Annotated in this window: 56 protein-coding genes, 1 tRNA gene and 1 pseudogene (1 of these 58 only partly in view); 29 read left to right on the top strand and 29 right to left on the bottom strand. The window is 57.6% G+C overall.

What is annotated here, in order from left to right:
• Positions 1 to 918, bottom strand: the 5' portion of a protein-coding gene (locus AC6I8F_RS17300; RefSeq protein ID WP_498027457.1) for a LacI family DNA-binding transcriptional regulator. The gene continues 102 nt to the left of window position 1, outside the view; only the first 918 of its 1,020 coding nucleotides appear in the window; its start codon is at positions 916 to 918; its stop codon lies off the left edge, out of view.
• Between the two features lie 100 nt (positions 919 to 1,018).
• Between AC6I8F_RS17300 and AC6I8F_RS17295 the strand changes: the two genes are divergently transcribed.
• Positions 1,019 to 2,029, top strand: coding sequence for a Gfo/Idh/MocA family oxidoreductase (locus tag AC6I8F_RS17295; RefSeq protein ID WP_166712255.1), 1,011 nt, complete (start codon positions 1,019 to 1,021; stop codon positions 2,027 to 2,029).
• A 78-nt stretch (positions 2,030 to 2,107) separates the two neighbouring features.
• Here AC6I8F_RS17295 and AC6I8F_RS17290 read toward each other — a convergent pair whose 3' ends face one another.
• A complete protein-coding gene (locus AC6I8F_RS17290) occupies positions 2,108 to 2,992 on the bottom strand; it encodes a sugar phosphate isomerase/epimerase family protein (RefSeq protein ID WP_021507777.1) in 885 nt (294 codons plus the stop codon).
• Positions 2,993 to 3,311: 319 nt separating this feature from the next.
• Here AC6I8F_RS17290 and AC6I8F_RS17285 point away from each other — a divergent pair, with 319 nt between their 5' ends.
• On the top strand, positions 3,312 to 4,331 hold the full coding sequence (locus AC6I8F_RS17285; protein ID WP_498028276.1) for a LacI family DNA-binding transcriptional regulator: 1,020 nt from the start codon (positions 3,312 to 3,314) through the stop codon (positions 4,329 to 4,331).
• 29 nt (positions 4,332 to 4,360) lie between these two features.
• Here the strand turns inward: AC6I8F_RS17285 and AC6I8F_RS17280 are convergent, their stop codons facing one another.
• Positions 4,361 to 4,531, bottom strand: a complete 171-nt coding sequence (locus tag AC6I8F_RS17280; RefSeq protein ID WP_165899365.1) for a hypothetical protein — start codon at positions 4,529 to 4,531, stop codon at positions 4,361 to 4,363.
• On the opposite strand from AC6I8F_RS17280, the gene AC6I8F_RS17275 reads away from it, so the two are divergent.
• Both AC6I8F_RS17275 and AC6I8F_RS17270 read left to right on the top strand, forming a co-directional pair.
• Positions 4,530 to 5,453, top strand: coding sequence for a TIM barrel protein (locus AC6I8F_RS17275; protein ID WP_498028275.1), 924 nt, complete (start codon positions 4,530 to 4,532; stop codon positions 5,451 to 5,453). The genes AC6I8F_RS17280 and AC6I8F_RS17275 overlap by 2 nt on opposite strands.
• Positions 5,454 to 5,463: 10 nt before the next feature.
• Complete coding sequence (locus AC6I8F_RS17270) at positions 5,464 to 6,633, top strand: Gfo/Idh/MocA family protein (RefSeq protein ID WP_058774901.1); 1,170 nt, start codon at positions 5,464 to 5,466, stop codon at positions 6,631 to 6,633.
• Between the two features lie 94 nt (positions 6,634 to 6,727).
• On the opposite strand, the pseudogene AC6I8F_RS17265 reads toward AC6I8F_RS17270, so the two are convergent.
• Positions 6,728 to 6,982, bottom strand: a pseudogene (locus tag AC6I8F_RS17265) (LysR family transcriptional regulator); the annotation flags it as partial.
• Positions 6,983 to 7,387: 405 nt separating this feature from the next.
• Here AC6I8F_RS17265 and AC6I8F_RS17260 point away from each other — a divergent pair.
• The gene (locus AC6I8F_RS17260; protein WP_072208530.1) at positions 7,388 to 7,753 is read left to right on the top strand and encodes a type II toxin-antitoxin system RelE/ParE family toxin; all 366 of its coding nucleotides are present in this window, start codon (positions 7,388 to 7,390) and stop codon (positions 7,751 to 7,753) included.
• Positions 7,740 to 8,039 (top strand): helix-turn-helix domain-containing protein, encoded by a 300-nt coding sequence (locus AC6I8F_RS17255; protein ID WP_010615565.1) that lies wholly within the window; start codon positions 7,740 to 7,742, stop codon positions 8,037 to 8,039. The genes AC6I8F_RS17260 and AC6I8F_RS17255 overlap by 14 nt, the downstream gene beginning before the upstream one ends.
• 84 nt (positions 8,040 to 8,123) lie before the next feature.
• On the opposite strand, the gene AC6I8F_RS17250 is transcribed toward AC6I8F_RS17255, so the two are convergent.
• The 5 genes from AC6I8F_RS17250 to aspA form a co-directional block, all read right to left on the bottom strand.
• Positions 8,124 to 8,199 (bottom strand) — tRNA-Phe (locus AC6I8F_RS17250).
• A 108-nt stretch (positions 8,200 to 8,307) separates the two neighbouring features.
• Positions 8,308 to 8,886 carry a division control transcriptional repressor DicD gene (gene dicD / locus AC6I8F_RS17245; protein WP_021507771.1) on the bottom strand — a complete coding sequence of 193 codons (579 nt, stop codon included), beginning with the start codon at positions 8,884 to 8,886 and terminating at the stop codon, positions 8,308 to 8,310.
• 66 nt (positions 8,887 to 8,952) lie between these two features.
• Positions 8,953 to 10,650 carry a protein-disulfide reductase DsbD gene (locus AC6I8F_RS17240; protein ID WP_498028274.1) on the bottom strand — a complete coding sequence of 566 codons (1,698 nt, stop codon included), beginning with the start codon at positions 10,648 to 10,650 and terminating at the stop codon, positions 8,953 to 8,955.
• Between the two features lie 86 nt (positions 10,651 to 10,736).
• Positions 10,737 to 12,038: an anaerobic C4-dicarboxylate transporter gene (locus tag AC6I8F_RS17235; RefSeq protein ID WP_104187997.1), complete on the bottom strand. Its 1,302-nt coding sequence runs from the start codon at positions 12,036 to 12,038 to the stop codon at positions 10,737 to 10,739.
• Between the two features lie 114 nt (positions 12,039 to 12,152).
• Entirely contained in the window at positions 12,153 to 13,589 is a 1,437-nt protein-coding gene (gene aspA / locus AC6I8F_RS17230) for an aspartate ammonia-lyase (RefSeq protein WP_021507768.1), read from the bottom strand.
• 375 nt (positions 13,590 to 13,964) lie between these two features.
• Here aspA and AC6I8F_RS17225 point away from each other — a divergent pair, with 375 nt between their 5' ends.
• The 4 genes from AC6I8F_RS17225 (at position 13,965) to AC6I8F_RS17210 (ending at position 17,150) form a co-directional block, all read left to right on the top strand.
• Positions 13,965 to 14,417 (top strand): FxsA family protein, encoded by a 453-nt coding sequence (locus tag AC6I8F_RS17225; protein WP_152391395.1) that lies wholly within the window; start codon positions 13,965 to 13,967, stop codon positions 14,415 to 14,417.
• 194 nt (positions 14,418 to 14,611) lie between these two features.
• Positions 14,612 to 14,905, top strand: a complete 294-nt coding sequence (locus tag AC6I8F_RS17220; protein ID WP_021507766.1) for a co-chaperone GroES — start codon at positions 14,612 to 14,614, stop codon at positions 14,903 to 14,905.
• 46 nt (positions 14,906 to 14,951) lie between these two features.
• Positions 14,952 to 16,607 (top strand): chaperonin GroEL, encoded by a 1,656-nt coding sequence (groL, locus tag AC6I8F_RS17215; RefSeq protein WP_498028273.1) that lies wholly within the window; start codon positions 14,952 to 14,954, stop codon positions 16,605 to 16,607.
• A gap of 195 nt (positions 16,608 to 16,802) precedes the next feature.
• Complete coding sequence (locus tag AC6I8F_RS17210; protein WP_021507764.1) at positions 16,803 to 17,150, top strand: DUF4156 domain-containing protein; 348 nt, start codon at positions 16,803 to 16,805, stop codon at positions 17,148 to 17,150.
• Positions 17,151 to 17,314: 164 nt separating this feature from the next.
• Here the strand turns inward: AC6I8F_RS17210 and epmB are convergent, their stop codons facing one another.
• Positions 17,315 to 18,343, bottom strand: a complete 1,029-nt coding sequence (gene epmB, locus AC6I8F_RS17205; protein WP_127833595.1) for an EF-P beta-lysylation protein EpmB — start codon at positions 18,341 to 18,343, stop codon at positions 17,315 to 17,317.
• Between the two features lie 40 nt (positions 18,344 to 18,383).
• On the opposite strand from epmB, the gene efp reads away from it, so the two are divergent.
• The 3 genes from efp (at position 18,384) to epmA (ending at position 20,379) form a co-directional block, all read left to right on the top strand.
• Positions 18,384 to 18,950: an elongation factor P gene (efp, locus tag AC6I8F_RS17200; RefSeq protein ID WP_021507762.1), complete on the top strand. Its 567-nt coding sequence runs from the start codon at positions 18,384 to 18,386 to the stop codon at positions 18,948 to 18,950.
• A gap of 152 nt (positions 18,951 to 19,102) precedes the next feature.
• The gene (locus AC6I8F_RS17195) at positions 19,103 to 19,237 is read left to right on the top strand and encodes an entericidin A/B family lipoprotein (protein WP_031279745.1); all 135 of its coding nucleotides are present in this window, start codon (positions 19,103 to 19,105) and stop codon (positions 19,235 to 19,237) included.
• A 164-nt stretch (positions 19,238 to 19,401) separates the two neighbouring features.
• On the top strand, positions 19,402 to 20,379 hold the full coding sequence (gene epmA / locus AC6I8F_RS17190; RefSeq protein ID WP_021507760.1) for an elongation factor P--(R)-beta-lysine ligase: 978 nt from the start codon (positions 19,402 to 19,404) through the stop codon (positions 20,377 to 20,379).
• 64 nt (positions 20,380 to 20,443) lie between these two features.
• Here the strand turns inward: epmA and degS are convergent, their stop codons facing one another.
• The 3 genes from degS to zapG all read right to left on the bottom strand — a co-directional run bounded on the left by degS (position 20,444) and on the right by zapG (position 23,487).
• The gene (degS, locus tag AC6I8F_RS17185; protein WP_498028272.1) at positions 20,444 to 21,517 is read right to left on the bottom strand and encodes an outer membrane-stress sensor serine endopeptidase DegS; all 1,074 of its coding nucleotides are present in this window, start codon (positions 21,515 to 21,517) and stop codon (positions 20,444 to 20,446) included.
• 86 nt (positions 21,518 to 21,603) lie between these two features.
• Positions 21,604 to 22,974 carry a serine endoprotease DegQ gene (degQ, locus tag AC6I8F_RS17180; RefSeq protein ID WP_031279744.1) on the bottom strand — a complete coding sequence of 457 codons (1,371 nt, stop codon included), beginning with the start codon at positions 22,972 to 22,974 and terminating at the stop codon, positions 21,604 to 21,606.
• 108 nt (positions 22,975 to 23,082) lie between these two features.
• Entirely contained in the window at positions 23,083 to 23,487 is a 405-nt protein-coding gene (zapG, locus tag AC6I8F_RS17175; RefSeq protein WP_021507757.1) for a Z-ring associated protein ZapG, read from the bottom strand.
• Between the two features lie 184 nt (positions 23,488 to 23,671).
• Between zapG and zapE the strand changes: the two genes are divergently transcribed.
• The 5 genes from zapE (at position 23,672) to sspB (ending at position 27,334) form a co-directional block, all read left to right on the top strand.
• The gene (gene zapE / locus AC6I8F_RS17170; RefSeq protein WP_058759600.1) at positions 23,672 to 24,799 is read left to right on the top strand and encodes a cell division protein ZapE; all 1,128 of its coding nucleotides are present in this window, start codon (positions 23,672 to 23,674) and stop codon (positions 24,797 to 24,799) included.
• Positions 24,800 to 25,037: 238 nt separating this feature from the next.
• Positions 25,038 to 25,466, top strand: a complete 429-nt coding sequence (gene rplM, locus AC6I8F_RS17165) for a 50S ribosomal protein L13 (RefSeq protein WP_021507755.1) — start codon at positions 25,038 to 25,040, stop codon at positions 25,464 to 25,466.
• Positions 25,467 to 25,481: 15 nt separating this feature from the next.
• Positions 25,482 to 25,874, top strand: a complete 393-nt coding sequence (rpsI, locus tag AC6I8F_RS17160) for a 30S ribosomal protein S9 (RefSeq protein ID WP_021507754.1) — start codon at positions 25,482 to 25,484, stop codon at positions 25,872 to 25,874.
• A 329-nt stretch (positions 25,875 to 26,203) separates the two neighbouring features.
• Positions 26,204 to 26,845, top strand: coding sequence for a stringent starvation protein SspA (sspA, locus tag AC6I8F_RS17155; protein ID WP_021507753.1), 642 nt, complete (start codon positions 26,204 to 26,206; stop codon positions 26,843 to 26,845).
• A 3-nt stretch (positions 26,846 to 26,848) separates the two neighbouring features.
• Positions 26,849 to 27,334: a ClpXP protease specificity-enhancing factor gene (sspB, locus tag AC6I8F_RS17150; protein WP_021507752.1), complete on the top strand. Its 486-nt coding sequence runs from the start codon at positions 26,849 to 26,851 to the stop codon at positions 27,332 to 27,334.
• A gap of 111 nt (positions 27,335 to 27,445) precedes the next feature.
• Here sspB and AC6I8F_RS17145 read toward each other — a convergent pair whose 3' ends face one another.
• Both AC6I8F_RS17145 and AC6I8F_RS17140 read right to left on the bottom strand, forming a co-directional pair.
• On the bottom strand, positions 27,446 to 29,200 hold the full coding sequence (locus tag AC6I8F_RS17145) for a sulfite reductase subunit alpha (RefSeq protein ID WP_058770697.1): 1,755 nt from the start codon (positions 29,198 to 29,200) through the stop codon (positions 27,446 to 27,448).
• Between the two features lie 53 nt (positions 29,201 to 29,253).
• Complete coding sequence (locus AC6I8F_RS17140) at positions 29,254 to 34,785, bottom strand: glutamate synthase-related protein (RefSeq protein ID WP_498028271.1); 5,532 nt, start codon at positions 34,783 to 34,785, stop codon at positions 29,254 to 29,256.
• A gap of 884 nt (positions 34,786 to 35,669) precedes the next feature.
• Here AC6I8F_RS17140 and arcB point away from each other — a divergent pair.
• Positions 35,670 to 38,003, top strand: a complete 2,334-nt coding sequence (gene arcB, locus AC6I8F_RS17135) for an aerobic respiration two-component sensor histidine kinase ArcB (RefSeq protein ID WP_480310122.1) — start codon at positions 35,670 to 35,672, stop codon at positions 38,001 to 38,003.
• Between the two features lie 247 nt (positions 38,004 to 38,250).
• On the opposite strand, the gene AC6I8F_RS17130 is transcribed toward arcB, so the two are convergent.
• The gene (locus AC6I8F_RS17130; RefSeq protein WP_498028270.1) at positions 38,251 to 38,595 is read right to left on the bottom strand and encodes a hypothetical protein; all 345 of its coding nucleotides are present in this window, start codon (positions 38,593 to 38,595) and stop codon (positions 38,251 to 38,253) included.
• A 306-nt stretch (positions 38,596 to 38,901) separates the two neighbouring features.
• Between AC6I8F_RS17130 and mtgA the strand changes: the two genes are divergently transcribed.
• The gene (mtgA, locus tag AC6I8F_RS17125; protein ID WP_031279742.1) at positions 38,902 to 39,624 is read left to right on the top strand and encodes a monofunctional biosynthetic peptidoglycan transglycosylase; all 723 of its coding nucleotides are present in this window, start codon (positions 38,902 to 38,904) and stop codon (positions 39,622 to 39,624) included.
• 5 nt (positions 39,625 to 39,629) lie between these two features.
• Here the strand turns inward: mtgA and npr are convergent, their stop codons facing one another.
• From npr to AC6I8F_RS17070, 11 genes are all read right to left on the bottom strand, one after another.
• Positions 39,630 to 39,902 carry a PTS phosphocarrier protein NPr gene (gene npr, locus AC6I8F_RS17120; RefSeq protein ID WP_058759594.1) on the bottom strand — a complete coding sequence of 91 codons (273 nt, stop codon included), beginning with the start codon at positions 39,900 to 39,902 and terminating at the stop codon, positions 39,630 to 39,632.
• Positions 39,899 to 40,753 (bottom strand): RNase adapter RapZ, encoded by an 855-nt coding sequence (gene rapZ, locus AC6I8F_RS17115; RefSeq protein WP_021507744.1) that lies wholly within the window; start codon positions 40,751 to 40,753, stop codon positions 39,899 to 39,901. The genes npr and rapZ overlap by 4 nt, the downstream gene beginning before the upstream one ends.
• Positions 40,754 to 40,805: 52 nt before the next feature.
• Complete coding sequence (ptsN, locus tag AC6I8F_RS17110; protein ID WP_031279741.1) at positions 40,806 to 41,288, bottom strand: PTS IIA-like nitrogen regulatory protein PtsN; 483 nt, start codon at positions 41,286 to 41,288, stop codon at positions 40,806 to 40,808.
• 166 nt (positions 41,289 to 41,454) lie between these two features.
• Positions 41,455 to 41,742, bottom strand: coding sequence for a ribosome hibernation promoting factor (gene hpf / locus AC6I8F_RS17105; RefSeq protein ID WP_010618250.1), 288 nt, complete (start codon positions 41,740 to 41,742; stop codon positions 41,455 to 41,457).
• Between the two features lie 21 nt (positions 41,743 to 41,763).
• Positions 41,764 to 43,197, bottom strand: coding sequence for an RNA polymerase factor sigma-54 (rpoN, locus tag AC6I8F_RS17100; protein ID WP_031279740.1), 1,434 nt, complete (start codon positions 43,195 to 43,197; stop codon positions 41,764 to 41,766).
• Between the two features lie 48 nt (positions 43,198 to 43,245).
• Positions 43,246 to 43,971: an LPS export ABC transporter ATP-binding protein gene (lptB, locus tag AC6I8F_RS17095; protein WP_021507742.1), complete on the bottom strand. Its 726-nt coding sequence runs from the start codon at positions 43,969 to 43,971 to the stop codon at positions 43,246 to 43,248.
• Between the two features lie 5 nt (positions 43,972 to 43,976).
• Entirely contained in the window at positions 43,977 to 44,531 is a 555-nt protein-coding gene (gene lptA / locus AC6I8F_RS17090; RefSeq protein WP_031279739.1) for a lipopolysaccharide ABC transporter substrate-binding protein LptA, read from the bottom strand.
• Positions 44,506 to 45,078 (bottom strand): LPS export ABC transporter periplasmic protein LptC, encoded by a 573-nt coding sequence (gene lptC, locus AC6I8F_RS17085; RefSeq protein ID WP_021507740.1) that lies wholly within the window; start codon positions 45,076 to 45,078, stop codon positions 44,506 to 44,508. Before lptC ends, lptA begins: the two co-directional genes overlap by 26 nt.
• Entirely contained in the window at positions 45,075 to 45,641 is a 567-nt protein-coding gene (kdsC, locus tag AC6I8F_RS17080) for a 3-deoxy-manno-octulosonate-8-phosphatase KdsC (RefSeq protein WP_021507739.1), read from the bottom strand. Before kdsC ends, lptC begins: the two co-directional genes overlap by 4 nt.
• A 13-nt stretch (positions 45,642 to 45,654) precedes the next feature.
• Positions 45,655 to 46,635, bottom strand: coding sequence for an arabinose-5-phosphate isomerase KdsD (gene kdsD, locus AC6I8F_RS17075; RefSeq protein ID WP_021507738.1), 981 nt, complete (start codon positions 46,633 to 46,635; stop codon positions 45,655 to 45,657).
• 12 nt (positions 46,636 to 46,647) lie between these two features.
• Entirely contained in the window at positions 46,648 to 47,631 is a 984-nt protein-coding gene (locus AC6I8F_RS17070; RefSeq protein ID WP_021507737.1) for a calcium/sodium antiporter, read from the bottom strand.
• A 227-nt stretch (positions 47,632 to 47,858) separates the two neighbouring features.
• On the opposite strand from AC6I8F_RS17070, the gene mlaF reads away from it, so the two are divergent.
• The 7 genes from mlaF (at position 47,859) to murA (ending at position 52,640) form a co-directional block, all read left to right on the top strand.
• Positions 47,859 to 48,674, top strand: a complete 816-nt coding sequence (mlaF, locus tag AC6I8F_RS17065) for a phospholipid ABC transporter ATP-binding protein MlaF (protein WP_021507736.1) — start codon at positions 47,859 to 47,861, stop codon at positions 48,672 to 48,674.
• Between the two features lie 4 nt (positions 48,675 to 48,678).
• On the top strand, positions 48,679 to 49,461 hold the full coding sequence (mlaE, locus tag AC6I8F_RS17060; RefSeq protein WP_021507735.1) for a lipid asymmetry maintenance ABC transporter permease subunit MlaE: 783 nt from the start codon (positions 48,679 to 48,681) through the stop codon (positions 49,459 to 49,461).
• Between the two features lie 4 nt (positions 49,462 to 49,465).
• Complete coding sequence (gene mlaD, locus AC6I8F_RS17055) at positions 49,466 to 49,999, top strand: outer membrane lipid asymmetry maintenance protein MlaD (protein WP_498028269.1); 534 nt, start codon at positions 49,466 to 49,468, stop codon at positions 49,997 to 49,999.
• Between the two features lie 19 nt (positions 50,000 to 50,018).
• Positions 50,019 to 50,657: a phospholipid-binding protein MlaC gene (gene mlaC, locus AC6I8F_RS17050; protein WP_021507733.1), complete on the top strand. Its 639-nt coding sequence runs from the start codon at positions 50,019 to 50,021 to the stop codon at positions 50,655 to 50,657.
• Positions 50,657 to 50,962: a lipid asymmetry maintenance protein MlaB gene (gene mlaB / locus AC6I8F_RS17045; RefSeq protein ID WP_021507732.1), complete on the top strand. Its 306-nt coding sequence runs from the start codon at positions 50,657 to 50,659 to the stop codon at positions 50,960 to 50,962. Before mlaC ends, mlaB begins: the two co-directional genes overlap by 1 nt.
• A gap of 114 nt (positions 50,963 to 51,076) precedes the next feature.
• Positions 51,077 to 51,334, top strand: coding sequence for a BolA family iron metabolism protein IbaG (gene ibaG / locus AC6I8F_RS17040; protein ID WP_007886637.1), 258 nt, complete (start codon positions 51,077 to 51,079; stop codon positions 51,332 to 51,334).
• Between the two features lie 46 nt (positions 51,335 to 51,380).
• Positions 51,381 to 52,640 (top strand): UDP-N-acetylglucosamine 1-carboxyvinyltransferase, encoded by a 1,260-nt coding sequence (gene murA, locus AC6I8F_RS17035; protein WP_021507731.1) that lies wholly within the window; start codon positions 51,381 to 51,383, stop codon positions 52,638 to 52,640.
• A 63-nt stretch (positions 52,641 to 52,703) separates the two neighbouring features.
• On the opposite strand, the gene AC6I8F_RS17030 is transcribed toward murA, so the two are convergent.
• On the bottom strand, positions 52,704 to 52,997 hold the full coding sequence (locus tag AC6I8F_RS17030) for a helix-turn-helix domain-containing protein (protein ID WP_262256462.1): 294 nt from the start codon (positions 52,995 to 52,997) through the stop codon (positions 52,704 to 52,706).
• A 238-nt stretch (positions 52,998 to 53,235) separates the two neighbouring features.
• Positions 53,236 to 54,207 (bottom strand): octaprenyl diphosphate synthase, encoded by a 972-nt coding sequence (gene ispB / locus AC6I8F_RS17025; RefSeq protein ID WP_021507729.1) that lies wholly within the window; start codon positions 54,205 to 54,207, stop codon positions 53,236 to 53,238.
• Between the two features lie 254 nt (positions 54,208 to 54,461).
• Between ispB and rplU the strand changes: the two genes are divergently transcribed.
• Positions 54,462 to 54,773, top strand: coding sequence for a 50S ribosomal protein L21 (gene rplU / locus AC6I8F_RS17020; protein WP_021507728.1), 312 nt, complete (start codon positions 54,462 to 54,464; stop codon positions 54,771 to 54,773).
• Between the two features lie 15 nt (positions 54,774 to 54,788).
• Positions 54,789 to 55,046, top strand: a complete 258-nt coding sequence (gene rpmA / locus AC6I8F_RS17015) for a 50S ribosomal protein L27 (RefSeq protein ID WP_006121751.1) — start codon at positions 54,789 to 54,791, stop codon at positions 55,044 to 55,046.
• Positions 55,047 to 55,243 lie beyond the last annotated feature (197 nt).

Raw genomic sequence — 55,243 nt, 5'->3', positions numbered from 1 at the left:
CGCCAGCTGTGCGTGACGCAGGGTGTTTTGATCGAGCGTCAGCGTCAGCACGCGTTTGGCCAGCAGCTCACGCGTGGTTTGGTAAAGTTCGTGCGTAACATATATCACCTTGCCGCACAGCCGGTGGCGCGCCAGCGCTTCGTGAATCTGCGTGTTGCCCATGCCGGTATTGTACAAGCCGACAATGTGCTGCGATGCGGCCAGCGTTTTCTCCAGCAGCCGGCTGATGCGCTCGCGCTCGTCCTGGCCTGCGATGATCTCCCGCAGCCGCAGATGCGGGAAGCGCTCCGCCAGCACTGCCTGAAACCCTTCGATGCGCAGACGGTGCGCGGCGTAATCAGCGCGACCGCTAACCAGCACCACATCTCCCGCCACGGGCAGCATGCTGCCGAGCATCAGCGCGGCGGTGCGTCCCGCCTTCAGCTGGTCAATACCGACATGGCACAGGCGCGGCGCATCAGGCAGATCGGCCACCAGCGTGATGACCGGTACGCCACGCGCTTTACAGGCCTCAAGCGCCGCGTAAATCAGCGGATTTTCATGGGCGAAAACAATCAGCCCGTCCATCTTTTTGCTGCTGGCTTCGATATGCGCCGCCAGCTTTTCGGGCGCATGCTCCGGAATCAGCGTGCGGTGCAGCCGCAGGCGACGATAGCCGAGCTCATCCGCCAGCCGGGCAAAATCCTGCGCCAGCTGTTGAAAGAAGAAGGAGCCGTTACCGCTCAGCAGCACCTCTATCTGCCACGCGTGGCGGTGCTCCTCCGGCAGGATGCGTTTCAAACCCGCTTCGCGCGCCGCCAGTAAAATCTTTTTCGTCATCGCGGGCGACACGCCGCCCCGGTCGTTCAGCACCCGATCCACCGTGGCGACGCCCACGCCCACCCGCTTAGCCAGTTCGGCCAGCGTCATTGTTTTCATCTGAGTGAATTCCATCAAAAACCGCGTTCAGACAGCCTGCCAGAAAGCGATATTTTGACAAGACCGACGATGCCGAAGTGTGAGCAACAGGAGCGTTATCATGCGCAGTGCGCAACGTTTTGCCTTGATTGGCTGTGGATTTATTGGCCAGGTGCATGCCGCAAACCTGGCGCGCCATCCCGGCGTTGAGCTGGCGCTGGTGTGCGATATAGACACCGCGCGCGCCGCTGCGCTGGCAGAGCAGTTTGGGGCGCGGGCCGCCAGCGTGCCGCAGGCGCTGAGCAGTGAGGCCATTGATGCGGTGCTGATTGCCAGTGCGACGCCGACCCACGCTCCGCTACTGGAGCAGGCGGTACTGGCGGGCAAAGCGGTGTACTGTGAAAAACCGATCGATTTGTCGCTGTCACGCGCCCGGGAAGTGGTAGCCAGCATTTCCCCGCTGCAGGTGCCGGTGACGGTAGGATTCAATCGGCGTTTTGATCGCAGCCATGCACAACTGAAAGCCCAGCTGCAGCAGGGCGTGATTGGACGCAGCGAGCTCATCCAGATGGTGTGCCGCGCCTCTGAACTGCCGCCGCTGAGCTATCTGCAGGCGTCCGGCGGACAGATGCGCGACCAGGCCATCCACTTTTTCGATCTGCTGCGCTGGCTAACTGAGGATGAAGTGGTCACCGTGGGCGCGCTCGGTGCCGCGCTGGCGATGCCGGCGATCCGCGACATTGACGTCGATACCTCAGTGCTGATTATGCGCCTGCAGCAGGGCGCGCTGGCGCAGCTCGATAATGCCCGTCGTACCGCTTACGGTTATGACGAGCGCATCAGCGTGATGGGCAGCCTGGGCATGCTGGCGTCGGAAAGCCAGGCGGTGCGCGGTGCAACGCTGTATCAGGGGCAGCACATCCGCCAGCCGGGGCTGTATGCGGACTGGTTCAGCCGGGTACAGGAGACCTATTACAGCCATCTCGATGCGTTTGTGCGCCATCTTGGCGGCGAGAAAGTGGCTGCTCTGCCGGGGCTGATTGACGGGCTGCGCGCGCAGGCCATCGCGGAAGCGGCGCAGCTGTCGCTGACGCGCGGCGAGTTTGTTGAGGTGGAGTGGGTGACGGTTTGATGGGGAGTGGGCGATGGCGTTTGCCCTCACCCCAACCCTCTCCCGCAGGCGGGAGAGGGGGCTGATAGTGCATGCAACTTACAGATTCAGCAGCTCGCGCTCAATCAGCTCGCGGGTTTCCACAGCCTGATACTTCATCTTCTCCGGATAGCCAAATAGCGCGGCGGAGATAATCGACTCGCCGCCCACTTTATAGTGGCGGTTAGCGAAATCCATCTCGCGCAGCGCTTCGAACAGCGCGTCGAAATTCACCTCACCTTCGCCAACAGCCACGTGCTGGTGGATAGTGGCATCGACACCCGGCGGGTTAACGATATAGCGACAGTGTTTGGTGTGGTTCATGGTATCGGCAATCAGCATGTGCGAAAGATCGTCGCCAGCGTAATGCAGCATACTCTTCACGTCGCCTTTGCCCTTGTCATAGTAGAACGTATGCGGTGCGCTGTAGATGTATTTGACGTTGTCGCTGCGGAACGACTTGACGATATCGGCCGTTTCATTGCTCTCTTCGCAGAAATCCCACGGATGCGCCTGAATTTCCACGCGAATCCCTTCACGCTCGAAAATCGGCAGCAGCTCGTCCATTGAGCGATAGAACATCTCTTCGCAGATTTCGGGTTCGTTCGGGTTACCGGAGAGCTCGGTATTGATCACCTGCACGCCCATCTCCACGGCAATCTCAATCATTCGCTTCCAGTTTTTCACCGCCGCCTGGCGCCGCAGCTCATCCGGTCCCGACCAGCGATAGACGGTAATAAACGAGGAGATTTCCAGTCCGGTAGCGTTGAGCGCATTTTTGTACTCGCGCATGATCTCCCGGCTGGCTTTCGGGTGTTTATAGAACGGATTGATTTGCGGATGCGGCGACTGTTCAATGTATTTATAACCCCACTCCGCGACCTGATGCACCATACGCGTGATGCCGAGATCGCGGATAACATCCACATCAAAAGCGATTTTCATTGTTGTTCTCCTGCGCGTTACGTTACCCACCACCGCAATCGGCGGCTGGTGTCGCGTCAACTATAAAAACAGCCCGGCACCGGCTCTAATGCTTTGCTGATGCATTTCCATCAGTGCCGGCGACACGCTGCGGCGATATTTGCCAAATAATTATTCTATTTGCGTGAGAAATGAAACGGATGATGGTGTTTGTGCGACAGCGATCAAAAGAATGAGAGGATTTTCTCATTAATTGAGAGATAACGACCGGCTTATATGGCGTGAAAGCATAACGTCAGGCATTATTTTTGATAGTTTATTATCATTAAAGGGCTTAACGATGAGCAAAATTACCATGAGCGCGATTGCCGCCGCTGCCGGGGTGGGGATCGCCACCGTGGATCGGGTGCTCAATCGCCGCGCGCCGGTGCGGGCGCAGACCGAACAGAAAGTACTGGCAGCGGCGCATCGGCTGGGTTACCGCAGTAGCCACGCCCCGCTCAGTGCGCAGAGCGACGGCGTGACGCTGCGCATGGGGTTTATCCTGCTGTCGGCTTCGTACTCTTTTTATCAAACGCTAACCGATGCGCTGCGCCAGCAGACGCAGCCATTTCATCCGGCCGGCAGCGAGCCGCTGTTTGTCTGGCACGAGATTGATGAGGTGGCAGCGGTGGTGGATTCGCTCTACCGGCTGGCTGAGCAGGTGGATGCTATCGGCGTGGTGGCGCTGGATCATCCGCTGATCCGCCACGCGATAGCGCACGTTTCGCGTCAGGGCGTGCGCGTCTACGCGCTGTTTTCTGACTTCTCGCCCTGTGGGCATGCTGGCTATTTCGGCCTGGATAATCAGAAAGCCGGGCGTAGCGCGGGCTGGATCGCCAGCCATCTGCTGCATCAGCCGGGTCCGGCGGGCGTGCTGCTGGGGGATCACCGCTTTATCTGTCAGGAGAACTGCGAGAGTGGTTTTCGCTCGTATCTGCGCGAGCAGGACAGTGCGCGGCGCGTGCTGGAACCGCTCAAAACCCACGAATCGATTGCCGGTGGTTATCAGGCGACCCGCCAGCTGCTGGAGCAACATGCCGATCTGGCGCTGATCTACGCGCCGTGTGGCGGTATAGAAGGGGTCGTTCAGGCGCTGCGTGAGCAGCCGCAGCGTAAGGTGGCGCTGATTTGTCACGGCCCGGTCAATGACGGCGACCTGGCGCTGATAGATGGCACCATCACGGTGATGCTGCGCCATCAGATCGCTGACATGGCACGACAGCTGGCACAAACCGTGCTGCAACGTCACGCTGAGCGCAGCGACCATTTTTCTCAGGTCACCCTGCCGTTTGAGATCGTCATGCGGGAAAATGTCTGAGGCGTTGCGCAGTCACCCTTTGTTATCGCTCACCGGGCGACAGCCACGCCAGCGCGCATGACGACAGCATTTGATAAAAATATATCAAAAATTTGATAATTAAATTTATGATCGCTATCAAAGAATGAAAGTTCCATGATTGAGGTTGGTGAAATATCTATTTGATACTGACGCCAGCCCTCATCATAAGGAACCATCATGACCCTACACATTGCCAATGCGCCCTGCAGCTGGGGCGTAGACGATCCTGACAATCCTTTTCTGCCGCCATGGCAAACGGTGCTGCGCGAGGCGGCCCAGGCCGGTTACCGCAGCATTGAACTCGGGCCGTGGCGCTATCTGCCGACCGATGCCGCCGAACTGCGCCAGCAGCTGGAAGTGCATCAGCTGTCGCTGGTGGCCGGCACCATTTTTGATGATTTGGTCAGCGAGGCGAATTTCCCGGCGATGGTTGAGCTGACGCACAACATCTGCCGCAACCTGTCGCAGGTGCCGTGCGCGGCACGCACGCACGGTGATAACCGGCCCGCTCCCTATCTGGTGATTATCGATTTCGGTAACCCGCAGCGGGCGCAATTTGCTGGTCAGACAGAGAAAGCGCCGCGCCTGGCACCCGCAGACTGGCAGCGCATGATGCAGCACATCACTCAGCTCAGTCACATCGCCTGGCACGACTACGGCGTGCGACCGGTGATTCATCCTCATGCCGGTGGCTGCATTGAGTTTGCCGATGAACTGGAGCAGCTGGTGCAGGACATCCCGCACGAGGTCGCCGGACTGTGTCTCGATACCGGCCATCTTTTTTATTCCGGCATGGATCCGCAGACCTGGCTGCAACGCTACTGGTCGCGCATCGACTATCTGCATTTCAAAGACATTAATGCGGCCGTCTGGCGCGATGTGATTGCGCGCGGCGTCGACTTTTTCACTGCCTGTGCCGAGGGCGTGATGTGCCCGCTTGGCCAGGGCGCGATTGATTACCCGGCGCTGCGGGCGTTTCTCGCTGAACGTCACTATCAGGGCTGGATCACCATCGAGCAGGAGCGCGATCCGCGCAATGCCGCCACCAGTCTGCAGGACGTCACGGCCAGCCTGCACTACCTGCATTCCATCGGATTCTGAGGAGAACAGCATGATTAACGGGAGCAAAGTACTGGATCGCGCGCTGCGCTGGGGCATGGTGGGCGGCGGCGGCACCAGCCAGATCGGTTACATCCACCGTTCCGCTGCTTTACGCGACGGCAACTTCACCTTAGTGGCGGGTGCGTTTGATATTGATGCGGAGCGCGGACAAGCGTTTGGTCGCGCGCTGGGCGTGGCGGCGGAGCGCTGCTATAGCGATTACGAAACCCTGTTTAAAGCGGAAGCCGCGCGTGCTGATGGCATTGAAGCCGTCTCCATCGCCACGCCGAACAATACGCACTTTGCTATCTGCCGCGCTGCGCTCAGCGCCGGGCTGCACGTGGTGTGTGAAAAACCGCTGTGTTTCACCTCCGCTGAAGCTGAGGAACTGCAGCAACTGTGTAAAGCGCAGCAGAAAATCATCGGCGTGACCTACGGTTATGCCGGGCATCAGCTGATTCAGCAGGCGCGCACCATGATTGCTGACGGGCTGTTGGGTGAGATCCGCATTGTGAACATGCAGTTTGCTCACGGCTTTCATCACGAAGCGGTGGAGCTGCAGAATGCCAGCACCAAATGGCGCGTCGATCCGCGTTTTGTTGGCCCGAGCTATGTGCTGGGCGATCTGGCCACCCATCCGCTGTTTATCGCTGAAACCCTGTTGCCGCAGTTACAAATAAAACGCCTGCTGTGCAGCCGCCAGAGCTTTGTGGCCTCGCGTGCGCCGCTGGAAGATAACGCCTTTGTGATGATGGAATATGACAACGGTGCGGTCGGTACGCTGTGGGCGTCAGCGGTGAACTGCGGATCGATGCACGGCCAGAAAATTCGCGTGGTGGGGGCCCGAGCCAGTCTGGAGTGGTGGGACGAACAGCCAAACCAGCTGCGCTATGAAGTGCAGGGCGAGCCGGTGCAGATTCTTGAGCGCGGCATGGGTTATCTGCACGCCAGCGCGCTGGCCGATGACCGTATTGGTGGCGGCCATCCCGAAGGATTATTTGAAGCCTGGTCGAATCTCTATCGCCGTTTTGCGCTGGCGATGGATGCCACCGACCGCGGCGATCACGCCTTCCTGCAGGATTTCTGGTATCCGGACGTGCACGCCGGGCTGATGGGGGTACGCTGGGTGGAACAGTGTGTCAAATCGGCGGATGCCGGTGCGGTGTGGGTTGAGTGCTAATTAGCTGACGAAATTTAACCGGAGTGCGAGGCAGCGGGGCGGCATCCGTGCTTTATTGGGAGCCGCTGCGCATGCCTTCTGCAGTTGCTGCGGCGATCTGATCGATGGCGCGCTGTGCCTGTTCGCACTGGTGCAAAATAGTGAAGGCATGATGGTAAAGCATTTTCCCCGCTTCGGTAGGCGTTACGCCGCGTTTGGTGCGGATCAGTAACTGCTGATTCACTTCTCCCTCCAGCGTGGCAAGCTGCTGGCTTAGCGCCGGTTGCGCAATATGCAAACTTTCAGCGGCCTGCGTCAGGCTGCCCGCGTCGACGATTTTGATGAAATATTTAAGGCGACGAAGGTTCACGATTACTCCCTCTGGCGACACGATTCGGTGTATCAAAAGCGTCCGGCACGGTGAGATGCAGCAGACGCTGAGTTAAGGTCAAACGCCACGACGGCAGGCAGGCACTACGATTAACAGTTTTTTAACATCGACACGCGCCACGCGGCGTGACCGGTGGCGCAATTCGCTGGAAAGGTTTGGGCGCAATCGCAAAAGTGTGCGACGCGTCGCGCAAATGGGGCCAAAGCAGTCAGGGTTGTAATGGAGCTAATCGATATTGCATGGGATTGCAGTTTTTTCAGCTACTCCGCACAAGCTGAACACGTCCCCAGCGATGCTGGCATCCGGCATGATACAGGTCATCTTTTCAATATAACTTCCGGTTTATATCAGGGCGCTATAAACTACAGGTTATATGAGGTGATTTTGAACAGCTGGAAGGTAGAAACCACCGTGCGCTTTGCCACATGGCTGCAGGCGCAGGATGACGCGATGATTGAGGATGTGTTGGCCAGCCTGGCGGTTCTCAGGGAGTTCGGGCCCACGTTAGGGCGGCCTGATGTTGATACCCTCGTCGGGTCGCGTTTTTCCAATATGAAAGAACTCCGTGTTCAGAGTAATGGCCGGGCGATTCGTGCGTTTTTTGCCTTCGATCCGGTCAGACGGGCCATTGTGCTCTGCGCGGGAAACAAAACCGGAACGCATCAGCGGCGCTTTTATCAGGCGATGATTAAACTGGCTGACCGCGAGTATCAACAGCATCTGGAGGAGATGAATCATGCCAAAACTTGAAGACCTGATTGCTCAGCGTTCGCCTGAATCACAGGCGCGCATCAGAAATAAGGCGGCGGAAAAAATCCTCGAGATTCGTTTGCGCCAGCTGCGGGAAGAACTGGCGCTTTCACAGGTACAGTTGGCTGAAAAGATGGGTGTTTCGCAACCTGCTATTGCAGCCATCGAGGCGCGTGGTGATGAACTGAAACTCTCCAGCCTGAAAAAGTACGTTGAGGCGTTAGGCGGAAAATTGAGCGTAACCGTTGAACTGCCAGCCGGTGACGGGCGGATTTTCCAGCTTTAAGAGTTTCTGCCAGGCTGCAGGGTGAGCGATTCTGCCGGCGCAGAAAAGCAAAAACCCAGCCATAAGGCTGGGTTTTCTGAATAGTGGTGCCCGGACGCGGAATCGAACCACGGACACGGGGATTTTCAATCCCCTGCTCTACCGACTGAGCTATCCGGGCAACGGGGCGCATTAAACCCTAATGGCTCACAGCCGTCAACGGGTTTCGTAAAAAAAGCGTAGCAATCGTGACTGATTGCCTGCTTTTCAGGCAGGGTGAACAAAAAGCCTACGCCAGCGCGCCGTTTTGCCGGCACAGCGCGATGCTCAGCACATCTTCAGCCAGACGCCGCGCGGTAGCGACATCCTGCACGTTGCGCTTCACCAGCAGCTTACTCAGACACCCTTCGAGGATCAGCTCCATCTGATCGGCCACCATGCTGGGGTTGTCCAGCGCCAGGTCGACGAGGATTTCATGGGTGAACTGCCAGGAACTGCGCTTCTGCTGTTCGGCGAGCTGGTGCACCGGCTGATCCGGCTGGGGATAGAAACTGCAGGCGGCAATAAACAGGCAGCCAGGAAAGCGGCCTTTACTGACGTGCTCTGCCAGCACGTCGTAACGCGCCAGCAGCTTTTGTGCCGCACTGAGGCGCTCATCCAGTTGCACCTGGCGGCGCCAGCTGTCGATCTGCTGGCCGTGAAAGCGCAGCGCGTCATACAGCAGGGCATCGCGATCGGGCCAGTAGCGCTCCAGCTGATCGCTGGCGAGGCCGCTTTCGCCAGCCAGCTGCTGCAGCGAGGTAGTCGCGGCCAGGCCGCTCTGTTCGAGCACATTCAGCGCATGCTCAAGGATCTGTTCGCGTTGCAAAAGACTCTCCTCCGGAATGCGGGCCCGAACGCGTGCGCCCGGGCAGTGTCGTGCAACCAGTTTCGTTTAACGCGGCAGATTGTGCAAATGGGCGCGGAAATCCGCGGCGTTAAGGAAGCCGGTGACGCGTGAATCGGCAATCTCTTTGCCCTGCGCATCGAAGAACAGGATGGTCGGCAGGCCAAGCACCTGCAGATGCTGCAGCAGCGCATTATCCTGCGCGTTATTGGCTGTCACGTTAGCCTGCAGCAGCTGCACGTTGCTCAGGGCGCTGCGCACGCCGTCATCGCTGAAGGTGTATTTTTCAAACTCTTTGCAGGCCACGCACCAGTCGGCATAGAGATCGACCATGGTGATACGGCCCTGCGCCTGCTGTAATGCGCTATCCAGCTGCTGGCTGTTGCTGATGCGCTGGAACGGCAGGTGCGCGACGCTTTGCGTACTGCTGCTGCCAAATGCCCAGTCCTGCAGCGGGCGCGCCACCACCAGCGCGGCCGCCAGCATGATGATCGGCAGCACGCGCGCTGTGCCGCGTGCGCTGAGACTCAGGCTGAACGCCCAGGCAAAAAACGCCACGCCGAGCAGACTCCACAGCCGCAGTCCCCAGATATCGCCCAGCACGCGCTCCAGCAGAAACACCGGCAGCGCCAGAATCACAAAGCCAAAACCCTCTTTTACGCTCTGCATCCACGGACCGCTTTTCGGCAGCAGCCGGTTGCCGAACATCGTTACAGCAATCAGCGGCAGTCCCATGCCGAAGGCGTACAGCCACAGCGTGCCGGCTCCGGCCCACAGATTACCGCTCTGCGCGATATACAGCAGGATGGCGCTGAGCGGCGCGGTGGTGCAGGGTGAGCAGATTAGCCCAGCCAGTGCGCCCATCATAAACACGCCCGCCAGCGACCCGCCTTGCTGACGGTTGCTCCACAGCGTCAGACGCGTCTGGAGGCTGGCAGGCAGCTGCAGCGTGAACAGGCCAAACATCGACAGCGCCAGCAGCACAAACAGCACGGAGAGGCCGATTAACACGTAAGGATGCTGCAGCGCAGCCTGGAAACGCAGCCCCGCCGCTGCCACCACCATACCGAGCAGGGTGTAAGTCAGCGCCATGCCCTGCACGTAAACCAGTGCGAGGGCGAACAGCCGGCCCAGCGAGTAGCGGCGCTGGCCACCAAGAATGATGCCGGAGATCAGCGGATACATCGGCAGCACGCACGGCGTAAAGGCCACGCCGATGCCAATCAGCAGCGCCCACAGCGGCGAAAACGGCAGCGGCGTGCGGTGAGCGGCCGGTGATGCCGCGATTGCCGGCGCGGCGCTATCGGCAGCAATCGCCGTCAGCGGCACCGAGCGGGTCTCCGGCGGATAGCAGAAACCGGCCGCGGCGCAGCCCTGATAGGTCACGCTGAGCGTTGCTCCGGCATCAGCCTGGCGCAGGGTGATCGGCAGCTGTACGTCCTGCGGATAGATTTCGCTCTTGCCGTAAAACTCATCTTCGTGCGGCTGGCCCGGCGGTAGCGTGACCGGCGCCAGCTGCGCGTGTTGCGCGCTGATGTGGAATTGCTGGCGATAGAGGTAATAGCCGTCCTTCACTTTCCAGCTCAGCGTCAGCTGATGGCCCTGCTGGCTGAAATCAAAGCCAAAGGCCTGATCGACCGGCACAAAGCGGTTATTGGTAGTGGGCGAGAACAGGCTGGCCTGCGCCGACAGGCAAAACAGCAGTGCCAGGCACAAGCTTAACAGGCGGGAAAATCGAGCAGCCATGACGAATTAATCAGCTCCGGTGGCGAATGAGCCGCGATAATAACACGGCTCATTCGCCACGAGGTTTTCAGGATGTAACCACGACGCTACAGAATCAGGCTGCCGAACAGGAAGCCAAACGCCACCGAGAAGGTAATCGCCAGCACGCCGGGAATGATAAACGAGTGGTTGAACACGTACTTCCCAATGCGGGTCGAGCCGGTGTCATCCATCTCCACCGCGGCCAGCAGCGTCGGGTAGGTGGGCAGCACGAACAGCGCGGACACCGCGGCGAAGGAGGCGACCGCCGCCAGCGGCGACACGCCGAGCATCAGAGCCGCTGGCATCAGCGCTTTGGTGGTGGCCGCCTGCGAGTAGAGCAGCGTGGCAGCAAAGAACAGCACCAGCGCCAGCATCCACGGATAGCTCTGCAGCATGTCGCCGGCCAGCGTCTGGATGTCGCTCAGGTGCGCTTTGACAAAGGTATCGCCCAGCCAGGCGACGCCCATCACGCAGATACAGGCGCTCATGCCGGATTTAAACGTGCTGGCACTGAGGATTTCACCGGTTTCCACTTTGCAGGTCAGGCAAATCAGCGTAGCAACCGTCAGCATAAACACCACAATGGCTTCGTTACGCGGCAGTACCGGATTGCTGATCAGGCCCACGCTGTCGCTGATTGCCGTCGCGTACAGCACCACCGCCGCAATACCGATCAGGAACAGCAGCACCGCGCGTCTGGCACCCGGCTTGATGTGATAAACCTGCTCACCGCGCAGCGTCACTTCACCTTTCGCCAGGCGCGCCTGATAGACGTCATCCTCTTTGAGCTCTTTGCCGAGGAAGTTGGTGATCACGGCGGCACAGAAAATGGCCAGCATGGTGGCAGGCAGCGCGACGCCGAGCAGCGCCAGATAACTGACGCCGCGCGGTTCAAGAATCGAGGCAAAAAATACCACCGCGGCCGAAAGCGGCGAGGCGGTGATGGCGATTTGCGACGCCACTACGGCTATCGACAGCGGGCGCGAAGGGCGTACGCCTTGCTCTTTGGCCACTTCCGCAATCACCGGCAGGGTAGAAAAAGCGGTATGACCGGTGCCCGCCAGCAGTGTCATCACATAGGTCACCAGCGGCGCAAGAAACGTGACATAGCGCGGATGGCGGCGCAGCAGGCGTTCCGCCAGCCCGACCAGATAATCCATGCCGCCAGCCACCTGCATCGCGGCGATGGCCGCAATCACCGCCATAATGATCTCGATGACATCAAACGGGATCGCGCCGGGTTTCATGCCGCAAACCAGCGTCAGCACCAGCACGCCTAAACCGCCGGCAAAGCCAATGCCGATGCCGCCGAGGCGCGCACCCAGCCAGATCGCCAGCAGGACGATGAGCAATTCCACCACTACCATAGTTTCACTCCCTGAAGTGCCGCCACACGCAGCCACTTTAGTTATAGACGTCAAAATAAAAAAGCACGCCGTATTGTATACAGGCGTGCTTCAGACGACTTGATCCGGAACGGATTACTGTTCGTTTTCGTCGGTGTAGCGTTTGGCTTTGTATTCCGGGTGCATCAGGTTCTGGATGGAGAAAATATCGTCCAGCTCGGCTTCGGTCAGCAGACCGCGTTCCAGCACCACTTCGCGTACGCTCTTACCGGTTTCAGCACAGATTTTCCCGACGATATCGCCGTTGTGATGGCCGATGTACGGGTTGAGGTAAGTGACGATACCGATGGAGTTGAACACGTAGGCTTCACAGACCGCTTTGTTGGCGGTGATGCCATTAACGCATTTTTCCAGCAGGTTGTAGCAGGCGTTGGTCAGGATGCTGATCGACTCAAACAGCGCCTGGCCAATCACCGGTTCCATCACGTTGAGCTGCAGCTGACCGGCTTCAGAAGCCATGGTCACCGTGGTGTCGTTGCCAATCACTTTGAAGCACACCTGATTGACTACTTCCGGAACCACCGGGTTAACTTTGGCAGGCATGATCGAAGAACCGGCCTGCAGTTCCGGCAGGTTGATTTCGTTCAGGCCGGCGCGCGGACCGGATGACAGCAGGCGCAGGTCGTTACAGATTTTCGACAGTTTCACCGCCAGGCGCTTCAGCGCTGAGTGCACCATGACGTAAGCGCCGCAGTCTGAGGTGGCTTCAATCAGATCTTCGGCGGGCACCACCGGCAGGTTGCTGACTTCCGCCAGGCGCTGTACCGCCAGCTGCTGGTAGCCGTCCGGTGTGTTGAGGCGGGTGCCGATCGCCGTGGCGCCGAGGTTAACCTCCAGCAGCAGTTCGGCGGTACGCAGAATGCTGCGCGTCTCTTCGTTCAGCAGTACGTTGAACGCGTGGAACTCCTGACCGAGTGACATCGGCACCGCGTCCTGCAGCTGGGTGCGGCCCATCTTCAGGATGTTTTCAAACTCCACCGCTTTGCGCTGAAAACCTTCGCTCAGCTGGCCAATCGCGTCGAGCAGTTTGAGGATCGAGGCGTAAACCGCAATGCGGAAACCGGTAGGATAAGCGTCGTTAGTGGACTGACACTTATTCACGTGATCGTTTGGGTTGAGATACTGATATTCACCTTTCTGGTGACCCATCAGCTCCAGACCGATGTTAGCCAGCACCTCGTTGGTGTTCATGTTGACCGAGGTGCCCGCGCCGCCCTGATAGACATCAACCGGGAACTGGTCCATGCACTTACCGTTGTTCAGCACTTCATCACAGGCCTGAATGATAGTGTTGGCGATGTGGCGGGGGATGGTTTGCAGCTCTTTGTTGGCGAGCGCGGCGGCTTTTTTCACCATCACCATGCCGCGAACAAACTCAGGGATGTCGCTGATTTTACTGTTACTGATATAGAAGTTCTCAATCGCACGCAGAGTATGAACACCGTAATAGGCATCTGCCGGAACTTCACGCATGCCTAACAGGTCTTCTTCGATACGAATGTTGTTCGCCATGATTACCTTCTTATTATTGCTGCTGTGTTACTGCCGGGCATCCGGAATGGATGGGCGGCGAATAACGTGCAGGTGAAGCAATTATATTGTCGTGGAATACCAGTGCCGACATTTTATCCATCTTCGGGCTGGCGAGCACGATCATATTCTGTCACTGCAGAAATGCTTGTGCACAGATCACTTTACGGACATTTGCTGGCCCAGCGGTAATAACGATATGTGATGTACTTCGCAATTTTAAGTCAGTGGCATAAATTTAACAGCGGCGGTTGAATTTCCCCGGCCGCGTGCCCATCTCATACGTTATGGTCATGCTGACCCTTCAATTTTGCTGCCCCGCACGCTGCGTGGCGGCGCGACTCACAGGAGATATCGGTGCGCTGGTTACCGTTAGTGATTTTTTTTGTTCTGGCCTGGATTGAGATCTCAATTTTCATCCAGGTGGCGCAAGCGCTCGGCGTGCTGCTGACCATGCTGCTGGTGATTTTTACCTCGTGCATTGGTGTGTCGCTGGTGAAAAATCAGGGCATGAAGAACTTTATGCTGATGCAGGAGAAGCTGGCGCGTAATGAGAGCCCGGCGGCGGAGATGATCAAAAGCGTGTCGCTGATCATCGCCGGTTTTCTGCTGCTGCTGCCGGGCTTCTTTACCGATTTCCTCGGCCTGCTGCTGTTGCTGCCGCCGGTGCAGAAGCACCTGACGCTGAAACTGATGCCGCACCTGCGCGTATGGCGCGGCCCGGGGCAGGGCCCGGATAGCGGCGTCACCATGGACGGCGAGTTTGAGCGCAAAGATCAGGATCGTATCGGCCACGATAAAGATCGCTGAATGTAAGCGGGGCGGCGTAAGCCGCCCTTTTTGCTGTCTTTTTCGTCATCTGTTACGCAAACGAAAATTTTTTATTTTTTTGCCCTTGAAAGCCCCTTTTCTGCCCCTATCTCTCTCTCCACGAGGCCGGAACCCTCAAGCCCGGCGTTCAACCCAAAAATGAATGATTGGACTTCTCAAAGGAGAGCTATCAAATGAAAATTCGTCCGTTGCACGATCGCGTTATCGTCAAGCGTAAAGAAGTTGAAGCCAAATCTGCTGGCGGTATCGTTCTGACCGGCTCTGCAGCAGGCAAATCAACCCGCGGTGAAGTACTGGCTGTTGGCAATGGCCGCATCCTGGAAAACGGCGACGTGAAGCCGCTGGACGTGAAAGTGGGTGATCTGGTGATTTTCAGCGAAGGCTACGGTGCCAAGACTGAGAAAATCGACAACGAAGAAGTTCTGATCATCTCTGAAAGCGACATTCTGGCGATTGTTGAAGCGTAATTTACGCGTAATTCACTGAACGAAACGAATTTAAGGGATATTTGAAATGGCAGCTAAAGACGTAAAATTCGGTAATGACGCACGCGTAAAAATGCTGCGTGGCGTGAACGTACTGGCAGATGCAGTAAAAGTTACCCTGGGCCCGAAAGGCCGTAACGTGGTTCTGGATAAATCTTTTGGTGCACCGACCATCACTAAAGATGGTGTTTCTGTGGCACGTGAAATCGAGCTGGAAGACAAGTTCGAGAACATGGGTGCGCAGATGGTGAAAGAAGTCGCTTCTAAAGCCAACGACGCAGCAGGCGACGGCACCACCACCGCTACCGTTCTGGCACAGGCTATCGTCAACGAAGGCCTGAAAGCCGTCGCGGCGGGCATGAACCCAATGGATCTGAAGCGCGGTATCGATAAAGCCGTTGCCGCAGCCGTTGAAGAGCTGAAAACCCTGTCTGTACCATGCCAGGATTCCCGCGCTATCGCGCAGGTAGGTACCATTTCTGCCAACTCCGATGAAAGCGTCGGTACCCTGATCGCTCAGGCGATGGACAAAGTGGGTAAAGAAGGCGTGATCACCGTTGAAGAAGGCACCGGTCTGCAGGACGAGCTGGACGTGGTTGAAGGTATGCAGTTCGACCGTGGCTACCTGTCTCCGTACTTCATCAACAAGCCAGAAACCGGTGCAGTGGAGCTGGAAAGCCCATTCATCCTGCTGGCTGACAAGAAAATCTCTAACATCCGCGAAATGCTGCCAGTGCTGGAAGCTGTGGCGAAAGCCGGCAAACCACTGCTGATCATCGCAGAAGACGTGGAAGGCGAAGCGCTGGCTACGCTGGTGGTCAACACCATGCGCGGTATCGTGAAAGTGGCTGCGGTGAAAGCACCGGGCTTCGGCGACCGTCGTAAAGCGATGCTGCAGGATATTGCTATCCTGACCGGCGGTACCGTGATCTCTGAAGAGATCGGTATGGAGCTGGAAAAAGCGACGCTGGAAGACCTGGGTCAGGCAAAACGTGTGGTGATCAACAAAGACACCACCACCATCATCGATGGTGTGGGCGATCAGGGCGCAATCTCTGGCCGCGTGACGCAGATCCGTCAGCAGATCGAAGAAGCGACGTCTGACTACGACAAAGAGAAACTGCAGGAGCGCGTTGCAAAACTGGCAGGCGGTGTAGCCGTACTGAAAGTAGGCGCAGCGACTGAAGTTGAAATGAAAGAGAAGAAAGCACGCGTTGAAGATGCCCTGCACGCTACCCGTGCTGCGGTTGAAGAAGGCGTGGTTGCCGGTGGTGGTGTTGCGCTGGTGCGTGTTGCGGCGAAAATCGCAGCATCTGGCCTGAAAGGTCAGAACGAAGACCAGAACGTCGGTATCAAGGTTGCTCTGCGTGCGATGGAAGCGCCACTGCGTCAGATCGTTTCTAACGCCGGTGAAGAGCCATCTGTGGTTGCTAACAACGTGAAAGCGGGCGACGGTAACTACGGTTACAACGCGCAGACCGAAGAGTACGGCAACATGATCGACTTCGGTATCCTGGATCCAACCAAAGTGACCCGTTCTGCGCTGCAGTACGCATCTTCTGTGGCCGGTCTGATGATCACCACCGAAGCGATGGTCACCGACCTGCCGAAAGGCGACGCACCTGACTTAGGTGCTGGCGCTGGCAGCATGGGTGGCATGGGCGGTATGGGCGGCATGATGTAATTGCCCTGAACGTCTGAGCTGTTGAGAAACCCCCGATCGGAAACGGTCGGGGGTTTTTCTTTTGCCGGCGAACAAGGTATAAGTAAGGGCGCAATACTTCGGCTTTGCGGGTTTAGGGCAATGAATGTTCAGAAAAAATGTGCGCTTTTCTGCTACGCTGCCGCCCGACACTGATGATAATAAATGGGGATTATAATGCGGATTAACCTCTCGCTCGGACTGGCAGTCGGTACCTTACTGCTGGCGGGCTGTAGCACCTCCAACCAACTGAGTGCCGCCGGCGAACGTGTCACCTTTGTTGATCAACAGCCAGGCAGCCAATGTCAGCTGCTGGGCAATGTTACCGGCTCGCAGAGCAACTGGCTGACCGGCTCAGGCGGTGAAGGCAGTTCACTGCGCGGTGCGGCCAACGACCTGCGTAACCGCGCAGCGGAGATGGGCGGCAACGTGATTTATGGTGCCACCAGCCCGACGCAGAACCTGCTGTCTGCCTTCGCCCCGCTCGACAGCAAAATGTCGGGTCAGGTGTATAAGTGCCCGTAATGGCAGAGCAGCAATAGAAAAGCCGCGAGAGCGGCTTTTTTGTTTTTGAGTACAGTTCCAGCACGGTCGCCATAAATGGCGACACTACGGTGATGGCGCCGCCACAGGAATACTGTAGGGTGCGCATTCATGCGCACCGGGCAGCTGGCAGCTGGCAGGGAACGTCACTCCTGACGTAGCTGCAGATCCAGCGGCGTTTTGCTCGGCTCACCACCAATTTCCCGCGCCAGCTTCGGCACCAAATAGCCCGATACCATAGTCAGCAGCTGCCGCACCAGCGCGCGCGCCTGCTCATCAGGCACAAAGAAGTGCGCCGCCCCCTGCACCTTATCCAGCACATGTAAATAGTAGGGCAGGATGCCGGCATCAAACAGCGCATTGCTGAGCTGTGCCAGGGTCTGCGCATCGTCATTAACGCCGCGCAGCAGCACGCTCTGGTTCAGCAGGGTGACGCCGGCGCGCTTCAGCCTCTGCATGCGTTCGCGCAGCGCCTCGTCAATCTCCTGCGCGTGGTTGATGTGGCTGACCAGCAGCACCTGCAGACGCGTATCCGCCAGCAGCTGGCATAGCCCTTCGGTAATGCGCGCCGGGATCACTACCGGCAGCCGGCTGTGAATGCGCAGGCGTTTCAGGTGCGGAATGTTTTCCAGCGCGCCAATCAGCCACGCCAGCTCCTGATCTTTCGCCATCAGCGGATCGCCGCCGGAGAAGATGATCTCGTCCAGCTCGGGATGGGCGGCAATGTAATCAATCGCCGCCTGCCAGTTGCGCTTGTTGCCCTGATTATCCTGATAGGGGAAATGCCGGCGGAAGCAGTAGCGGCAGTTCACCGCGCAGCCGCCCTTGACCAGCAGCAGCGCGCGGTTTCTATACTTATGCAGTAAGCCCGGCACCACGCTGCTCTGCTCATCGAGCGGATCGGTGCTGTAGCCCGGCGCATCGGTAAACTCCTGACGGCTGGTCAGCACCTGCAGCAGCAGCGGGTCCTGCGCATTGCCGCGCTGCATGCGCTGAATAAAGGCGCGCGGTACGCGCAGGGCGAACAGACGGCGTGCCTCGCTCCCGGCTGCCAGATCCGCGTGGTTTTCGAGGGCTAAAAGTTGCAGTAATTCAGCAGGATCGGTGACAACATCAGCAAGTTGCTGCAACCAATCTTCTCTGACGGGGGGATTTAGGGTTACAATGTGTGCCATTTTTTTGGCTATTACCAGTTAATATCTACAGAGGGCCTTTATGGCGACTTATCTTAGCAACGATTTTCGTGCCGGTCTTAAAATCATGTTCGAAGGCGAACCGTATGCCATCGAATCCAGTGAATTCGTTAAGCCGGGTAAAGGCCAGGCGTTTGCACGTGTTAAAATGCGTCGTCTGCTGACCGGTTCACGCGTTGAGAAAACCTTCAAGTCTACCGACTCCGCCGAAGGCGCAGACGTGCGTGACATGACGCTGCAGTACTCTTACAACGACGGTGATTTCTTCTACTTCATGCACCCGGAAACCTTCGAACAGTATCAGGTTGAAGCCAAGGTACTGGACGACGTGACCAAATGGCTGCAGGACAACGCCGAGTGTATCGTAACCCTGTGGAACGATAAACCGATCGCCGTTCAGCCACCGAACTTCATCGAAGCAGAAATCACCGAAACTGACCCAGGTCTGAAAGGTGATACTGCCGGTACCGGCGGCAAGCCAGCGACGCTGTCTACCGGCGCCGTGATCAAAGTGCCACTGTTCGTACAGATTGGCGAAGTGGTAAAAGTAGACACCCGCTCTGGCGAATACGTTTCCCGCGTAAAATAATCGTCAAATCAGGCGCATCATCGATGCGCCTTTTTTTATTTCCGCGCTCATCCCCGCACCGCGTCTTTTTTCAGCAGCTTAACCGCCATCATGGCGTATCCGGTCTATGCTTTAAAAGCTGTACTTTTACTGCAACCAACAAGGATATGGCTATGTTAAAGAAAAGTATTGTCGCGATTTTCTCGGTACTGGTGCTTTCCTCGCTGCTTTCAGCCTGTAACACCACGCGTGGCGTAGGCGAAGATGTTGAAGCGGGCGGTCAGGCAATTCAGCGCAGCGCGCAGTAACTAAAACCGGTGCGAAACCTGCTTTCGTACCGGCTTTCTCTTCCTCCTGTTGTCCTGCCAGCACCTGTGATTTCTGAAACTGCCTGCCGCGACGGCGGTGCCGTTGTTTGCCGTCAGCAATACGGGTAGACTTCCTCCCCTTGTCTGTATAAGGAGTCATCACCATGAGCGAAACGGCAAGCTGGCAGCCGAGCGCACCCATTGCCAATTTGTTGAAACGCGCCGCCATCCTGGCGGAAATCCGGCGTTTCTTTGCCGATCGCGGCGTACTGGAAGTGGATACGCCTGCCATGAGCCAGGCGACGATCACCGACATCCACCTGGTGCCATTTCAGACGCGCTTTGTCGGACCTGGCGCGGCAGACGGGCGCGATCTGTGGCTGATGACCAGTCCGGAATATCACATGAAGCGCCTGCTGGCAGCGGGCAGCGGCCCGATTTATCAGATGGGGCGCTGCTTCCGTAATGAAGAGGCCGGGCGCCACCATAATCCGGAATTCACCATGCTGGAGTGGTATCGGCCGCACTACGACATGTATCGGCTGATGAACGAAGTCGACGACCTGTTGCAGCAGGTGCTGGAGTGCGACAGCGCCGAATCGCTATCGTATCAGCAGGCGTTTATCCGTCATCTGGAGATCGATCCGCTGTCGGCGGACAAGGCGCAGCTGCGCGAAGCGGCGGAAAAGCTGGGTGAGGGCGAGCTGGCGAATCGCGAAGACGATCGCGACACGCTGCTGCAGCTGCTGTTTATGCTGGGCGTGGAACCGAAAATTGGTCTCGATAAGCCGTGCTTCGTCTATCACTTCCCGGCCAGTCAGGCGGCGCTGGCGGAGATCAGTACCGAAGATCACCGCGTGGCAGAGCGTTTTGAAGTCTATTACAAAGGCGTGGAGCTGGCCAACGGTTTCCGCGAACTGACCGACAGCCGCGAACAGCGTCAGCGCTTTGAGCAGGATAATCGCCGTCGCGCTGCGCGCGGTTTGCCACAGCATCCGATTGATACTTACCTGCTGGATGCGCTGGCGCACGGCATGCCAGCCTGTTCCGGCGTGGCGCTGGGCGTCGATCGCCTGATTATGCTGGCGCTGAAGGCCGATGCGCTCAGTGAGGTGATCGCTTTCCCGGTCGATCGCAGCTAGTTACGCCGCGGTTCTGCACACCCGGCCGCGGCTCAGCGATGGCGCTGTCCGCGGCCGGGTGCGTTTACGGCGAGGTATTATTGGCCGCTTCCGGAAACTCCTGGATGGTAACCGGCAGCGTCATCTTCTGCTCATTGCGCAGCACCTGCACATCAATCACCGATCCCGGGCGGATTTCCGCCACCTGGTCCATGGTCTCCTGCGCGGACAGCGCCGGCTTACCGTTCACCTGCAGCAGGACATCATTGGCCTGAATGCCGGCGCGATCCGCCGGACCGCCCGGCGTCACATCGCTGACAATAATGCCCTGCACCCGATCAAGGTTGCTGCCCTGACCGTGCAGCGGCGGCAGCTCGCGCCCGGTAATACCGATATAACCGCGGATCACCCGGCCATCGCGAATCAGCTTATCCATAATTTTGGTCGCCAGCGCGGTCGGAATGGCAAAACCAATGCCTTCCGGAGTTTCGCCGTCGTTGCTTTTGTCGAAGGTCAGCGTGTTGATGCCCATCAGCTCGCCCAGCGAGTTAATCAGCGCGCCGCCGGAGTTCCCCTGGTTGATCGAGGCATCGGTTTGCAGGAAGTTCTGCCGACCGGAGGAGCTCAGACCGATGCGGCCGGTGGCGCTGATGATGCCCTGGGTGACCGTCTGGCCGAGGTTGTACGGGTTGCCAATCGCCATTACCACATCACCAATATGCGCGACACGTTTGGCGTTGATCGGGATTACCGGCAGATTGGAGGCGCTGATTTTTAACACCGCCAGATCGGTCATGGCGTCGGAGCCCACCAGCGTCGCTTCAAAAAAGCGTCCGTCCTGCAGCGCGACGATAATCTGGTCAGCATTATTGATGACATGTTTGTTGGTGAGGATGTAGCCTTTCGCGTTCATGATGACGCCGGAACCGAGCGTGGTAATGCCGCGATTATTGTTACCGTGCGCGCTGCGGTTATAGACGTTGACCACCGCCGGCACAGCACGGCGCACGCCCTGATTGAAACTAAAGGGCGCTTCATCGGCGCTGCTGTCGTGATCAAAGGTGACGTTGCTGCCCATTCGCAGCGCCGGGATCGCGACAAGCAGTAAACCTGCCACGATCAGGCCCATCACCACAGAACGTAAAAGTTTAAGAAACATGGTGTTATTTCAGGCAAGAGTTGATCGCAGGGCAGAATAGCACGAGAAGGGCGGACAAACACCTGCTTGTCCGCCCGTTGCGAGGATTATCGCAGAAGCAGGTAAATACTTTCGTCGCCGCGCACCACGTTCAGCGCCAGTACCGGCGGTTTGCCCTCCAGCACTTTGCGCATCTCGGCGAGGCTCTGCACCCGCGTACGGTTGACGCCGACAATCACATCGTCTTTCTGCAGGCCAACCTGTTCTGCCGGCGTGCCTTTTTCGATGGTATCGACTTTGACCCCTTTATCGCCGGCTTTGGTATTGCCGTCACTGAGCGTGGCGCCCTGCAGCGCTGGCGACATCAGCTGGGCGCTGGCGGTGCTCTGCGCGCTCTGTTCCAGCGTTACGGTCACCGTCAGCGGTTTGCCATCGCGCAGCAGACCGATTTTCACCTGCTGGCCTGGCGGCGTGGTGCCGACTTTCACCCGCAGCTCGGCAAAGCTGGTAATTGGCTTATCGTTAATGGCGGTAATGATGTCGCCCGCTTTGATGCCCGCCTGTTCCGCCGCCGACTTCGGCAGCACTTCAGAGACAAATGCTCCGCGCTGCGCATCGACGTTAAACGCTTTCGCGATATCGGCGGTCATTTCTGTCCCTTTGATCCCGAGCTGACCGCGCTTCACTTCGCCGAACTGAATCAGCTGCTGCGCCAGGTTCATCGCCATGTTGCTGGGGATAGCAAAGCCAATACCAATGTTGCCGCCGCTCGACGCCAGAATGGCAGTGTTAATGCCGATCAGCTCGCCGTTGAGGTTCACCAGCGCGCCGCCAGAGTTACCACGGTTGATGGCGGCATCGGTCTGAATAAAGTTCTCCAGCCCTTCCAGATTCAGCCCGCTGCGGCCCAGCGCCGAGATAATGCCGGACGTCGCCGTCTGGCCGAGGCCGAATGGGTTGCCGATCGCCACGGCGAAATCACCCACTTTCAGCGCGTCAGAATCAGCAATTTTCACCTGCGTGAGGTTTTTTGCGCCTTCTACCTGAATCAGCGCGATGTCGGTTTGCTCGTCATGACCAATCAGCTTTGCGTCATATTCGTTGCCATCACTCAGCTGCACGCTGATTTTATCCGCACCGTTTACCACGTGATTGTTGGTCAGAATGTAGCCTTTAGCTGCGTCAATGATGACGCCGGAACCCAGTCCTTCAAACGGCTGTGGCTGAGACTGCCCGGGCGCCTGGCCAAAGAAGCGCTTCAGCGGCTCGGGAATATCCTGGCCCTGCTGACCGCTGTCGGTGCCCTCGACATGCACGCTGACCACCGCCGGCAGCACTTTTTCCAGCATCGGTGCCAGGCTTGGCAGTGCTTGTCCCTGAATCTGTGCCGGCAACGTGGCCATGGCACCCGGCGTCGCCGCCAGACTCATCCCAATGCTCAAGGCTAATGCGCTTAACAGTCGTGCTGGTTTTTTCATTGCTATGACGCTCTCGCTGCGAAAAGGGGGATAAAAGAAGTGTGACAGTTATTGGTAATAAGCGTTCGGAAAACAAAAAGGGCACAGCCATGCTGTGCCCCAAAAGGATTAACTGCGGGTGGTGCGTTCGCCGCTGCGCAGCAGGCCCGATGCGCCTTCAGAGTAGTCGCGCGGGATCTGCACCGGCGCCTGGTCGTTATCGGCCTCGGCTTCCGTCAGCTGGTAAGCAAACGGGTTTTTCTCGCCGGGCAGATTTGGCAGCAGGTCATTCGACCCTTTCGCCATGTGCTGATACAGCTGGCGATAGTCGCGCGCCATGTTGTCCAGCAACTCTGCGCTGCGCGCAAAGTGGTTGGTGAGCTCTTCGCGGTAATCCGCCAGCTCCGCTTTGGATTTTTCCAGTTCGTACTGCATGCTGCGCTGCTCACGCAGCTTTTTGTTGCCAAAACGCATCGCTACCGCGCCGACAATAATGCCAATCACTAAACCAATCAGCCCGTATTCCCAGGTCATAATGACTCCCGTGTAATTTCCGTTGCTTCGTAGGGCATTGCTTCTGTTTCAACTTCAATAGTAGCCACTATACCCGTTAATCCATCGGAAGTGGAATCCTCGGGCTGTATCGCTTAGTGTAGAGCGGCCTAATTTTCGACAACCGACACGTGATTCGGACTTTTTCAGGGATTCTGAGAGAACCATGCAAACCTCATCTCCGCTTGCGCGCTATGAGCAGGCGCTGTCGCAGGGCGAGTTTCGTCCGGACGATGTACAACGTGACGCCATCACCCGTTTAGATCGCATTCAGCAAGGCCTGATTGCCCGCCAGCAGCAGCCGCAGCCGGCAGCTAAAGGGCTGTTTGGCCGCTTATCAAAGCTGATGAATAAAGCGCCGGAGAGCCATGAAGCGCCGGTGCGTGGCCTGTATATGTGGGGCGGCGTCGGACGCGGTAAAACCTGGGTAATGGATCTGTTTTTTCAGTCTATTCCTGGCGATCGCAAACTGCGTCTGCATTTCCATCGCTTCATGCTGCGCGTGCACGAAGAGTTAACGCAGCTGCAGGGCCACAGCGACCCGCTGCTGATTGTCGCTGACCGTTTCAAAGCGGAAACCGATATTCTCTGTTTCGACGAGTTTTTTGTCTCCGACATTACCGACGCAATGCTGCTTGGTACCCTGATGGAAGCGCTGTTTGCCCGCGGCATTACGCTGGTGGCGACCTCCAACATTCCGCCGGATGAGCTGTACCGCAACGGCCTGCAGCGGGCGCGTTTTCTGCCGGCTATCGAGCAGATCAAGCGCCACTGCGATGTGATGAATGTCGATGCCGGCATTGATTATCGCCTGCGCACCCTGACATCGGCCCATCTGTGGAATTTCCCGCTTAACGACGCAACGCACGCGGAGATGGAGCGCATGTTCAGCGCGCTGTCCGGTAAACCGCGCGGCGACGCGCCGGTGCTGGAGATTAACCATCGCCAGCTGCCGACGCTCGGCGTTCACGAAGGCGTACTGGCCATCAACTTCCTCGCGTTATGCGGTGAGGGGCGCAGCCAGCACGATTACATTGAGCTGTCGCGCCGCTTCCACAGCGTGCTGCTGTACGATGTGCCGGTGATGATTTACAAAACGGAAGACCAGGCGCGGCGGTTCCTCGCGCTGGTGGATGAGTTCTACGAGCGCCACGTCAAGCTGGTGGTGGCGGCAGAAACCTCGCTGTTTGAAATCTATCAGGGCACGCGGCTGAAATTCGAATATCAGCGCTGTCTGTCGCGCCTGCAGGAGATGCAGAGCGAGGAGTATCTTCGCCTGCCGCACCTGCCCTGAGGGGCAAACAGAAATCACCGCTTCGGGCGCAAAAAGAGTCGATCTTTAGATTCGACTTCTCTATAATCTTGCGACCCCACGTTACAGCACAGGCTTTCTTTTCCCGGAAAACTGTGTGATCCGGTAACTCTACCTGAGGGGGTGGGCTTGCTGGGCGAATTGGTCGTGTGAGCCTCAATCGTTAACTTAGCGTTTGGGATTTCACCAACGTGTAACTTTTATTTGGGTAAGCTTTTCAATGAAAACTTTTACAGCTAAACCAGAAACCGTACAGCGTGACTGGTATGTTGTTGACGCAACTGGCAAAACCCTGGGTCGCCTGGCGACTGAACTGGCGCGCCGTCTGCGTGGTAAGCACAAAGCGGAATACACTCCGCACGTTGATACCGGTGATTACATCATCGTTCTGAACGCTGACAAAGTTGCTGTAACCGGCAACAAGCGTAACGACAAGATTTACTATCACCACACTGGCCACATCGGTGGTATCAAGCAAGCGACCTTTGCAGAGATGATCGAACGCCGTCCTGAGCGTGTGATTGAAATCGCGGTTAAAGGCATGCTGCCAAAAGGCCCACTGGGTCGTGCTATGTACCGTAAACTGAAAGTTTACGCAGGTAACGAGCACAACCACGCGGCGCAGCAACCGCAAGTTCTTGACATTTAATCGGGATTATAGGCAATGGCTGAAACTCAAAACTACGGCACTGGTCGCCGCAAAAGCTCTGCCGCTCGCGTCTTTATCAAGCCGGGTAGCGGTAACATCGTAATTAACCAGCGCTCTCTGGAGCAGTACTTCGGTCGTGAGACTGCACGCATGGTCGTGCGTCAGCCGCTGGAGCTGGTTGATATGGTTGGTAAACTGGACCTGTACATCACCGTTAAAGGTGGTGGTATTTCTGGTCAGGCTGGTGCGATCCGTCACGGTATCACCCGCGCTCTGATGGAATACGACGAGTCTCTGCGTTCTGAACTGCGTAAAGCGGGCTTCGTTACCCGTGACGCGCGTCAGGTTGAACGTAAGAAAGTCGGTCTGCGTAAAGCACGCCGTCGTCCACAGTTCTCCAAGCGTTAATTGCTGGCTGCTTCGGCAGTTACAATTGGCTCAAAAAACCCGCTTCGGCGGGTTTTTTATTGCCTGAACTGCCGCTTTTTCAGCGTAAAAACGCGAGCTTTCCCCGCATTTTGCCCGCAAATGATTATCCCCGCCCCACAAGCTGCTTAAAATCTGGTAAACTGACTGACACTTTGCGCCCGCGAGTCGCGGCGTTGTGCATGCTGCGCCTGTCGGGACGACCGGACGATGCGCGTAACGCCCGGCTGTGTGCGAATCTGATGAGCAGGTGAGTCGCCGCGTGGCTGGCCATTCGCAGTATTTTTTTGTGAACAAACTTGGAGGTTTTCATGGCTGTCGCTGCCAACAAACGTTCGGTAATGACGCTGTTTTCTGGTCCGACTGACATTTTCAGCCATCAGGTACGTATCGTGCTGGCTGAGAAGGGCGTCAGCGTGGAGATCGAGCAGGTTGAAACGGATAATCTGCCGCAGGATCTGATTGACCTCAACCCGTATCGCACTGTGCCAACGCTGGTCGACCGTGAACTGACGCTGTATGAATCCCGCATCATCATGGAATACCTCGATGAGCGTTTCCCGCATCCGCCACTGATGCCGGTTTATCCGGTCGCGCGCGGTGAAAGCCGTCTGATGATGCACCGCATTGAGCAGGACTGGTACAGCCTGATGCGTACCATTGAAACCAGCAGCGGTGCCGAAGCCGATGCCGCGCGCAAGCAACTGCGCGAAGAGCTGCTGGCCATTGCGCCGCTGTTCTCACGTACGCCGTTCTTTATGAGCGAAGAGTTCAGCCTGGTTGACTGCTATCTGGCGCCGCTGTTGTGGCGTCTGCCGCAGCTGGGTGTGGATCTGGCTGGCGCTGGTTCGAAAGAGCTGAAAGGCTACATGACGCGCGTATTTGAACGTGACTCCTTCCTCGCTTCTTTGACGGAAGCCGAACGTGAAATGCGCCTGCAAGCCCGGGGCTAATCTATGGAAATGTCGCAACTTACTGCCCGCCGTCCCTATCTGCTGCGGGCCTTTTATGAATGGCTGCTCGACAACCAGCTGACGCCGCATCTGGTGGTGGACATCAATCTGCCTGGCGTACAGGTGCCGCTGGAGTACGCTCGTGACGGACAGATTGTCCTGAACATCGCGCCGCGCGCGGTGGGTAACCTTGAGCTTGCCAACGATCAGGTGCGCTTCAATGCGCGTTTCGGCGGCGTGCCGCGCCAGGTATCTGTGCCGATGGCTGCGGTGCTGGCGATTTACGCGCGCGAAAACGGCGCCGGCACCATGTTCGAACCGGAGCCTGCTTATGAGCTGTCCGGCGACGAGCAGGAAGGTGGCCAGGAAGAGACGCTGATGTCGGTGATTGATGGTGACCGTCCGGACGATGCGACGGATGACGACTCTTCACCGGATGACGAACCGCCGCCGCGCGGTGGACGTCCTTCACTGCGCGTAGTGAAGTAAATCGCGGAAAATAAAAAACGGGCTGATTAGCCCGTTTTTTTATGCCTGTGTCGCAGCGCGGCTTAGCGCGCGGCAGACCAAAGGGAGCGCAGCGCTCCCTTTGTACCGATCTTAATAAACGTCGCGCAGATAACGCTTATCTTTCTTCAGCTGATCGATATAGGCTGCGGCACGCTCGCTGGAAAGACCACCGAACTGACGCACCACTTCATACAGCGCGGCATCGACATCCTTCGCCATGCGTGAGGCATCGCCACAGACGTAGAAGTAGGCGCCTTCCTGCAGCCAGGCGTACAGCTCAGCGCCTTTCTCCAGCATGCGGTTCTGCACGTAAATCTTCTCTTCCTGATCGCGGGAGAAGGCCAGGTCGAGATGCGTCAGCAGACCGCTCTGCTGCCAGCCCGCCAGCTCATCCGCGTAAATGTAATCATGTTCCTGATGCTGGTCGCCGAAGAACAGCCAGTTTTTACCTTCAGCACCGGTCGCCTGGCGCTCCTGCAGGAAGGCGCGGAACGGCGCGATGCCGGTACCCGGACCGACCATGATCAGCGGGGCGTTATTATTCGCCGGCACGCGGAACGCTTTGTTCGGCGAAATAAAGATCGCCGGCTTCTCTCCGCGACGCACGCGTTCAGCCAGATAGGTTGAGCACACGCCTTTACGCTCGCGGCCACCGCTGTGATAGCGCACGGAAGCGATGGTCAGATGCACCTGGTTAGGGTGCGCCTTCGAGCTGGACGAAATGGAGTAAGCACGGTGCTGCAGCGGACGCAGCATCGCCACCAGCTCCGGCACCGACAGATTACGCTTCAGCTCGAGCTGCAGCAGATCCAGCGTATCTTTGCCCCACAGCCAGTTGGCCAGCGTATCTTTATCGTCGTGCTGCAGGACGTGCAGCAGCTCCTGGTTGGTGGTGTGCTGTCCGACCCACTCAATCAGCTTGCGCGACGGCTCAGAAATCTCGAACTGATAGGTCAGCAGATCGCCGAGGTTACGGTCAAAGCCCGGCACTGGGGTTTCGTAGTCGGCTTTCAGCTCGCTCAGCAGCAGGCTCACCAGCCCGGCATCGTTCACCGGGATCACGCCCAGCGCATCACCGGCTTCGTATTTCAGGCCGCTGTCGCTCAGGTCAAATTCGAAGTGACGGATATCTTTGGCGGACTGCTCGCCGGACAGACGCTTATTGGTCACCAGCGCCGCCGCGTATGGGTTTTGCTTGTTGCTGCCCGGGATCACCGGCGCTTCCGGCGCGCTCTCCAGCACCGTGCCGCTGCTGCCCGCGCTGGCGGCAAACTGTGGCATGGCACTGCCAATCCACTCGCTGGAAGGCTCTTCGTAATCGATGTCGCAGTCGATGCGATCCACTACGCGTTTCGCCCCCAACTGCTCCAGGCGCATATCAATGAACTTACCGGCCTGGCAGAAACCGTCGTAGCCGGTATCGCCGATTGCCAGCACGGCAAAGTGCATCTGCTCCAGACGCGGCGCGGTGCTGGCTGAGATGGCCTGCCAGAACAGCTGTGCGTTGTCTGGCATTTCGCCTTCGCCGTAGGTGGAGGTGACGATCAGTACATGACGCATGGTGGCGAACACATCCAGATCCACTTCACCCAGCGCCTGCACTACCGGCACCAGGCCTTTAGCGCGCGCCGCTTTGGCTGCGGTCTGCGCCAGCGCTTCGGCGTTACCGGTCTGGGAGCCAAACAGAATATGCAGCTGGGTGGTGGCACTGGCGCCCGCTGCCGGTGCGGTCTGCTTGTCTTCTAATACCAGCAGGCGCGAGTGGAGACCGGCGAGAAACCCCGCCAGCCAGTATTTCTGTTCGCCGTTAAACGGCGCGTCTTCAGGAATGTAAGGAATCTTCATGGATATCAGTACTCAAACCGTTTTATCGTCATCAATCTTCTTTCGCAGCGCAATCAGGAGAGTTTCCCGACCGCGGCGGCAATCTCTGGCAGTGCGGCGCGTGCAAACAGCCCTTCAAAATCAGGCAGATGGCCCAGCACCTCACGGTTGCAGGCGTCCTGATAAATGATCCAGCCATAGGTTGCCAGGCTGTCCATGGAGCGAATGTTGCGCTGCGTCAGCGCGGCTTTGTAATCCGACATACGCTTGGCGGCGATCAGGCTTGCCAGCTCATCATCGCTGTAGTTCTCAATGGCCGCACGGGCATGACGCTGCAGCTTGCTGACCAGCGCGAAATCTTCGGTCATCAGCAGGTTGCGAACCGCTTTCTCGACTGCCGCATCTTCCACCGCTGTGCCTTTCGGCAGTTTGCCCAGCGCCAGCTGCTGCGCGAAGCTCAGAACGGTGTAATTATTCAGCAGAACAAACATCTCCTGCGTATCGGTCGCGCCGTAGGCCGGTACCGCACCGTCGGCGATGGTTTTGCCCGCACGCCAGGCTGATTTGAACTTGGCAACCTGATGCGCGGCCAGCGACGTGGACAGCTCTTCCAGCAAATCCTTACGCGTTTTCGCTTTCAGGATTTCGCCGCCGTCCTGATACAGCAGCAGCGAGCGCGGCATGACGTAAACGAAGTGCTGACACTCGGTTTCCCAGTTCTCCAGCAGCCACGCCGCGCGCGGCGACTGGGTGGCTTCGAGGTGCCAGTGCAGCATGGTCAGCACTGCCTGCTTGTGCACCTGCGCCATTTCGTCTTCGTCAGCGATGGAGCCGAACAGCACCGAATCACCGGCGGCGTGCGCGGCCAGGGAACGGTACGGATCGTACTGATAGGCGAAGCCGCCGCTCATGCCGTTACCGAAACCTTTACCAAAGGTGCCGAGGTTAAGAATCGCGCCGTTGGTCATGTATTCACAGCAGAAGTCGCCGACGCCTTCCACCACCGCGGTGGCGCCTGAGTTACGCACGGCGAAACGGTCACCGGCCTGGCCCTGAACAAACAGACGACCGCCGGTCGCGCCGAACAGCGCAAAGTTACCAATCAGCACGTTGCCGTCGCTGTCCTGTGCGCCGCCGCCCGGTGACATCACCACCAGTTCGCCGCCACACTGACCTTTACCGACGCCATCGTTACAGGTGCCGTAATGCTTCATCTGCATGCCGTCGTTGCAGAACGCGCCAAATGACTGACCGGCTGATCCGCGGGTATCAATCTGCACTGTGCGCGGTGCCAGATATTTCCGGCCACGGTCATCCTGCAGTACCGCTGGCAGTGCGGCCAGCTGCTGCGCCGACAGCTCGTGGTTCAGCATGCGCTCAATATCGATCGCCAGCTGACCGCCAACGCTCTTGTTACGGTTGTTCAGCGTCACGCCGTTACCCAGCGTAATCTCGCGGCGGGCGGCATCAACCAGCTGCGCTTTCAGCTCTTCTACCCAGCCATCGTCCAGCTCGAAATCTTTTTCCAGATACACCGGTTGAGCAATCTTCTGCTCCGGCACCACGGTCAGCATGGCGCGCAGATCGAGTTTGCCCACTTCCAGCGGATGATCCATCAGGTGCAGCAGGTCAGAGCGGCCGCGTGCTTCACGCAGCGAACGCAGACCGAGGCGTGCGAGGAACTCACGCACTTCCTGCGCCACGTTGATGAAGTACTGCGCCAGCTGACGCGGATCGCCATCGAAGGCTTCAGCGTTAGTGGTGAGGCCAGCCGGGCATTTGACGTTACAGTTTTTCGCCATCACGCATTTCAGCATCATCAGCGCGGTGGTGCCAAACTCGAAGCTGTCGCCGCCGAGCAGGGCCGATTTAATCACGTCGCTGCCGGTCTGCTGTGCGCCGGAACAGCGCAGCTGCACTTTGTCACGCAGCCCGTTAGCGCACAGCGCCTGGTGTACTTCGGCGATACCGATTTCCGCCACGCGCCCGGTGTATTTCAGGCTGGTGACCGACGCCGCGCCGGTGCCGCCGGTGTTACCGGCGACGTTGATGACGTCTGCGCCGGCTTTTGCCACGCCGACTGCGATAGTACCGATGCCTTCAGACGACACCAGTTTGACGATAACGCGTACGCGCGCCGCTTTACAGTCGTGGATCAGCTGCGCCAAATCCTCGATAGAATAAGTATCGTGATGCGGCGGCGGTGATACCAGCTCAACGCCCGGCGTACCGCCACGCGCGGCCGCAATCTCCACCGTCACTTTCGGTGCCGGCAGCTGACCGCCTTCGCCCGGTTTAGCGCCCTGGCCAATTTTGATCTCCAGCTCTTCCAGCATCGGGTCGGCCAGATAAGCCGCCCACACGCCGAAACGACCGGACGCCAGCTGTTTGATGCGCGATGCGCGAATGGTGCCGTGGCGTGAATAGTGTTCGCCACCTTCACCACAGTTACTCATTCCGCCCACCATATTGGTGCCGTGCGCTACCGCTTCGTGCGCCGGCGCGACCAGCGCGCCGTGGCTCATGGCGCCTGAGGCGAAGGTACGGGTGATTTCGTGCGCCGGCTGGATCTCTTCCAGCGGCAGCGAGGGCAGCGCGGTAAAGATTTTTGCCAGATAGTCTGCTGCCTGACCGTAAGCGGTAATGTACAACACGCCTTCAGTGATGCTGCTGCTTTCGATCTCATCGTTAAAGCGGGTTTTCAGCGCGCGTGACAGCGCGGCCAGACGCTCGCTCTCCGGCTTCAGGCCGGCAATAGCATCAATCAGACGCAGCTCAAACTGGTTGAGGCTGCCGTTCACCGCTTCGCAGCGCAGGCCGCGAATGGCGAAGCCGTTGTTGACCAGCGAGTAGCGGCCCAGCTTGCGGCCAAATTCGGCTTCGCTGTCCACGTGGGTCAGATCGCACGGCAGCGCGAGGATGTCACGCAGTGCCGCCGGACGACGCTTACGCTCAGCGTGCATCAGGCTGGAGAACTGACGGTAATCCGGCGTGATAGCAAAGCTGTCGATCACCGCATTCGGGATGCGCTCGAAGCTGCTGTCTTTAAACGACTCGGCTTTGATGCTGAACGCGTTGTCCAGCCTGGCCAGCGTCATCAGACGGATAAAGTTGTCCTCTTCGCGCGCTTTGTCGGCGAAACGAATCGGCTGCTCTGTCATATCAATAAAGGTACGTACCGCGATGGTGCCATACGAGTGGCCCGCACCCTCAGAACGTTCTTTGAACAGACCCAGCAGTGGCACTTCGGCTTCGCCCTGAATTTTCAGTGCGCTCTGGTGCCAGTCCACCGCCATCTGCGCGATGGCCGGGAAGCCCGCGCCGCCCACCGGGGTTTTGATATTCGGGAAATATTTCTTCAGCACCGGATCTTCGGTATCGAGGAAGTTCGGCTCGAAGAACTCACCGCAGCTGTAGCTCTCAACGGTACACAGGCCCACTTTGCCCATGGTTTTCATCAGCGCTTTTTCTGCCGCTTTGGCATAGCGTTTGAACGCTTTGTTGCCTTCTTCACCTTCGCCAAACTTCTCTTCTGCACGCATCTGTACGCCCAGCGGATACACGGCAGAGGCGCCGAAGCCGAGCGTGGCGGCGATATGGTGTGAGGAGATGCTCTGGCCGCTCTCGACCACCAGTGACACATCCAGACGCAGGCCTTCCTGCACCAGACGCTGGTTGATGGCCGACACCATCAGCAGCATCGGAATGGCAGCATGAGTTGAAGAGATATGGCGATCGGTAATCACCGCGATGCCGCCCTGCTGACGGGCAAAATCCACCACCTGCTGCGCCAGGTTATCGATAGCGTTTTCCAGCGCTTTGGCGTTGGCGGCGCGGCTGACGATGTCTTTACCGATGACTGGCTCATACAGCATCTCGAAGCGCGCATACGGCGCCACTTTCTGCTCGCGCAGACGCAGCATGTCCAGGTGCGTCAGGATTGGGCTTGGCACGATGATCTGCTGGCCTTTACTGCGGCCGAGGTGCGGTTTGGCGCCGAGCGCCACGCGCAGCGTCATGCCGTCCGCTTCACGGATGGAGTCGAGCGGCGGGTTGGTGACCTGTGCAAAGCGCTGCGAGAAGTAGTGCGCCATGCCGCCTTCATGATCGGACAGGCCATTGATGGCGTTGCCGTAACCCATCGCGGAGATCTTCTCAGCGCCGGTTTGCAGCATCGGGTCCATCATGAATTTGAAGCTTTCCTGGTTGTAGTAGTAAGCCACAAAGCGCTGATAGGTTTTCAGGTCGCCGCGATAGCGCAGCGGTGAGCCGAGTTTCTCTGCCGGCACTTCCGGCAGCTGCTGCAGTTCAACGCGTGCCGCCTGCACCAGGGAGAGATAATCTTTTTCTGCCGCCAGCTTTTCCAGCGCCTGCACGGTGGTGTAAGAGCGTTTCTCTTTGTGATCGTAATAGAGCATGCCGCCAGCTTCGATACGGCCACGGCGCAGCACGCTCTCCGGTGGGAAGGCGATCTGGCCGGCTTCTGACATCGCACCGATGTACTCAGCGGTTTCGACGGAGCGCAGCGGACGCAGACCAAGACGGTCCAGCCGTGCGCCAATCACTTCGCCGTTACCGAAGATCAGCGCGGCGGGGCCGTCGTTCTTCTCTTCATACAGCGAGAAGTATTCCAGCATGGCGCGCACTTCAGCTGACAGCGAGGTGTCGTTTTCCCACGCCGGCGGCATCATTGAAACCACGGCGTTGATCAGATCGAGGTTATCTTCCATCAGACGGCTGTGGATGCTCTGATCGAGACGCGAACTGTCAGACTGGCCTTTTGGCCGCACGATCTTTTTGCCGCGCGCCAGCATCAGTGCCGCTTCCGCGATGCGGTTTTTACGGTCCGTGTTCAGCTCACCGTTGTGCGCCATCAGGCGGAACGGCTGCGCCATCGTGGTATGCGGATCGGTATTGGTGGAGAAGCGGGTATGGAAAAACAGTCCGCGCACCTGATGATCGGGATCGGTCAGATCTTTGAAGTAGGGAATCACTTCGTTGGAGTTCAGGCGGGCTTTGAACACCTGAGTGCGCGACGACAGCGACAGCGGATAAAGGCCGCCGAATTCGCTTTCGGTAAAAGCGCGTGCTTCGATGTCCAGCAGCGCACGGTAAATGTGGCGCTCGAAGTCGCTCTGCTCGGTAACGTCCTGCGGTGCGGCAAACACCCACTGCACGATCGGCAGCTGGAACTGCTGTGCGGCCGGGCGCGTGACGCTGTTGTCCAGCGGCATATCACGCTTCAGCAGCACCGGGAAGTTGTAAGCGGCCAGCGTCTCTTCAACCAGACGCTCTGCGTTCGCGCGCAGCGCCGCATCTTTTGGCACAAAGAAGTTGCCCACGCCAAAGCGGCCCGCTTCCAGCGCCTGACCGGTCAGCTTACGGAAGAAGTTCAGGGAGAGGTCAACGTTAACGCCCGCGCCATCGCCCACACCCTCTGCAGACATCCCGCCACGGTGCGGTACCGTGCACAGGGCGCTGTGCGCCATCTGCAGGATTTCATGGGTCTGCTCGCCGTCCTTGCGGGTAATGAAACCTACACCACAGCTGTCGCTTCCTGCTGATGGATCATACAAACCCCAGGGGTTAGGTTGTTGAGTGGACATTGAGGGTCTCCTTAAACTGCTTTAGACATTACCTGCATTATTTCAGGCACAGAGCGCTGCTGCGTGCTGTATCAATTTGTTTTCGCGCGCTTTTACGCGGACGTCGCAACACCGGACAACGACAATCAAGGCACTGATTCACGTCCTTGATTGGCTGTCCATAAAATCCGGTCTCTAAGGGAGATAACTTGCATCCAGAGGGAGTCTTCTTGCTGCATAGATATGCCGAGACACAGTCCCGACTGGAAAGCATCCAGCGGAATTCCAACTTATCGGGAAAGCGAACTCAGGTCAAATAGCCAGCTTTATTACGGTTAATCAGCCTTTTTGCGATTTAACTTTATGATTATTATGTTTTTTTTACGTAAATATATGTCAATCTGACCTTTCTGATTCCCTTATGAAGTGTGAGCCGTCTCACTGTGTGATCGGCCTCATATTTCCAGACCATGCTGTTGAATGTGGGGATGCCAGCACAAAATTCTGTTTGGACCGTTTCGTGCACAGCATGTATCTGTTTTTCTTATGGCGGAACATTTGAATCAAAACGCGGTTGCCATTAGTAAAATTAATTAACCAGGGTGTGATTAAAACAGCACTTAAGCTGAATGGATATGCAATAACGGAAGGCAACCATCAGGAGGGATGGCTGCAGAAAGCGGATGCGCCGGGCACGCGGCACCGGGACCCGCAAAAGCGCGGCCCTCCAGATTATTCAGTTAGCAGAATTAGTCAAGCGCTTTAGGCATAAAGCCGCGAACGTCGGCGAAACGCCGCGCTGCTGCACCATAACAGGGCGTAAAGTCAGTCCGCACGGCGCGTGCGGCGGCGCAGCGCGCGGATAATTACGCTATGATGAGCCAGATTCGTTCAGGGAGCGCGTAATGAAACAGATTCGTCTTTTAGCACAGTACTACGTGGATTTAATGGTCAAGCTCGGGCTGGTGCGGTTTTCGCTGCTGCTGGCTTCGGCGCTGGTGGTGCTGGCAATGGTGGTGCAGATGGCGGTCACCATGGTGCTGCGTGGCCACGTTGAAAGTATCGACGTGGTGCGTTCGGTGTTTTTTGGCCTGCTGATTACCCCGTGGGCGGTCTACTTTCTATCCGTGGTGGTCGATCAGCTGGAGGAGTCGCGCCAGCGGCTGTCGAAGCTGGTGGACAAGCTGGAGGAGATGCGCACGCGCGACCTTGAACTGAATCAGCAGATGAAAGAGACCATCAGCCAGCTGAACCAGGAAATCAGCGACCGTATTAAAGCAGAGCAGGCGCGCGAACAGGTGATGGATAAGCTGCGCGAAGAGATGACGCGGCGTGAACAGGCGCAGATTGAACTGGAGCAGCAATCTTCCTTCCTGCGTTCGTTCCTCGATGCCTCGCCCGACCTGGTGTTCTATCGCAACATCGACAAACAGTTCTCCGGCTGTAACCGCGCCATGGAACTGCTCACCGGGCTGAGTGAGAAGCAGCTAATTGGCCTGACGCCGCGCGACATTTATGACGAAGATGCCGCCACCAAAGTGCTGGAGACCGATGAGAAGGTGTTTCGCCACAATGTGTCGCTCACCTATGAACAGTGGCTGCAGTATCCGGACGGGCGCAAAGCCTGCTTTGAAATCCGCAAAGTGCCGTATTACGACCGCGTCGGTAAACGCAGCGGCCTGATGGGCTTCGGACGCGATATTACCGAGCGTAAGCGCTATCAGGACGCGCTGGAGAACGCCAGCCGTGAAAAGACCACCTTTATCTCCACCATCAGCCACGAGCTGCGTACGCCGCTTAACGGCATCGTCGGGTTGAGCCGCATCCTGCTGGATACCGATCTCAATCAGGAGCAGCTGAAGTACCTGAAAACCATTCACGTCTCGGCCATCACCCTCGGTAACATCTTTAATGATGTGATTGAAGTCGACAAGATTGAGCGGCGCAAAGTGCAGCTGGATAACCAGCCGCTGGATTTCACCGGCTTCCTCGCCGACCTGGAAAACCTCTCCGGCCTGCTGGCGCAGCCGAAAGGGCTGAAGTTCGTCATGGCACCGGAATTGCCGCTGCCGCACAAGATCTCCGCCGACGGCACGCGCCTGCGCCAGATTCTGTGGAACCTGATTGGCAATGCGGTGAAGTTTACCCGGCAGGGCGAAATCGTGGTGCGCGTCGCCTATCGCCAGGACGAAACGCTGCACTTTGAGGTGCAGGACTCCGGGATGGGCATTCCGCAGGAAGAGCAGGACAAAATCTTCGCCATGTATTACCAGGTGAAAGATCAGCACGGCGGTAAACCGGCCACCGGCACCGGGATTGGCCTGGCGGTGTCACGCCGGCTGGCGCAGGCGATGGGCGGCGATATTACCGTCAGCAGCGCACCGGGTCAGGGCTCGTGCTTTACCGTGGAAATTCACGCGCCGCGCGTGGCGGATGAAGTGGAAGATGAGGATCAGGACGACAACATGCCGTTGCCGGCGCTGCATGTGCTGCTGGTAGAAGATATCGAGCTCAACGTGATTGTGGCGCGCTCAGTACTGGAGAAGCTGGGTTGCAGCGTGGAGGTGGCGATGACCGGCGGTGAGGCGCTGGCGATGTTCGATCCGCAGGAGTTCGACCTGGTGCTGCTGGATATCCAGCTGCCGGACATGACCGGCCTCGATGTGTCGCGCGCCATTCATCAGCAGCATGCCGGCGTGACGCTGCCGCCGCTGGTCGCGCTGACTGCCAACGTGCTGAAGGATAAAAAAGAGTATCTCGATGCCGGCATGGACGATGTGCTGAGCAAACCGCTGGCGGTGCCGGCGCTGACCGCGATGATCAAGAAATTCTGGGATTACCAGGCCGAAGCCGAAGCGGTGGTGAGTGACGCCGACGCGGAACAGTCACGCACGCTGCTGGATGTCGACATGCTGGAGCAGTATATCGAGCTGGTTGGTCCGGGGCTGATCACCCAAAGCCTGACGATGTTCGAGCAGATGATGCCGGGTTATCTTGAGGTGCTGGACTCCAACATGATGGCGCGTGACCAGAAGGGCATCGCCGAAGAGGGGCACAAGATCAAAGGCGCGGCGGGCTCCGTCGGCCTGCTGCATCTGCAGAAGCTGGCGAAACAGATTCAGTCACCGGAATTGCCGGCCTGGTGGGATAACGTGCAGGAGTGGGTTGACGAGCTGAAGCACGAGTGGCGGCACGACGTTGAAGTATTACGGAACTGGGTTGCGGAGCGGGAAAAATAGCGCGGGCCAGAAAAAAATGACCCCAGTCGAAACCGGGGTGCGCGAATACTGCGCCAACACCAGGGAAATGGGCGCTGCTGCTATTATTAGAAATCGAATACAAAAGCAACAGCGTGGTATTGGTTAACGCTTCAAAATCACCTTAGCAAATTCGCCACAGCTTGTGACAAGATTCATTAAATTGTGTGATGTTGAGCAGCGTTTAAATACAGAAAACATTAATTTGCTGACACAGTCAAGCAAGGAATCAATTTCTTTGGCGTATTGCACTATTTTTGAGCAAATGTTCGGTTTTTTGCCTGGTTTTCCCACAGTCGCGGTGCGGAAAGCGCTGTGCGGCGAAGGGAAACGGCAAAAAGCGCAGCGCAACGGTCTTTTTTATGCTCATGTTATTGATTCTAATAATGAATAACCAGATTTTTTGGCGGTTATCCAAAACGTTTTGGAAACCCCCGGCTGAAAGTTCCAGTTCGGGCATTGAACGGTTAGCGTAAACCGGATGGGCGATAAAACGTTTTACATGTTGCGCCCTGGCCTGAAGCGTAATTGTCGCTATTTGCGCCGTGTTTTTCAGAATGGTCTCGGTTGTCAATGAACATCTTCACTGACTACTAAAGATGATAGTTAAACATCGTGAAAGGTTTAACGTGAGCGGTATCACAATCGGTTAAGTATTTATGCCTGTGCGCGCTGCGCGATTTTTCTGCATGGAACCGATTCCTTTTTGCCGGAAGTGCTTGATGCGACTGGCTCTAATAGAGGAACGATGGTTGCCCGCGCAATGAGTTTGGCTGGTGGTCGCGATGCTGCAGAGATAAAATTCCGGCTTGCATCACCGCTATTTGAAATCATGACCTGAGTAATTGATTAATCCAGGGAACCGGTAAGAGACGATTGCATGAGTAAGAGTAAAGGGAAGATGGTCCAGCGCCTGAAGCGGCTGGCTGGCAGGGTGCTTCTGGCATGGCTGGGTCTGTGGCTGGCCGGCATTGTGCTGTTCGCATTTTTGCCGGTGCCGTTTTCGGCGGTAATGGTGGAGCGGCAGCTTGGCGCGTGGTTCAGCGGACGCTTCGATTATGTCGCCCATTCAGACTGGGTGGGAATGGATGAGATTTCACCGTGGATGGCGCTGGCGGTGATCGCCTCGGAAGATCAGAAATTCCCCGAGCACTGGGGCTTTGACGTGCATGCCATTCAGCAGGTGCTGGACAATGACGGCAGCGAACGGATGCGCGGCGCATCAACGCTGTCTCAGCAGACGGCGAAGAATCTGTTCTTGTGGGATGGCCGCAGTTGGGTGCGCAAAGGGCTGGAGGCCGGGCTGACGGTGGGGCTGGAAACAGTATGGACCAAACGCCGCATTCTGACGGTGTACCTGAATATTGCGGAATTCGGGAACGGGGTGTTTGGCGTGGAAGAGGCATCGCAGCGCTATTTCCACAAGCCTGCCAGTCGGCTGAGCATGGCGGAAGCCGCTTTGCTGGCGGCGGTGCTGCCGAATCCGATTCGCTTCCGCGCGGATGCACCGTCCGGCTACATTCGTCAGCGCCAGCAGTGGATTATGCGCCAGATGCGCCAGCTGGGCGGCGAGGGCTTTCTCAACCGTTACCAGCTGCACTGACGCGGTTAATCTTCGTCAAAACCGGCTTCAAACAGCTCAATGACCGCGGCCAGCGCCTGGGTTTCCTGCGGGCCACTGGCCTCGATTTCGATATGACCGCCTTTAGCGGAGTCGAGCATCAGTAGCGCAATCACGCTGCTGGCTTCGGCTTCGGTACCGGCCTCGTTACGCAGCAGCACTTCCGCATCAAAACTCTGCACCAGCTCAAACAGCTTCATCGCCGGGCGCGCATGCATACCCAGCTTATTTCGAATCTCAACGGTTTGCTTCACGGTCATGATTTGCGTTTTTCCAGGGTGCGATGACGGGACTGCACATTTTTACCGCGCGAACGGAAATAGTCTGCCAGCTGTTCGGCAATGTAGACCGAACGGTGCTTACCGCCGGTACAGCCAATCGCCACAGTCAGATAGCTGCGGTTATTGGTTTCCAGCATCGGCAGCCACAGCTCGAGATAGCTGCGCGTCTGGTAGATAAAGTTATGCACTTCGGTGTGGCGATCGAGGAAGGCCGCCACCGGACGATCGAGCCCGGTCATCGGACGCAGCTTCGGATCCCAGTGCGGGTTAGGCAGGAACCGCACGTCAAACACGTAATCGGCGTCGATCGGGATGCCGTGCTTGAAGCCGAAGGATTCAAACACCATGGTGAGTTCACGCTCACGCTTGCCCAGCAGGCGCGTGCGCAGCATTTCTGCCAGCTCATGCACCGACATCTCTGAGGTATCGATGATCAGATCGGCACGCGAGCGCAGCGGCTCCAGCAGATCGTTCTCCTCATCAATGGCGCTTTCCAGCGACAGATTTTTGCTGGAGAGCGGATGCAGGCGGCGCGTGTCGCTGTAGCGGCGGATCAGCGTATTGCGATCGGCGTCCAGAAACAGCAGCTGTGGCGAGAACGCTTCCGGCAGATTGTTCAGTGCCTGCTCAAACACCTCCGGTGATTCCGGCATGTTGCGCACGTCAATGCTGACCGCCGCTGAGATATTGCGCTCGGTTAAGGTGTTCGCCAGCTCCGGCAGCAGCACCACCGGCAGGTTATCGACACAGTAGAAGCCCATATCCTCAAGGGCGCGCAGCGCGACTGATTTTCCTGAGCCTGACCGACCGCTAACGATCATCAGCACCATCACATTTCTCCCGTGTTAAACCGGCACGCAGGCCGGTAAAAGTGTCTGTCGCTTAAGCGTGATCTTCCTGAGCTTCTGTAATGATGGCGTAGAGCTCTTCATCGCTCTGTGCCGCGCGCAAACGGCGGCAGACGGTTTTATCCGCCAGGCGTTTCGCCACCAGCGACAGGGTGTGCAGATGGGTTTTGCACTGGTCTGCGGGCACCAGCAGGGCAAACAGCAGGTCAACCGGCTGGTTGTCGACGGCGTCAAAGGCGATAGGCTGGTCGAGGCTGATAAACACGCCAACGGCGCGCAGCGTATCCTCCTCCAGCTTGCCGTGCGGGATGGCGATGCCGTTGCCAATGCCGGTACTGCCCATGCGTTCACGGGTCAGGATGGCTTCAAAAAGCGTCTGGTGCGGCAGATTGAGCTGCTTAGCGGCCAGCTCGCTGATAATTTCCAGCGCGCGCTTTTTACTCTGGCAGTGTACGCCGCTGCGGGTGCAGTCCAGCGAAAGGACCGCGCTCAATTCCAGTGTCAGATCGTTGTTCATCATCGTTTCACTTGCGTGTTCACATAGCCGTAAGGCACGTACCGGGACACCGCGAACGGGCAGGGCAGGTGACTGCAGGCGCTTGCGCAGATGACAAAACGGGGCGGTGACCCGCCCCATTTCTCCTCTGAGTGCTGAACCCGTCAGCACTCTGCAAGCGTGAAGGTTAGTGTTTTTTCAGTTTGTCTTTGTGTTTGGTCAGCTGACGGGCCAGCTTGTCAATCAGCCCGTCGATGGCCGCGTACATGTCTTCCGCTTCCGATGTGGCGTGCAGCTCCCCGCCGTTGACGTGCAGGGTTGCTTCCGCAATCTGCGTCACCTTCTCCACTTTCAGAACAATATAAACCTGATTGATACGATCAAAATAGTGTTCCAGTTTGGCAAATTTGTTATTTACAAATTCGCGCAGTGGGTCGGTTATCTCAACATTCAGTCCGGTAAGGTTTAGCTGCATAGGTCTTCCTTCTTGTTTCGGTCAAACCAGCTGCTTGCGCTGGTTTGATGGCGGTATAGATAAAGACTCGCGATACTTAGCAACCGTACGTCGCGCCACCATGATGCCCTGTTCAGATAACATGGAGGTCAGTTTGCTGTCGCTCAAGGGTTTTGCGGGATTTTCCGCGGAGATTAATTTTTTCACCAGTGCACGGATCGCCGTCGACGAGGCTTCGCCACCGCCTTCGGTGCTGACGTGACTGGAGAAAAAATACTTCAGTTCAAAAATGCCACGCGGGCTGTGCAAATACTTTTGCGTGGTGACGCGGGAAATGGTGGATTCATGCATATCCACGGCCTGGGCGATATCCGCCAGCACCATCGGACGCATATACTCTTCACCCTGTTCAAAAAACGCCTGCTGCTGTTCGACAATACAGCGCGTCACTTTAAGCAGCGTGTCGTTGCGGCTCTCCAGGCTCTTAATCAGCCAGCGGGCTTCCTGTAAGTTGCTGCGAATAAACTGACTGTCACTGTCATTACGCGCAGAACCGCCCATCGCGGCGTAATGCTGATTAATCTTCAGGCGCGGCAGGCTGTCAGCGTTCAGCTCCACCGTCCAGCGCGTGCCAGTCTTGCGCACCAGCACATCGGGAATCACATACTCGGGCTCGCTGGTATTGATCGACTGCCCGGGGCGCGGATCGAGCGACTGAATCAGCAGCATCGCTTCCTTCAGCACCTCTTCTTTCAGCCGCGTCACGCGCATCAGGCTGCGGAAATCGTGGTTAGCCAGCAGGTCGAGATGCTCGCTGACGATCAGCCGTGCTTCGTTCAGCATCGGCATATCGGCCGCATACTGCGACAGCTGCACCAGCAGGCAGTCACGCAGATCGCGTGCGCCGACGCCCACCGGATCGAAACGCTGTACGCGCTTCAGCACCGCTTCCACCTCTTCCAGCGTCAGCTCTTCGTCACCAATACTGTCACAAATGTCCTGTAAGCTGACGGTGAGATAACCGGTATCGTCGATGGCATCGACGATGGAGGTAGCGATGGCGCGGTCGGTGTCGGTGAACGGCGTCAGTTCCACCTGCCACATCAGATAGTCCTGCAGCGATTGCGTGGTTTCACCCTGATACACCGGCAGCTCGTCGTCCTGGTAATCGGTGCCGGTGCCGGAGGGCGTACCGGCCGTGTAGATCTCGTCCCAGGTGGCATCGAGCGGCAGCTCTTCCGGCATCTCTTTCTGTTCGAGTGCCTCACGGGTATCTAACGCCTCGTTCTCCTGAAATTCGCGGGCGTCGACTTCATCGTGCAGATCGGTTTGTTCAAGCAGCGGATTGCTTTCCAGCGCCAGTTGCAGTTCCTGCTGGAGTTCAAGCGTAGAGAGTTGCAGCAAGCGGATTGCCTGCTGCAACTGGGGGGTCATCGCCAGCTGTTGGCTGAGCCTGAGTTGCAAACCTTGCTTCATAATCCGGCTAGAATTTCCTAAGCAAATGTCGGGTATGCCGACACCTTATCAGAGTCTGAACTCTTCGCCCAAATAAACCCGCTTAACCTGCTCATCTGCAAGAATTTCATCTGGCGTGCCGTGGGCAATCAGATGGCCCTGGCTGACGATATATGCGCGCTCACACACCGCGAGCGTTTCACGCACGTTGTGGTCGGTGATCAGCACGCCGAGGCCGCTGTCACGCAGGTGTTCGATGATCTTTTTGATATCGATAACGGAGATAGGGTCAACGCCGGCAAAAGGTTCATCCAGCAGGATAAACTTTGGATTGGCGGCCAGCGCACGGGCAATCTCGACGCGGCGACGTTCACCGCCCGACAGCGCCTGGCCCATGCTGTCGCGCAGATGGCCAATGTGGAACTCTTCCATCAGCTCATTGGCGCGATCCTGACGCTGCTCTTCCGTCAGGTCGTCACGCACCTGCAGTACCGCCATCAGGTTGTCGTAGACACTCAGACGGCGAAAGATCGACGCTTCCTGCGGCAGATAACCGATGCCGCGGCGCGCGCGCGCATGCAGCGGCAGAATACTGATATCTTCTTCATCAATGATGATGCGGCCGGCATCACGCGGCACGATGCCGACCACCATGTAGAAGGTGGTGGTTTTACCGGCCCCGTTGGGGCCCAGCAGGCCGACAATCTCGCCGGATTTCACCTGCAGGCTGACATCTTCTACTACGCGACGGCCTTTGTAGGCTTTCGCCAGGTTTTCAGCGACTAATGTGGCCATAGCGATCAGTTACTCTTTTTGGGGCTCGCAGACGAACCGTTTTTATCCTGCAGCTGCGACGGCACCAGCACGGTGGTGACACGCTTGCTCTGGCCCTGACTGTAGGCCTGCATTTTCTGCTCTTTCACCAGATAGGTGATGCGATCGCCTTTGATGTTGCTGTCCTGCTGCTCAATAAAGGCGTTGCCGGTCAGCTCGACGAAATCGTTGGCCAGCTCATAGTGCAGTTTGGCGGCGTGCCCCTGCACCGGTTTGCCGTTGTCCTGCATCTGATAAAAGGTGGCTGGATTGCCGTAGGCATCAACGATGGTTTTGTTGCTGTCGCCGCCGGGACGCGTTACTACCACTTTATCGGCGGTAATTTTGATGGTGCCCTGGGTCACGATCACGTTGCCGGTAAAGGTGGCGACGTTACCCTGCAAATCGAGCGCCTGGTTCACCGAGTCGATGTTAACCGGCTTGTCCGAATCGCCCGTTAACGCCAGCGCCGGCAGGCTGGTTGCCAGCAGCGCACTCACCAGCAGCAACTTAAGGCTATTTTTGTTCATTTTGAATTTCATAGGAGGTTTTGACCTTTTCAAGCAGCTCGGCATTCTTTGTCCGTAGGTTGCCGCGCATCTTCATGCCAGTGGAGTTAAAACTGCGGCCAAATAGGGTGACCTGATCGTCAGACGTCACATCCTGGCTGACCAGATTAACCTGAGCATTATCCGTGATGATGCGCTCAAGCTGGGAATCCTGCGTCAATGTGTGTACTTCAACGTGGCCATAAAGATACAGCATACGATCTTTCGTCAGCTTTGCCTTGTCAGCACGAACCGACCACGTGGGCACTTTGTTTTCGTCGTAAGTGGTCATCACCGGATTATCGAACCAGCTCACTTCTTCGGCCGAAAAGTAGGTCACTTTATCCGAGACCAGCTTATAGGCCAGCGCACCCGTCGGGTTATACACCACGGTGCTGGAGTTGGCGCTGGTGTAGGTCGGCGCCTGATCGTTGGTCGCCACCGGCGTGGCGCTGTCGTCCTGGTTGGTAAGATTCCAGCCGATCAGCACCAGGGCGATCAGCGCCAGAATCAGCGTTATCCAACGCCTGCTTTTACTCATACTGATTGCCCTTTGGCATCCTCAAATTTGTTCTGCGCCAGCAAAATCAGGTCGCATAGCTCACGTACTGCACCGCGACCGCCAGCAATGCGCGTCACGTAATGCGCGCGCGGCAGTAATACCGGATGCGCATCGGCGACGGCCACGCTCAGACCCGCCTGTGCCATTACCGGCCAGTCGATCAGGTCGTCACCAATATACGCGACCTGGTCTGCCGATAGTGACAGTTTATCCAGGAGTTCGCGCCAGGCCAAAAGCTTATCCGACTGTCCCTGGTAAAGATGCGTAATGCCGAGCGTTTTACAGCGATCTTCCAGCAGTTTAGCGCGACGGCCGGTAATAATAGCCACTTCGATGTCCGAGGTCAGCAGGCAGCGCACGCCGTAACCGTCGCGCACGTTAAAGGCCTTTAGCTCTTCACCGCTGTTGCCCATGTAAATCAGGCCGTCGGACATCACGCCATCGACATCGCAAATCAGCAGGCGGATGTTGGCCGCCCGCGCCATCACGTCGGCGCTCACCGGGCCGTAGCAGGTGTCGACCATCGTGGTTTCAGCACTCATTGTTGTTTCCCGTTCAGACCACGCCAGCGCGCAGCATGTCATGCATATGTACCACACCGAGCAGGCGATCGTCATCGGCCACCAGCAGCGCAGTGATGTTTTTGTTTTGCATCAGATTAAGCGCGTCCACCGCCAGCAGGTTAGGACGCACGCGAATCCCGCCGCGCGTCATCACATCCTGGATGCGGGCCGACTGGAAATCGATGCCCATATCGAAGATGCGGCGCAGGTCACCGTCCGTGAAAATCCCTTCGATTTTCATCAGGTCGTCGACAATCACCGTCAGGCCGAGGTTTTTGCGCGTGATCTCCAGCAGCGCGTCGCGCAGCGAGGCGTCACGGGTGACGTGGGGAATTTCATCGCCGCTGTGCATAATGTCGCTGACGTGCAGCAGCAGTTTGCGCCCCAGCGCGCCGCCCGGGTGCGACAGCGCGAAATCTTCCTGCGTGAAACCGCGCGCTTCCAGCAGCGCCACCGCAAGCGCATCGCCCATTACCAGCGTGGCGGTGGTGCTGGAGGTCGGTGCCAGCCCGAGCGGACAGGCTTCCTGCGGCACTTTCACGCATAAATGCACATCGGCAGCCCGGCCCATGGCGCTCTCCGGACGGCTGGTCAGGCAAATCAGCTGCACTTTCTGCCGTTTGAGCACCGGGATCAGCGCGAGGATTTCGCCTGACTCGCCGCTGTTCGAGATGGCGATCACCACATCGTTGGTGCTGACCATGCCGAGATCGCCGTGGCTGGCTTCACCCGGGTGGACGAAGAACGCCGGCGTGCCGGTACTGGCGAAAGTGGCGGCCATCTTCTTGCCGATATGGCCGGATTTGCCCATGCCCATCACCACCACTTTGCCACGGCAGGCAAAGATCATTTCGCAGGCGCGGCTGAAGTCGGCGTTAATATACTGGTCGAGCTGTTCCAGCCCTTCGCGTTCAATGCGCAGTACCGCTTTACCTGCCTGCTGGAAGTCGAAATCCGGTTGCTGATGTGACATGGTCAGTCATCCTTAATAGCTTGCGATAAGCGTGGGGCTGAGCCACAGCCACAGCACCCACACGATAAATCCACCTAACAGCAGCGTGCCCGCGATGCGGCCGATGCGGCGCTTGCGCAGCAGGCACAGCAGGGCGAACAGCACGCTGACGCCCAGCATAATCCAGTAATCCCGCGCAAAGGCGTGCGCATCGATCGCGCCGGGATGCACCAGCGCCGGCAGGCCCAGCACAATCGCCAGATTGAAGATATTGGCGCCAATCAGGTTGCCGATGGCGATATCGTCTTCGCCTTTCAGCGCGCCGGCCAGCACCGTGGCCAGTTCCGGCAGACTGGTACCGACAGCAATCAGCGTCAGTCCCATCACCAGTTCGCTAACGCCGAAGTAATCCGCAAACACTGTGGCGTTGTCGATCACCATGCGCGTCGACATCGGCAGAATAATCAGCGCCACCGCCAGCCAGAGAAACGCCACCGTGTTGCCGCTTTCGTCGCGCGGCAGCTCCGCCAGTTGTTCACGCGTCAGGGTGTCATTATTATCGCGCTCGGCCCGCCGGGCGATGCGGATCGCCACCAGCAGATAACCCAGCGCCAGCAGCAGCAGTGCCACGCCATCCAGCCGGCTGAGCTGGTTATCAAACAGCATGATGCCGCTGAGCAGTGAGACCAGCAGCAGCAGAGGGAGTTCGCGGCGAATCAGATTGGAGTGTACGGTTAAAGGGTGCAGCAGCGCAGCGCCACCCAGAATCAGCAGAATATTGGTGATGTTCGAGCCCAGCGCGGTACCCACGGCTAAATCCATCTGACCATGCTGCGCGGCAGAGAACGAGACGATCAGTTCCGGCAGTGAAGTGCCAATGCTCACCACCGTCATGCCAATGATCAACGGGGGAATGCCAAGGGATCGACACAGGATCGCGGCGCTGAACACCAGGCGGTCAGCTCCGTAAGCCAGTAAAATCAATCCGATAAACAGCAGGGCAGTGGCTACGAACATGAAAAATCCTTGATGGATAACGGTGCCGGCAAACCTTGTCCGACAGGTAAAAGCAGTGCGCGTGCGGAATCAGGCGCTGATTTTGACTGTCTGAGAGGCAAAAGTAAATTTTAAGGCCGTTTTCGCCACACCGGACGGGTAAGTTTCTGTAAAACTATCGTGCATTGTGGTTTACCAGGCTACCATCCACCACGTTAATTACGCCCGATCCGTTTAAAGAGGTAATGATGATCCAGCAGCAAACGAATCTGGTTGAGGTTCGTGGCGTCAGTTTTACGCGCGGCAATCGCACCATCTTCGACGACATTTCGCTGACCGTTCCGGCGGGCAAAGTCACGGCGATTATGGGCCCTTCCGGCATCGGTAAAACCACCCTGCTGCGCCTGATTGGCGGGCAGTTGCAGCCGGACAAAGGTGAGATCTGGTTTCGTGACCAGAACATTCCGACGCTGTCGCGCCGTAAGCTGTATGACGTGCGTAAAAAAATGAGCATGCTGTTCCAGTCCGGTGCGCTGTTCACCGACCTTAACGTCTATGAAAACGTTGCCTGGCCGCTGCGCGAACACACCCGGCTGCCAGCGGAATTACTGCACAGCACGGTGATGATGAAGCTGGAAGCTGTGGGACTGCGCGGCGCAGCCCAGCTGATGCCGGCCGAACTCTCCGGCGGCATGGCGCGCCGGGCGGCGCTGGCGCGTGCAATTGCGCTGGAGCCGGAGCTGATTATGTTCGACGAACCCTTTGTCGGCCAGGATCCCATTACCATGGGCGTGCTGGTCAAGCTAATCGATGAGCTCAACCATTCGCTGGGCGTCACCTGCATTGTGGTTTCACACGACGTGCCAGAGGTCTTGAGCATTGCCGATCATGCCTATATTGTTGCCGGGCAAAAGATTATTGCTCAGGGTAGTGCGCCGCAGCTGAGGGAGAATCCCGATCCGCGCGTGCGCCAGTTTATTGAGGGTCATGCGGATGGTCCGGTGCCGTTCCGCTTCGCTGCCGGGGATTACCTCAGCGATCTGACCCGCACAGGGAGAAGCTAAACTGATGTGGTTACAGGCACTGGCGTCATTTGGGCGTCAGGGAATTAACACCTGTGCGGCCTTTGGCCGGGCGGGCTTAATGCTCTTCCATGCGCTGGTGGGTAAACCGGCGTTTCGTAAGCATGCGCCGCTGCTGGTGAAGCAGCTGTATAGCGTGGGCGTGCTGTCATTGCTGATCATTGTGGTCTCCGGCCTGTTCATTGGCATGGTGCTGGGGCTGCAGGGCTATCTGGTACTCACCACTTACAGCGCGGAAACCAGCCTGGGTATGCTGGTGGCGCTGTCGCTGCTGCGCGAACTGGGGCCGGTAGTCACCGCGCTGCTGTTTGCCGGGCGCGCCGGTTCGGCGCTCACTGCGGAAATTGGCCTGATGAAAGCCACTGAGCAGCTCTCCAGCATGGAGATGATGGCGGTCGATCCGCTGCGCCGCGTAGTGTCGCCGCGCTTCTGGGCCGGCTTTATCAGTATGCCGCTGCTGGCGCTGATCTTTACCGCGGTGGGCATTGCCGGTGGCGCGCTGGTCGGGGTGGCCTGGAAAGGCATCGACCCGGGCTTTTTCTGGTCGGCGATGCAGAACGCGGTGGATTTTCGTACAGATGTGATCAACTGCCTGATCAAGAGCGCGGTGTTTGCCATCACGGTGACCTGGATCGCGCTGTTCAATGGGTATGACGCCATCCCGACTTCGGAAGGGATCAGTCGCGCGACGACGCGTACCGTAGTCCATGCTTCGCTGGCGGTGCTTGGACTGGATTTTGTGCTGACGGCACTGATGTTTGGGAATTAATGCAATGCAAAGCAAAAAAAACGAAATCTGGGTTGGCGTGTTTATGCTGGCTGCGCTGCTGTTCCTCAGCCTGCGCGTCGCCGATCTTAAATCGCTGGGTACTGAGCCAACGTGGAAGCTGTACGCCACCTTCGATAATATCGGCGGCCTGAAAGTCAGCTCGCCGGTGAAAATTGGCGGCGTGGTGATTGGCCGCGTCACCGACATTTCACTGGATGACAAAACGCTGTCGCCGCGCGTCACCATGGATATCAGCGAACAGTATGCCAATAAAATTCCTGACACCAGCTCGCTGGCGATTCGCACCCAGGGTCTGCTGGGTGAGCAGTTCCTCGCGCTCAACTTAGGTTTTGACGATCCGGAGCTTGGCTCGGCGATGCTGAAAGATGGCGGCACGCTGCGGGATACCAAATCGGCGCTGGTGCTGGAAGACCTGATCGGCCAGTTCCTCTACAAGAGCGGCGACAACAAGGACAATGAGAAATCGTCGGGCGCCGCCAGCGCGAGCGCCCCGGCAGCACCTGCTACAACGGAATAACCCAGAGAGGTACAACACGATGTTAAAACGTTTTCTGATGGTGGCCCTGCTGGCCATCGCGCCGCTGGCGGCAAACGCAGCGGACGCCAACCAGAGCAATCCGTACAAGATGATGAACGAAGCGGCGGAGAAGACCTTTACCCGCCTGAAGAACGAACAGCCGAAGATTAAGCAGGATCCGAATTACCTGCGCGAAATCGTGCGCCAGGAGCTGCTGCCGTACGTGCAGATTAAATACGCGGGGGCGCTGGTACTGGGCCGTTACTACCGCGAAGCCACGCCGGCGCAGCGCGACGCCTACTTTGCCGCGTTCGGGGATTACCTGGCGCAGGCTTATGGTCAGGCGCTGGCGTTGTACCACGGCCAGACTTACCAGATTCAGCCTGAGCAGCCGATTGGCGATGCCAATATCGTGGCGATTCGCGTCACCATCATCGATCCCAACGGTCGTCCGCCGGTGCGCCTTGATTTCCAGTGGCGCAAGAACAGCCAGACCGGCAACTGGCAGGCTTATGACATGATTGCCGAAGGCATCAGCATGATCACCACCAAACAGAATGAGTGGAGCGATCTGCTGCGCACCAAAGGCATCGACGGCCTGACTGCGCAGCTGAAAACCTATGCCGCGCAGCCTATCACCCTGGACAAGCAGCAATAATGAGCGAACCGTTACGCTGGCAGCGCACTGCCAGCACGCTGGCCCTGAGCGGCAAACTGGACCGCGATACGCTGCTGGCGCTGTGGCAGGCGCGTGACAGCGCCATGGCCGGTATCACCACGATTGACGTGGCGGCGCTGGATCGGGTTGATTCTGCCGGGCTGGCGCTGCTGGTGCATCTGCGCGAAATCGCGCGGGCGCAGGGCACGACGCCGCTTTTCAGTGGTATCACCGATAAGCTCGACTCGTTAATCAAGCTGTATAACCTGCAGCAGATTATTGTTTCTGCGGAACAAATCGCCTGATTAACGGCGCTGCTGACAAAGCCCCTGATTTTTTCAGGGGCTTTTGCGTATTTAAGAGTCAGGCGCTTTCCTCTAAGATATCCGCCTTATTATTATCAAGTGAAGCAATGAGCGATGGAAAATAGTGAAGTTCAGGCCGTGCTAATGCAGGCGCTGCCGTTAGAAGAAGTACATGTTCTCAGCAACGATGGCAGCCATTTCCAGGTCATTGCCGTGGGCGAAATGTTTGGCGAGCTGAGCCGCGTAAAGAAACAGCAGGCTGTGTACGCGCCGCTGATGGAATACATTGCGGATAACCGTATTCATGCGGTGTCCATCAAGACTTATACCCCAGCCGAGTGGGCGCGCGACCGTAAACTCAACGGTTTCTAAGCGCCACTCTGGCTGTTTTGTTGATAGATAATTGAGAGCCGTGTTAATGGACAAATTTCGTGTGCAAGGCCCCACCCGTTTAAGCGGTGAAGTGACCATTTCCGGGGCGAAGAATGCTGCGCTGCCGATTCTGTTTGCTGCGCTGCTGGCTGAAGAGCCGGTAGAGATTCAGAACGTGCCGAAGCTGCGTGACATCGATACCACCATGAAGCTGCTGAGCCTGCTCGGTGCGCGCGTGGAACGCAATGGTTCGGTCCACGTTGATGCGCGCGAAGTTAATGTCTTCAGTGCGCCGTACGATCTGGTGAAAACCATGCGTGCCTCCATCTGGGCGCTGGGGCCGCTGGTGGCGCGTTTTGGCCAGGGCCAGGTTTCACTGCCGGGCGGCTGTGCGATTGGTGCGCGTCCGGTCGATCTGCACATTACCGGCCTGGAGCAGCTGGGTGCCGAGATCAAACTGGAAGAGGGCTATGTCAAAGCCTCTGTGGACGGCCGCCTGAAGGGCGCGCACATTGTGATGGATAAGGTCAGCGTGGGCGCGACCGTGACCATTATGAGCGCCGCAACGCTGGCGACGGGCACCACCATCATTGAAAACGCGGCGCGTGAACCGGAGATTGTCGACACGGCAAACTTCCTTAACACGCTGGGCGCGAAAATCAGCGGCGCCGGCACCGACAAAATCACCATCGAGGGCGTTGAGCGCCTCGGCGGCGGCGTCTATCGCGTGCTGCCGGACCGAATCGAAACCGGCACCTTCCTCGTGGCCGGCGCTATCTCGCGCGGCAAAGTGGTGTGCCGCAATGCGCAGCCAGACACGCTGGACGCCGTGCTGGCGAAACTGCGTGACGCGGGTGCGGAGATTGAAGTCGGTGAAGACTGGGTGAGCCTGGATATGCACGGCAAGCGTCCGAAAGCGGTTAACATCCGCACCGCACCGCACCCGGGTTTCCCGACCGACATGCAGGCGCAGTTTACGCTGCTCAACCTGGTGGCTGAAGGCACCGGCGTGATTACCGAGACCATCTTCGAAAACCGCTTCATGCACATCCCGGAGCTGATTCGTATGGGTGCGCACGCCGAAATCGAAAGCAACACCGCTATCTGTCACGGTGTTGAAACCTTGTCCGGCGCGCAGGTGATGGCGACCGATCTGCGTGCGTCAGCCAGTCTGGTACTGGCAGGCTGCATTGCAGAAGGTGCGACGCTGGTGGATCGTATCTACCACATCGATCGTGGCTACGAGCACATTGAAGACAAGCTGAAAGCGTTAGGCGCCAACATCGAGCGCGTCAGCGGCGAGTAATCCTTTGTCCTGATTGCCAGGCATGAAAACCAGTCACGACAGCGTGGCTGGTTTTTTTTTGCTTTATCCGCGTGAGAGGATCTTTTTCAGATCCTGGGGCGATCGAATGCGTTTTTTACGATCCAGCAGACGCTGCGTGACCGGATCAAAATAGCGGCTGGGCCAGATCTCGGAAGGATGGACCTTCAGCGCCGTGGCGATCAGCCATTCACCTTTAGGCCAGGGGCGTGACAGCGCGTTGGCCAGCGTCGATGAACTGAGGCCAGATTGACGTGACAGGGCGGCCAGTGACGTACCGCGCTTGCGCAGGGCCGCAATGATATCTGCCGGATGCCAGTCTTCTCTCCTTGCATGCATAACTCTCTTCTCCGTGTCCGTGTTAGTGCTCCATCTCTGCAGCGCTGTGGCTCTCCTGCGCAGAGATAACTGGAAAAATCCGGATTTTTATAGCAAATAATTTCCATATGTTTCCAGTAATTGTTTTGCCTGTGCACGAAACTGCGCAGTTTTTCGCAAAAATGCTGCAAGGGAATGTAATCAGACGGGCAGAGCAGGGGGGAGAAATAAAAACGGGGCCGGACGGCCCCGTAGCAGGTCAGAAATCGCGCTGCACCGACATATGCGCCAGCGCTTCCAGCGCGCTGCGCCACGGCGTTTCTGGCAGTGCCTGCAGCGCGGCGATGGCTTTATCGGCCTCTTCTTCGGCGCGTTTGCGCGTCCATTCCAGCGAACCGGTTTGCTGCATTGCCGCCAGCACCGGCTCCAGCAGATGACGACCATTACCTTCTTCGATCGCCTTGCGGATCATCTGCGCCTGCTCTGGCGTGCCGTTGTGCATGGCGTGCAGCAGCGGCAGCGTCGGCTTACCTTCGCTCAGATCGTCACCGGTATTTTTGCCCAGCGTCTCGCCGTCAGCGCTGTAATCCAGCAGATCGTCGATCAACTGAAACGCCGTACCGAGATAGCGGCCATAATCCTGCAGCGCTTTCTCCTGCGCTGGCGTGGCCTCCGCGAGGATCGCCGAAGCCTGCGAAGCGGCTTCAAACAGGCGGGCGGTTTTGCTGTAGATCACCCGCATGTAGCTCTCTTCGGTGATATCCGGATCGTTGCAGTTCATCAGCTGCAGCACTTCCCCTTCGGCGATCACGTTCACCGCTTCGGACATCAGTGCAAGGATCTTCAGCGATCCCATGCTGGTCATCATCTGGAAGGCGCGGGTATAGATAAAATCCCCGACCAGCACGCTCGCCGCATTGCCGAACGCGGCGTTAGCGGTGGCTTTGCCACGGCGCATATCGGATTCATCCACCACATCATCGTGCAGCAGCGTCGCCGTGTGGATAAATTCGATCAGCGCCGCATTGGTCACATGCAGCGATCCCTGATAATTCAGCGCGCGTGCTGACAGCACCGCGATCATCGGACGGATGCGTTTGCCTCCCCCGCTGATGATGTAATAGCCCAACTGGTTAATCAGTGAGACATCTGAATTCAGCTGGTCGAGGATGGTCTGGTTGACGGCCGCCATGTCCTGCGCGGTTAATTCGTTAATCTGTTCTAAGTTCATTCGTCTGTTCAGCTTTGACTCGTTTTCTGCATGGTAAGCGCTTTTACCCAGCGTGAGTTCAGGTAATCTGTTACTGATTGTACTTGAAAAATCGGGTTGAGAAACGTTTGCATTCGTCCTGCGCTTTTTTTCTGCAAGAGAGTGCAAAGTGCACTTGTCTTCTGCTGGAGTTTTGCGTAGAATTCGCGCCCTATTGTGAATATTTATCGCGCCGCCTGATGAACAGAAAGGCATGCGCAGAAGCGGAGTTTTATATGTACGCGGTTTTCCAAAGTGGTGGTAAACAACACCGAGTAAGCGAAGGTCAGACCGTTCGCCTGGAAAAGCTGGACATCGCAACCGGTGAAACCATCGAGTTCGACCAGGTTCTGATGATTGCAAATGGCGAAGACGTGAAAATCGGCGCGCCACTGGTTTCAGGCGGTGTGATCAAGGCAGAAGTTGTTGCTCACGGTCGTGGCGAGAAAATTAAAATCGTTAAGTTTCGTCGTCGTAAACACTACCGTAAGCAAGCTGGTCACCGTCAGTGGTTCACTGATGTGAAAATCACTGTGATCAGCGCGTAAGAGGAGATCTGACAAATGGCACATAAAAAGGCTGGTGGCTCGACTCGTAACGGTCGCGACTCCAATGCAAAACGTCTGGGTGTTAAGCGTTTCGGTGGTGAATCTGTTCTGGCAGGTAGCATCATCGTTCGTCAGCGTGGTACCAAATTCCACGCCGGTAACAACGTAGGTTGTGGTCGTGACCACACTCTGTTTGCTACCGCAGACGGCAAAGTTAAATTCGAAGTTAAAGGTCCTAACAACCGTAAATACATCAGCATCGTTGCTGAGTAAGGTTGTTGTGCCGCAGACGATTAACGTCTGAATACACGAATGGAAGGCCCCGCAGCTTTGCGGGGCTTTTTACATTCTGCCGCAGGTTACGGCAATCACGCTGACCTTGCGCCTCAGTTTGCTGTACACTTTATGTACACATGGCTTTGCCAATCCTGTATTATCCGCCGCCGGTCAGCGCAGAAGACCCTGGCGGA

The sequence above is a fragment of the gamma proteobacterium symbiont of Axiagastus rosmarus genome, assembly GCF_059730925.1.
This window is presented reverse-complemented; position numbering and strand designations above follow the sequence as displayed.

Excerpts from the sequence above, each read along its gene's own strand:
- AC6I8F_RS17295 (WP_166712255.1), top strand. The coding sequence starts at position 1,019 with ATGCGCAGTGCGCAACGTTTTGCCTTGATTGGCTGTGGATTTATTGGC.
- AC6I8F_RS17290 (WP_021507777.1), bottom strand. The coding sequence starts at position 2,992 with ATGAAAATCGCTTTTGATGTGGATGTTATCCGCGATCTCGGCATCACG.
- AC6I8F_RS17285 (WP_498028276.1), top strand. The coding sequence starts at position 3,312 with ATGAGCAAAATTACCATGAGCGCGATTGCCGCCGCTGCCGGGGTGGGG.
- AC6I8F_RS17275 (WP_498028275.1), top strand. The coding sequence starts at position 4,530 with ATGACCCTACACATTGCCAATGCGCCCTGCAGCTGGGGCGTAGACGAT.
- AC6I8F_RS17280 (WP_165899365.1), bottom strand. The coding sequence starts at position 4,531 with ATGATGGTTCCTTATGATGAGGGCTGGCGTCAGTATCAAATAGATATT.
- AC6I8F_RS17270 (WP_058774901.1), top strand. The coding sequence starts at position 5,464 with ATGATTAACGGGAGCAAAGTACTGGATCGCGCGCTGCGCTGGGGCATG.
- AC6I8F_RS17255 (WP_010615565.1), top strand. The coding sequence starts at position 7,740 with ATGCCAAAACTTGAAGACCTGATTGCTCAGCGTTCGCCTGAATCACAG.
- AC6I8F_RS17240 (WP_498028274.1), bottom strand. The coding sequence starts at position 10,650 with ATGGCTGCTCGATTTTCCCGCCTGTTAAGCTTGTGCCTGGCACTGCTG.
- AC6I8F_RS17235 (WP_104187997.1), bottom strand. The coding sequence starts at position 12,038 with ATGGTAGTGGTGGAATTGCTCATCGTCCTGCTGGCGATCTGGCTGGGT.
- aspA (WP_021507768.1), bottom strand. The coding sequence starts at position 13,589 with ATGGCGAACAACATTCGTATCGAAGAAGACCTGTTAGGCATGCGTGAA.
- AC6I8F_RS17220 (WP_021507766.1), top strand. The coding sequence starts at position 14,612 with ATGAAAATTCGTCCGTTGCACGATCGCGTTATCGTCAAGCGTAAAGAA.
- groL (WP_498028273.1), top strand. The coding sequence starts at position 14,952 with ATGGCAGCTAAAGACGTAAAATTCGGTAATGACGCACGCGTAAAAATG.
- AC6I8F_RS17210 (WP_021507764.1), top strand. The coding sequence starts at position 16,803 with ATGCGGATTAACCTCTCGCTCGGACTGGCAGTCGGTACCTTACTGCTG.
- epmB (WP_127833595.1), bottom strand. The coding sequence starts at position 18,343 with ATGGCACACATTGTAACCCTAAATCCCCCCGTCAGAGAAGATTGGTTG.
- efp (WP_021507762.1), top strand. The coding sequence starts at position 18,384 with ATGGCGACTTATCTTAGCAACGATTTTCGTGCCGGTCTTAAAATCATG.
- AC6I8F_RS17195 (WP_031279745.1), top strand. The coding sequence starts at position 19,103 with ATGTTAAAGAAAAGTATTGTCGCGATTTTCTCGGTACTGGTGCTTTCC.
- epmA (WP_021507760.1), top strand. The coding sequence starts at position 19,402 with ATGAGCGAAACGGCAAGCTGGCAGCCGAGCGCACCCATTGCCAATTTG.
- degS (WP_498028272.1), bottom strand. The coding sequence starts at position 21,517 with ATGTTTCTTAAACTTTTACGTTCTGTGGTGATGGGCCTGATCGTGGCA.
- degQ (WP_031279744.1), bottom strand. The coding sequence starts at position 22,974 with ATGAAAAAACCAGCACGACTGTTAAGCGCATTAGCCTTGAGCATTGGG.
- zapG (WP_021507757.1), bottom strand. The coding sequence starts at position 23,487 with ATGACCTGGGAATACGGGCTGATTGGTTTAGTGATTGGCATTATTGTC.
- zapE (WP_058759600.1), top strand. The coding sequence starts at position 23,672 with ATGCAAACCTCATCTCCGCTTGCGCGCTATGAGCAGGCGCTGTCGCAG.
- rplM (WP_021507755.1), top strand. The coding sequence starts at position 25,038 with ATGAAAACTTTTACAGCTAAACCAGAAACCGTACAGCGTGACTGGTAT.
- rpsI (WP_021507754.1), top strand. The coding sequence starts at position 25,482 with ATGGCTGAAACTCAAAACTACGGCACTGGTCGCCGCAAAAGCTCTGCC.
- sspA (WP_021507753.1), top strand. The coding sequence starts at position 26,204 with ATGGCTGTCGCTGCCAACAAACGTTCGGTAATGACGCTGTTTTCTGGT.
- sspB (WP_021507752.1), top strand. The coding sequence starts at position 26,849 with ATGGAAATGTCGCAACTTACTGCCCGCCGTCCCTATCTGCTGCGGGCC.
- AC6I8F_RS17145 (WP_058770697.1), bottom strand. The coding sequence starts at position 29,200 with ATGAAGATTCCTTACATTCCTGAAGACGCGCCGTTTAACGGCGAACAG.
- AC6I8F_RS17140 (WP_498028271.1), bottom strand. The coding sequence starts at position 34,785 with ATGTCCACTCAACAACCTAACCCCTGGGGTTTGTATGATCCATCAGCA.
- arcB (WP_480310122.1), top strand. The coding sequence starts at position 35,670 with ATGAAACAGATTCGTCTTTTAGCACAGTACTACGTGGATTTAATGGTC.
- mtgA (WP_031279742.1), top strand. The coding sequence starts at position 38,902 with ATGAGTAAGAGTAAAGGGAAGATGGTCCAGCGCCTGAAGCGGCTGGCT.
- npr (WP_058759594.1), bottom strand. The coding sequence starts at position 39,902 with ATGACCGTGAAGCAAACCGTTGAGATTCGAAATAAGCTGGGTATGCAT.
- rapZ (WP_021507744.1), bottom strand. The coding sequence starts at position 40,753 with ATGGTGCTGATGATCGTTAGCGGTCGGTCAGGCTCAGGAAAATCAGTC.
- ptsN (WP_031279741.1), bottom strand. The coding sequence starts at position 41,288 with ATGAACAACGATCTGACACTGGAATTGAGCGCGGTCCTTTCGCTGGAC.
- hpf (WP_010618250.1), bottom strand. The coding sequence starts at position 41,742 with ATGCAGCTAAACCTTACCGGACTGAATGTTGAGATAACCGACCCACTG.
- rpoN (WP_031279740.1), bottom strand. The coding sequence starts at position 43,197 with ATGAAGCAAGGTTTGCAACTCAGGCTCAGCCAACAGCTGGCGATGACC.
- lptB (WP_021507742.1), bottom strand. The coding sequence starts at position 43,971 with ATGGCCACATTAGTCGCTGAAAACCTGGCGAAAGCCTACAAAGGCCGT.
- lptA (WP_031279739.1), bottom strand. The coding sequence starts at position 44,531 with ATGAAATTCAAAATGAACAAAAATAGCCTTAAGTTGCTGCTGGTGAGT.
- lptC (WP_021507740.1), bottom strand. The coding sequence starts at position 45,078 with ATGAGTAAAAGCAGGCGTTGGATAACGCTGATTCTGGCGCTGATCGCC.
- kdsC (WP_021507739.1), bottom strand. The coding sequence starts at position 45,641 with ATGAGTGCTGAAACCACGATGGTCGACACCTGCTACGGCCCGGTGAGC.
- kdsD (WP_021507738.1), bottom strand. The coding sequence starts at position 46,635 with ATGTCACATCAGCAACCGGATTTCGACTTCCAGCAGGCAGGTAAAGCG.
- AC6I8F_RS17070 (WP_021507737.1), bottom strand. The coding sequence starts at position 47,631 with ATGTTCGTAGCCACTGCCCTGCTGTTTATCGGATTGATTTTACTGGCT.
- mlaF (WP_021507736.1), top strand. The coding sequence starts at position 47,859 with ATGATCCAGCAGCAAACGAATCTGGTTGAGGTTCGTGGCGTCAGTTTT.
- mlaE (WP_021507735.1), top strand. The coding sequence starts at position 48,679 with ATGTGGTTACAGGCACTGGCGTCATTTGGGCGTCAGGGAATTAACACC.
- mlaD (WP_498028269.1), top strand. The coding sequence starts at position 49,466 with ATGCAAAGCAAAAAAAACGAAATCTGGGTTGGCGTGTTTATGCTGGCT.
- mlaC (WP_021507733.1), top strand. The coding sequence starts at position 50,019 with ATGTTAAAACGTTTTCTGATGGTGGCCCTGCTGGCCATCGCGCCGCTG.
- mlaB (WP_021507732.1), top strand. The coding sequence starts at position 50,657 with ATGAGCGAACCGTTACGCTGGCAGCGCACTGCCAGCACGCTGGCCCTG.
- ibaG (WP_007886637.1), top strand. The coding sequence starts at position 51,077 with ATGGAAAATAGTGAAGTTCAGGCCGTGCTAATGCAGGCGCTGCCGTTA.
- murA (WP_021507731.1), top strand. The coding sequence starts at position 51,381 with ATGGACAAATTTCGTGTGCAAGGCCCCACCCGTTTAAGCGGTGAAGTG.
- AC6I8F_RS17030 (WP_262256462.1), bottom strand. The coding sequence starts at position 52,997 with ATGCATGCAAGGAGAGAAGACTGGCATCCGGCAGATATCATTGCGGCC.
- ispB (WP_021507729.1), bottom strand. The coding sequence starts at position 54,207 with ATGAACTTAGAACAGATTAACGAATTAACCGCGCAGGACATGGCGGCC.
- rplU (WP_021507728.1), top strand. The coding sequence starts at position 54,462 with ATGTACGCGGTTTTCCAAAGTGGTGGTAAACAACACCGAGTAAGCGAA.
- rpmA (WP_006121751.1), top strand. The coding sequence starts at position 54,789 with ATGGCACATAAAAAGGCTGGTGGCTCGACTCGTAACGGTCGCGACTCC.